The sequence below is a fragment of the Marinobacter sp. OP 3.4 genome (assembly GCF_036224885.1).
Classification (GTDB): Bacteria; Pseudomonadota; Gammaproteobacteria; order Pseudomonadales; family Oleiphilaceae; genus Marinobacter.
In genome coordinates, this window is sequence record NZ_JAVVLT010000104.1 from 1 (window position 1) to 56,683 (window position 56,683).

At 61.1% G+C, this 56,683-nt stretch carries 57 protein-coding genes and 2 tRNA genes (1 of these 59 cut by a window edge); 16 read left to right on the forward strand and 43 right to left on the reverse strand.

Annotated elements, in window-relative coordinates; translation table 11 throughout:
* Positions 1–280: 280 nt before the first annotated feature.
* The 4 genes from RO069_RS17055 to RO069_RS17070 all read right to left on the reverse strand — a co-directional run bounded on the left by RO069_RS17055 (position 281) and on the right by RO069_RS17070 (position 3,555).
* Complete coding sequence (locus RO069_RS17055) at positions 281–1,099, reverse strand: hypothetical protein (RefSeq protein ID WP_328189388.1); 819 nt, start codon at positions 1,097–1,099, stop codon at positions 281–283.
* 477 nt (positions 1,100–1,576) lie between these two features.
* Positions 1,577–1,957 (reverse strand): hypothetical protein, encoded by a 381-nt coding sequence (locus tag RO069_RS17060; RefSeq protein WP_328189236.1) that lies wholly within the window; start codon positions 1,955–1,957, stop codon positions 1,577–1,579.
* Positions 1,958–2,516: 559 nt separating this feature from the next.
* Positions 2,517–2,861: a hypothetical protein gene (locus RO069_RS17065; RefSeq protein ID WP_328189238.1), complete on the reverse strand. Its 345-nt coding sequence runs from the start codon at positions 2,859–2,861 to the stop codon at positions 2,517–2,519.
* Between the two features lie 199 nt (positions 2,862–3,060).
* Complete coding sequence (locus tag RO069_RS17070; RefSeq protein WP_328189240.1) at positions 3,061–3,555, reverse strand: hypothetical protein; 495 nt, start codon at positions 3,553–3,555, stop codon at positions 3,061–3,063.
* A 325-nt stretch (positions 3,556–3,880) separates the two neighbouring features.
* Here RO069_RS17070 and RO069_RS17075 point away from each other — a divergent pair, with 325 nt between their 5' ends.
* Positions 3,881–4,864 carry an integron integrase gene (locus RO069_RS17075; protein WP_328189242.1) on the forward strand — a complete coding sequence of 328 codons (984 nt, stop codon included), beginning with the start codon at positions 3,881–3,883 and terminating at the stop codon, positions 4,862–4,864.
* A 315-nt stretch (positions 4,865–5,179) separates the two neighbouring features.
* On the opposite strand, the gene prpF is transcribed toward RO069_RS17075, so the two are convergent.
* The 5 genes from prpF to RO069_RS17100 all read right to left on the reverse strand — a co-directional run bounded on the left by prpF (position 5,180) and on the right by RO069_RS17100 (position 12,315).
* Complete coding sequence (prpF, locus tag RO069_RS17080) at positions 5,180–6,358, reverse strand: 2-methylaconitate cis-trans isomerase PrpF (RefSeq protein ID WP_328189244.1); 1,179 nt, start codon at positions 6,356–6,358, stop codon at positions 5,180–5,182.
* A gap of 320 nt (positions 6,359–6,678) precedes the next feature.
* Positions 6,679–9,291, reverse strand: coding sequence for a Fe/S-dependent 2-methylisocitrate dehydratase AcnD (acnD, locus tag RO069_RS17085; protein WP_328189245.1), 2,613 nt, complete (start codon positions 9,289–9,291; stop codon positions 6,679–6,681).
* A 244-nt stretch (positions 9,292–9,535) separates the two neighbouring features.
* The gene (gene prpC / locus RO069_RS17090) at positions 9,536–10,666 is read right to left on the reverse strand and encodes a bifunctional 2-methylcitrate synthase/citrate synthase (RefSeq protein ID WP_328189246.1); all 1,131 of its coding nucleotides are present in this window, start codon (positions 10,664–10,666) and stop codon (positions 9,536–9,538) included.
* Positions 10,667–10,703: 37 nt separating this feature from the next.
* The gene (prpB, locus tag RO069_RS17095; protein ID WP_328189248.1) at positions 10,704–11,591 is read right to left on the reverse strand and encodes a methylisocitrate lyase; all 888 of its coding nucleotides are present in this window, start codon (positions 11,589–11,591) and stop codon (positions 10,704–10,706) included.
* Between the two features lie 37 nt (positions 11,592–11,628).
* Complete coding sequence (locus RO069_RS17100) at positions 11,629–12,315, reverse strand: GntR family transcriptional regulator (RefSeq protein WP_328189250.1); 687 nt, start codon at positions 12,313–12,315, stop codon at positions 11,629–11,631.
* A gap of 298 nt (positions 12,316–12,613) precedes the next feature.
* On the opposite strand from RO069_RS17100, the gene galU reads away from it, so the two are divergent.
* On the forward strand, positions 12,614–13,462 hold the full coding sequence (gene galU, locus RO069_RS17105) for a UTP--glucose-1-phosphate uridylyltransferase GalU (protein WP_328189251.1): 849 nt from the start codon (positions 12,614–12,616) through the stop codon (positions 13,460–13,462).
* 4 nt (positions 13,463–13,466) lie between these two features.
* On the opposite strand, the gene RO069_RS17110 is transcribed toward galU, so the two are convergent.
* On the reverse strand, positions 13,467–13,883 hold the full coding sequence (locus RO069_RS17110) for a helix-turn-helix domain-containing protein (protein ID WP_328189253.1): 417 nt from the start codon (positions 13,881–13,883) through the stop codon (positions 13,467–13,469).
* Positions 13,884–14,147: 264 nt separating this feature from the next.
* Here RO069_RS17110 and RO069_RS17115 point away from each other — a divergent pair, with 264 nt between their 5' ends.
* Positions 14,148–14,957: a RibD family protein gene (locus RO069_RS17115; protein WP_328189255.1), complete on the forward strand. Its 810-nt coding sequence runs from the start codon at positions 14,148–14,150 to the stop codon at positions 14,955–14,957.
* Here the strand turns inward: RO069_RS17115 and RO069_RS17120 are convergent.
* Genes RO069_RS17120 through RO069_RS17135 form a run of 4 tightly spaced genes read right to left on the reverse strand, consistent with a single transcriptional unit; the run spans position 14,908 to position 19,110 of the window.
* The gene (locus RO069_RS17120) at positions 14,908–15,840 is read right to left on the reverse strand and encodes a lysylphosphatidylglycerol synthase transmembrane domain-containing protein (RefSeq protein ID WP_328189257.1); all 933 of its coding nucleotides are present in this window, start codon (positions 15,838–15,840) and stop codon (positions 14,908–14,910) included. The genes RO069_RS17115 and RO069_RS17120 overlap by 50 nt on opposite strands.
* Entirely contained in the window at positions 15,837–17,720 is a 1,884-nt protein-coding gene (locus RO069_RS17125) for a glycosyltransferase family 4 protein (RefSeq protein ID WP_328189259.1), read from the reverse strand. Before RO069_RS17125 ends, RO069_RS17120 begins: the two co-directional genes overlap by 4 nt.
* Positions 17,707–18,105: a 6-pyruvoyl trahydropterin synthase family protein gene (locus RO069_RS17130; protein WP_328189261.1), complete on the reverse strand. Its 399-nt coding sequence runs from the start codon at positions 18,103–18,105 to the stop codon at positions 17,707–17,709. The genes RO069_RS17125 and RO069_RS17130 overlap by 14 nt, the downstream gene beginning before the upstream one ends.
* Before the next feature lie 18 nt (positions 18,106–18,123).
* Positions 18,124–19,110 carry a zinc-dependent alcohol dehydrogenase gene (locus RO069_RS17135; protein WP_328189263.1) on the reverse strand — a complete coding sequence of 329 codons (987 nt, stop codon included), beginning with the start codon at positions 19,108–19,110 and terminating at the stop codon, positions 18,124–18,126.
* Positions 19,111–19,227: 117 nt separating this feature from the next.
* On the opposite strand from RO069_RS17135, the gene RO069_RS17140 reads away from it, so the two are divergent.
* The 4 genes from RO069_RS17140 to RO069_RS17155 all read left to right on the forward strand — a co-directional run bounded on the left by RO069_RS17140 (position 19,228) and on the right by RO069_RS17155 (position 21,822).
* Entirely contained in the window at positions 19,228–19,965 is a 738-nt protein-coding gene (locus tag RO069_RS17140; protein WP_328189264.1) for a CDP-alcohol phosphatidyltransferase family protein, read from the forward strand.
* On the forward strand, positions 19,962–20,582 hold the full coding sequence (locus RO069_RS17145; RefSeq protein ID WP_328189266.1) for a YceI family protein: 621 nt from the start codon (positions 19,962–19,964) through the stop codon (positions 20,580–20,582). The genes RO069_RS17140 and RO069_RS17145 overlap by 4 nt, the downstream gene beginning before the upstream one ends.
* A 95-nt stretch (positions 20,583–20,677) precedes the next feature.
* Positions 20,678–21,670 carry a DMT family transporter gene (locus tag RO069_RS17150; RefSeq protein WP_328189268.1) on the forward strand — a complete coding sequence of 331 codons (993 nt, stop codon included), beginning with the start codon at positions 20,678–20,680 and terminating at the stop codon, positions 21,668–21,670.
* Positions 21,671–21,745: 75 nt separating this feature from the next.
* Positions 21,746–21,822: transfer RNA gene (locus RO069_RS17155), tRNA-Val, on the forward strand.
* Positions 21,823–21,899: 77 nt separating this feature from the next.
* On the opposite strand, the gene RO069_RS17160 is transcribed toward RO069_RS17155, so the two are convergent.
* The 6 genes from RO069_RS17160 to dapA form a co-directional block, all read right to left on the reverse strand.
* Positions 21,900–22,691, reverse strand: a complete 792-nt coding sequence (locus RO069_RS17160; protein ID WP_328189270.1) for a GNAT family N-acetyltransferase — start codon at positions 22,689–22,691, stop codon at positions 21,900–21,902.
* A gap of 59 nt (positions 22,692–22,750) precedes the next feature.
* Positions 22,751–23,758: an NAD-dependent epimerase gene (locus RO069_RS17165; protein ID WP_328189272.1), complete on the reverse strand. Its 1,008-nt coding sequence runs from the start codon at positions 23,756–23,758 to the stop codon at positions 22,751–22,753.
* Positions 23,759–23,822: 64 nt separating this feature from the next.
* Positions 23,823–24,554: a TIGR04219 family outer membrane beta-barrel protein gene (locus tag RO069_RS17170; RefSeq protein WP_328189274.1), complete on the reverse strand. Its 732-nt coding sequence runs from the start codon at positions 24,552–24,554 to the stop codon at positions 23,823–23,825.
* 73 nt (positions 24,555–24,627) lie between these two features.
* A complete protein-coding gene (gene purC, locus RO069_RS17175) occupies positions 24,628–25,341 on the reverse strand; it encodes a phosphoribosylaminoimidazolesuccinocarboxamide synthase (RefSeq protein WP_328189276.1) in 714 nt (237 codons plus the stop codon).
* 74 nt (positions 25,342–25,415) lie between these two features.
* Positions 25,416–26,507, reverse strand: a complete 1,092-nt coding sequence (gene bamC / locus RO069_RS17180; protein WP_328189278.1) for an outer membrane protein assembly factor BamC — start codon at positions 26,505–26,507, stop codon at positions 25,416–25,418.
* Positions 26,508–27,386, reverse strand: coding sequence for a 4-hydroxy-tetrahydrodipicolinate synthase (gene dapA, locus RO069_RS17185; protein ID WP_328189280.1), 879 nt, complete (start codon positions 27,384–27,386; stop codon positions 26,508–26,510). It lies immediately after the preceding gene.
* A gap of 74 nt (positions 27,387–27,460) precedes the next feature.
* Here dapA and RO069_RS17190 point away from each other — a divergent pair, with 74 nt between their 5' ends.
* Positions 27,461–27,931 (forward strand): peroxiredoxin, encoded by a 471-nt coding sequence (locus RO069_RS17190; protein ID WP_328189282.1) that lies wholly within the window; start codon positions 27,461–27,463, stop codon positions 27,929–27,931.
* 63 nt (positions 27,932–27,994) lie between these two features.
* Here the strand turns inward: RO069_RS17190 and RO069_RS17195 are convergent, their stop codons facing one another.
* Complete coding sequence (locus tag RO069_RS17195) at positions 27,995–29,068, reverse strand: AI-2E family transporter (protein WP_328189283.1); 1,074 nt, start codon at positions 29,066–29,068, stop codon at positions 27,995–27,997.
* Positions 29,069–29,076: 8 nt separating this feature from the next.
* Positions 29,077–29,310: a sulfurtransferase TusA family protein gene (locus RO069_RS17200; RefSeq protein WP_442915387.1), complete on the reverse strand. Its 234-nt coding sequence runs from the start codon at positions 29,308–29,310 to the stop codon at positions 29,077–29,079.
* A gap of 98 nt (positions 29,311–29,408) precedes the next feature.
* Between RO069_RS17200 and RO069_RS17205 the strand changes: the two genes are divergently transcribed.
* Entirely contained in the window at positions 29,409–30,887 is a 1,479-nt protein-coding gene (locus tag RO069_RS17205; protein ID WP_442915388.1) for a M48 family metalloprotease, read from the forward strand.
* A 42-nt stretch (positions 30,888–30,929) separates the two neighbouring features.
* Here RO069_RS17205 and nadA read toward each other — a convergent pair whose 3' ends face one another.
* The 14 genes from nadA to aspS form a co-directional block, all read right to left on the reverse strand.
* Positions 30,930–31,991 (reverse strand): quinolinate synthase NadA, encoded by a 1,062-nt coding sequence (gene nadA, locus RO069_RS17210; RefSeq protein ID WP_328189390.1) that lies wholly within the window; start codon positions 31,989–31,991, stop codon positions 30,930–30,932.
* Positions 31,992–32,185: 194 nt separating this feature from the next.
* Positions 32,186–32,261, reverse strand: a tRNA-Lys gene (locus RO069_RS17215).
* Between the two features lie 47 nt (positions 32,262–32,308).
* Complete coding sequence (gene ybgF / locus RO069_RS17220) at positions 32,309–33,079, reverse strand: tol-pal system protein YbgF (protein WP_328189286.1); 771 nt, start codon at positions 33,077–33,079, stop codon at positions 32,309–32,311.
* A gap of 31 nt (positions 33,080–33,110) precedes the next feature.
* Positions 33,111–33,677 carry a peptidoglycan-associated lipoprotein Pal gene (pal, locus tag RO069_RS17225; protein WP_328189287.1) on the reverse strand — a complete coding sequence of 189 codons (567 nt, stop codon included), beginning with the start codon at positions 33,675–33,677 and terminating at the stop codon, positions 33,111–33,113.
* A gap of 76 nt (positions 33,678–33,753) precedes the next feature.
* Positions 33,754–35,091, reverse strand: coding sequence for a Tol-Pal system beta propeller repeat protein TolB (gene tolB / locus RO069_RS17230; RefSeq protein ID WP_442915389.1), 1,338 nt, complete (start codon positions 35,089–35,091; stop codon positions 33,754–33,756).
* A 53-nt stretch (positions 35,092–35,144) separates the two neighbouring features.
* Entirely contained in the window at positions 35,145–36,197 is a 1,053-nt protein-coding gene (gene tolA, locus RO069_RS17235; RefSeq protein ID WP_328189289.1) for a cell envelope integrity protein TolA, read from the reverse strand.
* A 3-nt stretch (positions 36,198–36,200) separates the two neighbouring features.
* Positions 36,201–36,653, reverse strand: coding sequence for a protein TolR (gene tolR / locus RO069_RS17240; protein WP_328189392.1), 453 nt, complete (start codon positions 36,651–36,653; stop codon positions 36,201–36,203).
* A gap of 26 nt (positions 36,654–36,679) precedes the next feature.
* A complete protein-coding gene (tolQ, locus tag RO069_RS17245) occupies positions 36,680–37,369 on the reverse strand; it encodes a protein TolQ (RefSeq protein WP_328189290.1) in 690 nt (229 codons plus the stop codon).
* 3 nt (positions 37,370–37,372) lie between these two features.
* Complete coding sequence (locus RO069_RS17250) at positions 37,373–37,846, reverse strand: YbgC/FadM family acyl-CoA thioesterase (RefSeq protein ID WP_328189291.1); 474 nt, start codon at positions 37,844–37,846, stop codon at positions 37,373–37,375.
* Positions 37,830–38,867 (reverse strand): Holliday junction branch migration DNA helicase RuvB, encoded by a 1,038-nt coding sequence (gene ruvB / locus RO069_RS17255; RefSeq protein ID WP_328189292.1) that lies wholly within the window; start codon positions 38,865–38,867, stop codon positions 37,830–37,832. The genes RO069_RS17250 and ruvB overlap by 17 nt, the downstream gene beginning before the upstream one ends.
* A gap of 248 nt (positions 38,868–39,115) precedes the next feature.
* On the reverse strand, positions 39,116–39,745 hold the full coding sequence (gene ruvA / locus RO069_RS17260) for a Holliday junction branch migration protein RuvA (RefSeq protein WP_328189294.1): 630 nt from the start codon (positions 39,743–39,745) through the stop codon (positions 39,116–39,118).
* Between the two features lie 80 nt (positions 39,746–39,825).
* Positions 39,826–40,389 (reverse strand): crossover junction endodeoxyribonuclease RuvC, encoded by a 564-nt coding sequence (gene ruvC, locus RO069_RS17265; RefSeq protein WP_328189296.1) that lies wholly within the window; start codon positions 40,387–40,389, stop codon positions 39,826–39,828.
* A 38-nt stretch (positions 40,390–40,427) separates the two neighbouring features.
* Positions 40,428–41,177, reverse strand: coding sequence for a YebC/PmpR family DNA-binding transcriptional regulator (locus tag RO069_RS17270; RefSeq protein WP_328189298.1), 750 nt, complete (start codon positions 41,175–41,177; stop codon positions 40,428–40,430).
* 78 nt (positions 41,178–41,255) lie between these two features.
* Complete coding sequence (gene aspS / locus RO069_RS17275; protein ID WP_328189300.1) at positions 41,256–43,058, reverse strand: aspartate--tRNA ligase; 1,803 nt, start codon at positions 43,056–43,058, stop codon at positions 41,256–41,258.
* Positions 43,059–43,327: 269 nt separating this feature from the next.
* On the opposite strand from aspS, the gene fabR reads away from it, so the two are divergent.
* The gene (gene fabR, locus RO069_RS17280) at positions 43,328–43,957 is read left to right on the forward strand and encodes an HTH-type transcriptional repressor FabR (protein WP_328189301.1); all 630 of its coding nucleotides are present in this window, start codon (positions 43,328–43,330) and stop codon (positions 43,955–43,957) included.
* Between the two features lie 30 nt (positions 43,958–43,987).
* Here the strand turns inward: fabR and RO069_RS17285 are convergent, their stop codons facing one another.
* Genes RO069_RS17285 through tadA form a run of 4 tightly spaced genes read right to left on the reverse strand, consistent with a single transcriptional unit; the run spans position 43,988 to position 47,355 of the window.
* Complete coding sequence (locus RO069_RS17285; RefSeq protein WP_328189393.1) at positions 43,988–44,425, reverse strand: HIT domain-containing protein; 438 nt, start codon at positions 44,423–44,425, stop codon at positions 43,988–43,990.
* 1 nt (position 44,426) lies between these two features.
* Entirely contained in the window at positions 44,427–45,770 is a 1,344-nt protein-coding gene (locus RO069_RS17290) for a UDP-glucose dehydrogenase family protein (protein WP_328189303.1), read from the reverse strand.
* A gap of 56 nt (positions 45,771–45,826) precedes the next feature.
* A complete protein-coding gene (gene galE / locus RO069_RS17295; protein WP_328189305.1) occupies positions 45,827–46,828 on the reverse strand; it encodes a UDP-glucose 4-epimerase GalE in 1,002 nt (333 codons plus the stop codon).
* Between the two features lie 29 nt (positions 46,829–46,857).
* Entirely contained in the window at positions 46,858–47,355 is a 498-nt protein-coding gene (tadA, locus tag RO069_RS17300) for a tRNA adenosine(34) deaminase TadA (RefSeq protein ID WP_328189307.1), read from the reverse strand.
* A gap of 259 nt (positions 47,356–47,614) precedes the next feature.
* Between tadA and RO069_RS17305 the strand changes: the two genes are divergently transcribed.
* Positions 47,615–48,127, forward strand: coding sequence for a Crp/Fnr family transcriptional regulator (locus RO069_RS17305; RefSeq protein ID WP_328189309.1), 513 nt, complete (start codon positions 47,615–47,617; stop codon positions 48,125–48,127).
* On the opposite strand, the gene RO069_RS17310 is transcribed toward RO069_RS17305, so the two are convergent.
* Both RO069_RS17310 and RO069_RS17315 read right to left on the reverse strand, forming a co-directional pair.
* Positions 48,124–48,783 carry a TVP38/TMEM64 family protein gene (locus RO069_RS17310; protein WP_328189311.1) on the reverse strand — a complete coding sequence of 220 codons (660 nt, stop codon included), beginning with the start codon at positions 48,781–48,783 and terminating at the stop codon, positions 48,124–48,126. The genes RO069_RS17305 and RO069_RS17310 overlap by 4 nt on opposite strands.
* A gap of 30 nt (positions 48,784–48,813) precedes the next feature.
* Positions 48,814–49,551: an SDR family oxidoreductase gene (locus RO069_RS17315; RefSeq protein ID WP_328189313.1), complete on the reverse strand. Its 738-nt coding sequence runs from the start codon at positions 49,549–49,551 to the stop codon at positions 48,814–48,816.
* 198 nt (positions 49,552–49,749) lie between these two features.
* Between RO069_RS17315 and RO069_RS17320 the strand changes: the two genes are divergently transcribed.
* From RO069_RS17320 to RO069_RS17340, 5 genes are all read left to right on the forward strand, one after another.
* On the forward strand, positions 49,750–50,310 hold the full coding sequence (locus RO069_RS17320) for a sigma-70 family RNA polymerase sigma factor (RefSeq protein WP_328189315.1): 561 nt from the start codon (positions 49,750–49,752) through the stop codon (positions 50,308–50,310).
* Positions 50,307–51,212 carry a FecR family protein gene (locus tag RO069_RS17325; RefSeq protein ID WP_328189317.1) on the forward strand — a complete coding sequence of 302 codons (906 nt, stop codon included), beginning with the start codon at positions 50,307–50,309 and terminating at the stop codon, positions 51,210–51,212. Before RO069_RS17320 ends, RO069_RS17325 begins: the two co-directional genes overlap by 4 nt.
* Before the next feature lie 90 nt (positions 51,213–51,302).
* Positions 51,303–53,501, forward strand: a complete 2,199-nt coding sequence (locus RO069_RS17330) for a TonB-dependent receptor (RefSeq protein WP_328189319.1) — start codon at positions 51,303–51,305, stop codon at positions 53,499–53,501.
* 237 nt (positions 53,502–53,738) lie between these two features.
* A complete protein-coding gene (locus tag RO069_RS17335; RefSeq protein ID WP_328189320.1) occupies positions 53,739–54,077 on the forward strand; it encodes a helix-turn-helix transcriptional regulator in 339 nt (112 codons plus the stop codon).
* Positions 54,067–55,377, forward strand: coding sequence for a type II toxin-antitoxin system HipA family toxin (locus tag RO069_RS17340; protein WP_328189321.1), 1,311 nt, complete (start codon positions 54,067–54,069; stop codon positions 55,375–55,377). Before RO069_RS17335 ends, RO069_RS17340 begins: the two co-directional genes overlap by 11 nt.
* Before the next feature lie 104 nt (positions 55,378–55,481).
* On the opposite strand, the gene guaA is transcribed toward RO069_RS17340, so the two are convergent.
* Positions 55,482–56,683 carry the 3' portion of a glutamine-hydrolyzing GMP synthase gene (gene guaA / locus RO069_RS17345; RefSeq protein WP_328189322.1) on the reverse strand. 376 nt of this gene lie beyond the right edge of the window, so 1,202 of the gene's 1,578 nt are visible here — the last part of the coding sequence; its start codon lies off the right edge, out of view; it ends in the stop codon at positions 55,482–55,484.

The window sequence follows — 56,683 nt, forward strand, 5'->3', positions numbered from 1 at the left end:
AATAAACTGGCTGCTTAAATGCGGTCATTTGGACAACTGGGTTGAAAATCGCCGATCCCGGTGCGGAAATCGATGCATTGTCACCTCGTAAACTGATCCGCACTTGTCACACACATCGTCTTCAACTCTTGAACTAGCCCAGGTTTTAACTATACCTACTCCCATCTCATTTTTTGCCATAAACGCCGCAATAAGCGGACAAATAAGCTTGGCTATAATTGTGAGCGCAGCGAAACAAGCCAAGCTTATTTGTTCCGCTTGATTGCTTTGTTATGTGCGACTATCGCCGTTGTGAATGAATAGAAAGGCAGCCGTAGATTTCATGAGTAGACATATCATTACTTCCCCCATAGCTAATATACGAACTCCTCACATCTTCAACAAACTCAAGACACATTTCATTTAACTGAACTAGTCCACGGAGATCACTTTTCAAGCAACAATACCATTTAGACTTACTGTCGTAAGTAGGGTGAATCTTGCTTGGGTACATACTCTTAGTATATACACATTCATTCTTTTCAGAACTCAATTGAATGAGATCTATTTTACTATTGAATTTTTCAACCCTTCTATGGGTCATTACGAAAAGCGGGTCACCATGAGCGACTACATTCCGTATTGTCTTCATGGTTTCATATAGATACCAGAACTTATACTTTTTTAATCTCATCATTCCATTTGTCAATTCATTAATTTTACTAGCAGCCTCAAAACTATCTGAGAAATTCATTTCCTCGGAAAAGTATTCCATCTCATACTTTGAGTGCTGAAGCATTTTAGTTAAGCACCAAAACAAATTTACAATCATGCTTTCTATTAGTGCAACATGCTTTACGAGCATAAGTTCATTTTGGAACTGTGCAAGAGATTTCAGGTTTTTCTGAGGATCTGTAAACTCTCTCTCTTCTTTATTAATTCCATACATAAGATCAAAATCTTGATTCGCTTGTGCAGAATTTTTTCTATTTACAAATGAACTTTCAACACTGCGGTACCTTTCATCATACTCCATGAAATCAACGTCATAATTTTCAACCAATTTTTTAACCACACCTGCGAGATTATTGATTTCACTTCGGACATGATTCATTCTCATTAATGACACAAACTTTCCCTATCAAATATCAAACAATAGAGCTTGATTAGTACTGATGAATAAAAACGACACATAACGCTGAAATTTGCGGCAGTTTTGGAGCGGCGAAGCTGCGGAAAAACTGTCCGACAACATTGACTGGTTAAGGGCCGGTTACCCCGGGCCCGGACCGGGCAATCAATTTCGAATGCCTACTCCCGATACTGTGTACCAGCTAGACGGATGGCGCTAGGAACCTGGACACCGAATGAGAGGCAGAACTCAAAACCCCGCGCCGAATTGCCCCGCAACTTGAACGCCAAATCGGCCGACAAAACCGTTGCAGACCTAGGGCTGTTTTTGCCTGCGGGCGACCGCTGAGGCAGCGGCCAAACACCCAACCAATGCGCGCCGAAGCCAAGGCCTTTAACGCCTTGGGTAAGCTGCCGGTACGGAGCGCAGCGTAGTACCGGTCAGCTTCACCCGCTGGTTAGCAGTTTACTCGATCCAAAATCCGGCAATCTGGTTTTGCCCCATAGCCATCTTTATGAGGCTATCGGACTCTGAACTTGAAGACACCACCTTCCATAGATGAACCTTGAACCCTTCCTGATTGAGAACCCCCAAATACTCAGGTTGGTATCCACCTTTGAATCTTGAGGATAGAGACCTTGAAAGGGTTTCGAACTGCTCTGCACTGATGGCTTTCCGAAAATTTGAATCAGTATGTTCCAGAAATTGCTGATAATCGTTTGAAGCAATAGCACTAATTTGTGAATGGAACAAAACCTCGATCGATGGCTTGGCTTTCGTATCTGCAAGCAGCAATGATGAAAAGACTGATAACAAAATCAGTGCCGTGAGTGCGAACCTATTCAAAACTTGGAATCTCCTTTTCCTACCTGCTAACGCTGAGGTAACCGGCGCCGGAGCGATAGCGGAGGGAACCAAAAGCGGTACGCTTTTGGCGTCCGGTTGACCGCCTGGTTAATGGCCGTTCACCACCGTGGTTAAGCTTGGAAACCCAGACCGCATGCCCTCTCCCGGAAAGCTTGCACCAACTCGACGGATGACGAAAGGAACCAGAACGCAAAGGCTACCGGCCCGATTACCGTTTGAGACGGACGACCCCACGACTGGGGCACACCATGAATACCAACACCGCTGACCATTGTGGCAACCAAACCAGACAGCGAATTTTCCGGCCTTGGCGATCACCAGAGTGAGCGGGCTTGCAACCAATCCCGATGCCAAGGCCTTTGCACCCCACCTGCTAAAAACTCACGAATGCCGGGCCAATAACGCCTTGGGTAAGCTGCCGGGACGTAGCGCAGCGTAGTACCGGTCAGCTTCACCCACTGGTTATATGGTTTCGATGCGTGGGCTACTAAAAGAAGAAAAAGGCCCCTTTTCTTCTCCTACTTTACTCCCACTCCCACTAGCTACCTTTATTCCATTCGTCTTGGGAGCCCCATAGCGCCTTATACATTTTGGGGTTCTCCTTCTTAAACAAAAGATAAGCACGAATAATGAAAACCCAGAAGATGGCGACAGCGACAACGCTTGGGTAAAAATCTCCTTCTGGATACGCCAGAGCTAGCACGAAAGTCGGCGCGCTACCCAAAGATAAAACCCAGATCAGAAATATCGTATCCACCCAAAAAGCCGTCCAGTCCCGAGAGGCAGCCTTAAGCTGATATCGGAAGCGATAGTAAAAGCCGAGGCTTTTATAGGCTAAGAACCCTGTAAAAATTGCCGATGTTATTGCCACCACCCATGGCATAGTTTTTCCTATTTTTTTCTTGGTTTTTCCTAAAATCCGCCACAGTGAACGTCAATGACCATGCATTCTTTGGCACATATAACGTCTGCATAAACGGCGGCTTTTACGTAGCGAAGCGGAGAAAAAGCCGTCCGGTGGAGGCCCTCTGGGCCGGAACGAATTTGATGCACTTGTTAGCGAAGGCCTCAGGCTCACGCAATCATTTTGCCTTTGCAACCAGTTTAGAATTGATCTCTGGCTGTGGCGGATTATTCCTCAGGCACTTCTCAATTTGCTCCGCCAATTCCCGACGCTGCTTTCTGTTCAAATACCAAAACTTTCCGAAAGAGTCCTTAGCGAAGAATCTATCGAATTTTTTCAGGTTCAGCTTAATTGATGGTTCACATAATTGTATTGGTTCAGAAGGTTGAAGCAATTTTGGTGTTGATGATTCGCCGAGGAAGCAAACAACAACCTTATCGTCCTCTTTGTATAAAAACCCAAAGGAAACCATCCATATAGGCCCAGCACTGAGGTTCGTGACAGTGAGCCCAACGGAGTGCTCGTTGGTCCTACCACTTGTAACAATTGATGTCTCAAGCTTCAATTTTCGCCGGTTCAAAAAAGGCTGGTAAAAGAGAGCAACAAGTACCGCTAAAAAGGTCGAGATAGCGCTTATCGCTGTCCAGTCTATCTTACTGAGCTCGAATGTCACCACTTCCTCCAATCAGTAAGTCGCTAACAGTTTATTCTACGTCTAAAGTGACGATATGCCCGGACGAACCCGCCCCGGGAAACGTCGGGAAAATTTCCACAATCCAATACCTTGCCCGCGCACGACCGTCCCTGCAACCTGCATATCCGTTCCGACAAAAATGACAAAACGTCGGTAGATTTCGAATATACCGTCAAAAGTGGCCGAATATCCGATGGATATCCGAAGAAAACGTCAACCCCGGCTCAAAACGTGACTGCGATCACGCTGTCGAGCCCGCCAGTGCTGTACAAAATTACAGTCTTTATTAGGAGATAAATGTGCCATGGACGTGCCACACCCTATATCCTCGCAATCGCCCCGCTTTATGGACCAGCTCCGCACGTTTATCCGTGCTCGTGGCCTGGCCTACCGGACGGAGAAGACCTACTGCGCCTGGGTCCTGCGATTTATTCGTTTTAACCAGTATCAGTCTCACGATCAGCTTGATGCTCATCATATCCAGGCTTTTCTCAGCAACCTGGCGGTTGATCAGCATTGCTCAATCAACACGCAGAAAACCGCGCTGAACGCGTTGGTATTTTTGTTTCGTGAGTTTCTCGGGCAGGAGATACCTGGCCTGGGCTTCCGGAAGGCAGCTGTGCGTCGTAAGCTGCCAACGGTGCTTTCGGGTTCCGAGGTGGCTCGCGTGCTGGTGCATCTTCATGGCAACCACCGTCTGATGGTTCAGATGATGTATGGCTGCGGGCTCCGGGTCATGGAGGTGGTTCGCCTTCGGGTTAAAGACATCGACATCGAAAATCAGGCCCTTTGGGTTCAGGAAGCCAAAGGGGGAAAAGCCCGCAGAACGTTATTGCCCGAACGGCTGCAAAGTAGCCTTGCGGAGCAGATACGGTGGGTCAGGGAGCTTCATCGATGCGATCTTCAGGCCGGATACGGCAGCGTCTATCTACCCGACGCACTGGCCAGAAAGTACCCGAATGCGCCTTTCGAGCTGGGCTGGCAGTATCTGTTTCCTGCGCGACTTTATTCCACTGACCCCCGCAGCGGTACGGCGCGCAGGCATCATGTCGGCGAACGTCAGCTTCAGCGGTCGGTCAAACAGGCGAGTCAGAAGGCGGGTATCAACAAGCGGGTGTCCTGCCATACGTTCAGGCATTCTTTCGCGACCGAGCTACTTCGGCAGGGCACAGACCTTCGTGCCATTCAGGAGATTCTGGGCCACACCTCCATCGAAACCACGCAGATCTACACGCATGTCGTCGGTCTGCATGAACGCGGAATGGTGAGTCCCATCGACCGCATTTAACCGTCACCGAGGCTTTACCAGCCACGCTACCGCCCCGCCGGCTACCTGACACCCAATCCCTGGACGCTTTAGCCCCCCTTCAGTCCAATACCCGACCTACTGCTTCGAAAGCAAATGGTCGTCCGCGCACCCCGGATGAAAATACTGCGGCGTGCGGCTCAATTCGCCTAGGCTCACATTACCAAACCGTTAGGACCGACACTATCCCACCAACTCGCTCACCGCAAACACAAAAAAGCCGCCAGACCCAAAATAGCAATGGCGGCAACACGTCAGGAGACCAATCCTGCAATCAAGTCACTACTGGTAAGCGTCTCAGAACGAATCCCCAGGCACCCGAACCCAACCGTCCATAAGCACCCGCGCACTACGACTCATAACTGCTTTGGTCGCCGTCCACTCGCCATTCACCTGGGAAGCTTCAGCACCAACCTGCAATGTCCCGGAAGGATGCCCGAAGGTCACAGATGTGCGATCCCCTCCCCCGGCGGCAAGGTTCACCAGCGTCCCAGGCACAGCCGAGGCAGTGGCAATCGCTACAGCTGCCGTCCCCATCATCGCGTGGTGTAGCTTGCCCATGGACAGGGCCCGGACCAGTACATCAACGTCACTGGCCTTGATGTCCTTACCGGAGGAGCTGATGTAGTCCTTGGGTTTCGACACAAACGCCACCTTGGGGGTGTGACCGCGGTTGGCCGCTTCTTCCGGCGTCTTGATCAACCCCATTTTCACCGCCCCATGGGCGCGGATGTTTTCGAACATGGCCAAGGCTTCCGGGTCGCCGTTGATAGCCGGTTGCAGTTCGGTGCCCTGGTAGCCGATGTCTTCGGCATTGATAAAGATCGTGGGGATGCCGGCATTGATCATGGTGGCCCTGAGGGTGCCCACGCCGGGTACCTCCAGGTCATCCACCACATTGCCGGTGGGAAACATGGCGCCTTCGCCGTCGGCCGGGTCCATGAATTCAACCGCCACTTCCGCTGCCGGGAAGGTGACGCCGTCCAGTTTGAAGTCACCGGTTTCCTGCACTTCGCCATTGGTCATGGGCACTTTGGCGACGATGGTCTTGGCGATGTTGGCCTGCCAGATGCGGACGGTGGCGATGCCGTTATCCGGTACCCGGCTTTTGTCCACCAGGCCGTTGGTGATGGCGAAGGGGCCGACGGCGGCGGAGAGGTTGCCGCAGTTCCCGCTCCAATCCACGAAGGCCTTGTCGATGCCCACCTGGCCGAACAGGTAGTCCACGTCGTGGTCGTCGCTCTGGCTCTTGGCCAGCAGCACGGTCTTGCTGGTGCTGGAGGTGGCGCAGCCCATGCCGTCGATCTGTTTTTCGTAGGGGTCTGGGCTGCCGATGACGCGCATCAGGAGTTTGTCGCGGGCTTCGCCGGGTTGCCGGCAGCGTTCCGGCAGGTCTTCGATGTTGAAGAAGACGCCTTTGCTGGTGCCGCCGCGCATGTAGGTGGCGGGGATTTTTATCTGGGGTACTGTGCTCATGCTGGTTTGTACCTGTGTTCGGTTCTGGCTATGGAGTGGCCTGCCTTCCCCCTCTCCCTGGCCCTCTCCCTCCAGGGGAGAGGGGACGTATAGGTTCGGCTTAGGCGTTTGCCTGCTCCACCCTCTCCCTGGCCCATTATTCGCACCTTCGGCGCTCACCCTTCGGGCCAGCCTGCGGCTGTTCTGCGCTTCGCTGGTCCCGTCAAGGGAGAGGGGATGTTCAGGCCGGGCTGTGGAGTTGCCTGCCTTCCCCCTCTCCCTGGCCCTCTCCCTCCAGGGGAGAGGGGATATAGGGCTCAGGGTTTGGCGGTTAGGGCCTTTCAGGCCGCGCCTTCTGTTTCCAGGAAGTCCTGGGCGAAGCGTTGCAGTACGCCGCCGGCCTTGTAGATCTCCACTTCCTCGGCGGTGTCCAGGCGGCAGGTGACCGGGACCCGGTCGATATCACCGTTTTTGCGGTGGATGACCAGGGTCAGTTCGGCGCCCGGGGCGGCGTCGCCTTCCACATCGTAGGTTTCGGTGCCGTCGATGGCCAGGGTCTTGCGGGTGGTGCCTTCCTGGAACTGAAGGGGCATCACGCCCATGCCAATGAGGTTGGTGCGGTGGATGCGCTCGAAGCCTTCCGCCACGATGGCCTCCACGCCCGCCAACGCCACGCCCTTGGCGGCCCAGTCACGGGAGGAGCCCTGGCCATAGTCGGCGCCGGCGATGATGATCAGCGGCTGCTTGCGCTCCATGTAGGTTTCGATGGCTTCCCACATGCGGGTGACCTTGCCTTCCGGCTCGATGCGGGCCAGGGAGCCCTGCACCACGTTGCCCTGCTCGTCCCGCACCATTTCGTTGAACAGCTTGGGGTTGGCAAAGGTGGCTCGCTGGGCGGTCAGGTGGTCGCCCCGGTGGGTGGCGTAGGAGTTGAAGTCCTCCTCCGGCAGGCCCATCTTGTGCAGGTATTCACCCGCGGCACTGTCCATCAGGATGGCGTTGGACGGCGACAGGTGGTCGGTGGTGATGTTGTCCGGCAGCACCGCCAGCGGGCGCATGCCCTTGAGGGCCTTCTCACCCACCATGCCACCTTCCCAGTACGGCGGGCGACGGATGTAGGTGCTCTGGGGCCGCCACTCGTACAACGGTTCGCTGGCCGCCTGCTTGTCCCGGGTCAGGTCGAACATGGGGATGTAGGTGTCGCGGAACTGCTGCGGCTTCACGCTCTGCTTGACGATGGCATCGATCTCTTCATCGTCCGGCCAGATGTCTTTCAGGGTGACCGGGTTGCCGTTCTGGTCGTGGCCCAGCACATCCTTCTCGATGTCGAAGCGGATGGTACCTGCAATCGCGTAGGCCACCACCAGCGGCGGTGACGCCAGGAACGCCTGCTTGGCGTAGGGGTGGATACGGCCATCAAAGTTGCGGTTACCGGACAGCACCGCCGTAGCATAGAGATCACGCTCCACCACTTCCTTCTGGATCACCGGGTCCAGGGCGCCGCTCATGCCATTACAGGTGGTGCAGGCGTAGGCGACCACACCGAAGCCAAGGTCTTCCAGCTCCGGCAGCAGGTTGGCTTCTTCCAGGTACATCTTGACGGTCTTGGAGCCCGGCGCCAGAGAGGATTTCACCCACGGCTTGCGGGTCAGCCCCAGTTTGTTGGCATTACGGGCGATCAGGCCGGCGGCCACCATGTTGCGGGGGTTACTGGTGTTGGTACAGCTGGTGATGGCCGCAATGATGACGGCGCCATCCGGCATCTTGCCCTCTTCCTCTTCCCATTGACCGGCAATGCCGCTCTCCGCCAGCTTCGCGGTGGGCAGGTGAGCATGGGGGTTGGACGGGCCCGCCAGGGTGCGCTCCACCTGGCTCAGGTCAAAGGTCAGCACCCGCTCGTATTCGGCGGTTTTCAGGTCGTCCGCCCACAGGCCGGTGTGCTTTGAATACTTCTCAACCAGGGCCACCTGCTCGTCTTCACGACCGGTGAGCTTGAGGTAATCGATGGTCTGGTCGTCGATGTAGAACATCGCGGCGGTGGCGCCATACTCCGGAGTCATGTTGGAGATGGTGGCCCGGTCGCCCACGGTCAGGCTGTCGGCGCCTTCACCGTAGAATTCCAGGTAGGCGCCCACCACCCGTTCCTTACGCAGGAACTCGGTAATGGCCAGAACCATATCGGTGCCGGTAATACCTGGCTTCAGCTTGCCCTTCAGTTCCACGCCCACGATGTCCGGCAGGCGCATCATGGAGGCGCGGCCGAGCATGACGCTCTCCGCTTCCAGGCCGCCCACACCAACGGAAATAACGCCCAGGGCATCCACCATCGGGGTGTGGCTGTCGGTGCCCACACAGGTGTCCGGGAAGGCCACATGCCTGCCCTCGCCGTCCGGACGGTTCTGGATCACCGGCGACATCTTCTCCAGGTTGATCTGGTGCATGATGCCGTTGCCAGGAGGGATCACGTCCACATTACGGAACGCGGTCTTGGTCCAGTCGATGAAGTGGAAACGGTCGTCGTTGCGGCGGTTCTCGATCTCCCGGTTCTTCTCGAAGGCGTCCTTCTCGAAACCGGCGTGCTCCACCGCCAGGGAATGGTCGACGATCAGCTGGGTGGGCACCACCGGGTTCACCTTGGCGGGATCACCGCCCTTCTCGGCGATGGCGTCCCGCAGGCCGGCCAGGTCCACCAGGGCGGTCTGGCCCAGGATGTCATGGCACACCACCCGCGCCGGATACCAAGGAAAGTCCAGGTCCCGCCTGCGCTCGATCAGTTGCTTGAGGGAATCGGTCAGGGCGGCCGGATCACAGCGGCGCACCAGTTGTTCCGCCAGGATGCGGGAGGTGTACGGCAGAGTGTCGTAGGCGCCTGGCTGGATGTCTTCCACGGCCTGGCGGGTATCGAAATAGTCCAGATCTGTGCCTGGTAGGTTCTTGCGGTATTGGGTGTTCATTTTGTGGGGGCTCTCTCGGAATGCTGTGTTCGTTTTTTGTTCCCTCTCCCCTGGAGGGAGAGGGTTAGGGAGAGGGGGAAAATGGCGTACTCTGGTGCTGGACTCTCCACCCTCTCCCCGGCCCTCTCCCCTCAAGGGAGAGGGGGTAAAAAAGGCAGACTTTGGTGCTGCGATCTTCCCCTCCCTCGAGGGGAGGGTCACTTGTTGTCGCCAGCCTTGGTGTCAACGCCTCATCTATGCAGTGCTACGGGCGCTCATCAATCGGCACCCACTTCGAGTCCGCTGGCCCAGTGTAATCGGCGCTGGGACGGATAATCCGGTTGTTTTCCCGCTGCTCCTTCACATGGGCCGTCCAGCCGGACACCCGGGACATCACGAAGATGGGGGTGAACAGCTCGGTGGGAATGCCCATGAAATGATAGGCAGAAGCATGGAAGAAATCCGCGTTACAGAACAGCTTCTTCTCCCGCCACATCACTTCCTCGCAGCGCACGGAGACCGGGTAGAGCACGGTGTCGCCCACCTCCTCCGCCAGCTTCTTCGACCACTGCTTGATGATCGCGTTGCGGGGGTCGGACTCCTTGTAGATGGCGTGACCGAAGCCCATGATCTTGTCCTTGCGCTCCAGCATGCCCAGCAGACCTTTCTCTGCCTCGTCCGGGGTCTGGAACTTCTGGATCAGCTCCATGGCCGCCTCGTTAGCACCACCATGCAACGGACCGCGCAGGGTGCCAATGGCGCCGGTCACGCAGCTGTGAATATCCGACAGAGTGGAGGCACACACCCGGGCATTGAAGGTGGAGGCGTTGAACTCGTGCTCCGCGTACAGGATCAGGGACACGTTCATCACCTTCTCGTGCAGCTCGCTGGGTTTCTTGCCGTGCAGCAACTCCAGAAAGTGGCCGCCGATGGAGTCCACGTCGCTCTCGGTCTCGATACGCACGCCCTCGTGGGCAAAGCGGTACCAGTAGGTGATGATGGACGGGAACACCGCCAGCATGCGGTCGATCTTGTCGTCCTGCTCACTGAAGTCCTGCTCGGTCTCCAGGTTGCCCAGCATGGAACAGCCGGTGCGCATCACGTCCATGGGGTGGGCATTCTTGGGGATCTGCTCGAGAACCGCCTTGAGGGCGTCCGGCAGGCCACGCAGGCTTTGCAGCTTCTGCTTGTACTCGTCCAGCTCCTTGCGGTTGGGCAGTTTGCCCCGCAGCAGCAGGTAGGCGATTTCCTCGAACTGGGCCTTTTCCGCCAGGTCCGCAATCTCATAGCCGCGATAGGTCAGGCCGGCACCGGACTTGCCCACGGTACACAGGGCGGTTTCACCGGCTACCTGGCCACGCAGGCCGGCGCCTCCGAGTTTCTTTGCTTCAGCCATGGGTCATCTCCTCATCGAATCTCGTTGTCGGCAGTGATCAGTTGTTTTTCTGGGCGAAGAGTTCGTCCAGTTTCTGTTCGAAGTCATGGTAGTTCAGGAAGTCGTAGAGTTCGGCGCGGGTCTGCATGCTGTCCACCACATCCTTCTGGTCGCCCTTCTCCAGGATGTTCTCATACACCATCAGGGCTGCCTTGTTCATGGCACGGAAGGCGCTCAGAGGATAGAGCACCATGCCGGCACCGGCGTCAGCCAGTTCGGACTTGTTGTACAGCGGCGTGGCACCAAACTCGGTGATGTTGGCCAGGATGGGCACATCCAGCGCCTCGGCGAAGGCCTTGTAGTCGGACAGCTCGTGGACCGCCTCTGCAAAGATACCGTCGGCACCAGCCTCGATGCAGGCCCTGGCGCGATCGATGGCCGCGTCCAGCCCTTCCTTCTGGAAAGCATCGGTGCGGGCCATGATAAAGAAGTCGTCGTCCTGGCGAGCGTCGGCAGCGGCCTTGATACGGTCCACCATCTCCTCTTTGGAGACGATTTCCTTGTTGGGGCGATGGCCGCAACGCTTCTGGGCCACCTGGTCTTCAATATGGATGGCGGCCACGCCGGCCCGTTCCATCTCCCGGATGGTGCGGGCAATGTTGAAGGCCCCGCCCCAGCCGGTGTCGATATCCACCAGCAGCGGCAGGTCGGTGGCGGCGGTGATGCGACGGGCATCCTCCACCACGTCATTCATGGTGGTCATGCCCAGGTCCGGCAAGCCAAAGGAGGCATTGGCCACGCCGCCGCCGGACAGGTAGATGGCTTGGTGCCCTACCCGCTCGGCCATCATGGCGGAATAGGCGTTGATGGTGCCGACAATCTGCAGCGGCTGGTTGTCTTTCAGCGCCTTGCGGAAGCGGGCGCCGGGGGACAGTTTCTGGGACATGGGGGCATTCCTCTTATTAACGGATGATCGGGTCGGCTCAGAACGAAATCTCGCCCTCGGTAATCTTGCGTTCGATATTCTGGCGCGCGGCGTTGATGTGGCGTTTCATCAGGAATTCCGCTAGCTCGCCGTCCCGCTGGGCAATGGCCTCGACAATGCGGCGGTGTTCCCCCAGGGCGCGGTGCGGCCGGCCACTGGAGGTGCTCAGCCGGTATCGGTACATGCGCACCATGTAGTAAAGATCACCCAGCAGCATTTGCGCGAGTTTGGCATTACGGCTGCCGGTGGCAATGCGGTGATGGAAGTCGTAGTCGCCCTCGGCCTGGTAGTAGGCCTGGCCATGGGCTTCCTCGATCATGGTTTCATGGGCATCGAGGGTGGCCTGCAGGTCGGCGATTTCCTGGTCGGTCATGCGCTCGGCGGCCTGGCGGGCGGCGAGGCCTTCCATCACTTCCCGGATGCGGTACAGCTCCATCAGTTCCTCGGCGCTGACGGAGACCACCTTGACGCCGGCATGGGGGCGGCGCACCAGAAGGCCCCGGGATTCCAGCCGGCCCAAGGCTTCCCGTAGCGGTCCCCGGGTCAGGTTGAAGCGGGCACACAGCTCTACCTCACCGATCTTTTCACCGGGCGCCAGGTCCCCCTTGACGATCGCCGTTTGCAGACAATCGAAGGCCTCGTCGGCGCGGGTCAGGGACTGTGGGAGGGCGGCGATCCTATTCATTGTCGACAATCCATACGAATATGGTCAGAAAAATACGCCCGACGACCGTTATTGTCAACAATAATGACCTGAAGTACCCGCCGGTTTGTCAACAACACCCTGAACGCACCAGCGTTGTGCGTAACGGGCGCGGCCAACAGAACCCGATCCTTCGCCAATCCATGGAGAAACCGTATAATTCCCATAACCCGCTGATGTTTCCCTTTGTAACGGTATCTTGGTTACACTTGGCATGCTTTCTGATTGCCAGGACATGCGTTATCTCATCTTCAGGAAACTGACACTAAGGACGATATCGATGATCAAAAAATGCCTCTTCCCCGTTGCCGGCTATGGAACCCGCTTCCTGCCCGCCACCAAGGCCATGCCCAAGGAAATCCTGCCGATTGTCAACAAGCCCCTGGTGCAGTACGGGGTTGAGGAGGCCTCGGCGGCCGGTATCACGGAATTCGGGTTTGTCACCGGGCGCGGCAAACGGGCCATCGAGGATCATTTTGATATCAGCTACGAGCTGGAGCACCAGATTGCCGGCACCGGCAAGGAAGACCTGCTGACCTCCATCCGCGACCTGATCAACAACAACACCTTTGCCTTCACCCGCCAGAACGAGATGAAGGGCCTGGGCCACGCTATCCTCACCGGCCGCAACCTGGTGGGCGACAGCCCCTTTGCCGTGGTGCTGGCGGACGACTTCTGTGTGGTACCGGAAGGCGAGGACGGTGTGCTGGCCCAGATGGCCAAACTGTACAAGCAGTTCCGCTGCTCCATCGTGGCCATCGAGGAAGTGCCCAAGGACGAGACCCACAAGTACGGCGTGATCGCCGGCGAGCCCATGAAGGACGGCCTGTACCGCATCACCGACATGGTGGAGAAGCCGTCACCGGACAAGGCCCCGTCCAACCTGGCCATTATCGGCCGTTATATCCTGACTCCGGACATCTTCGAGATCATCGAGAACACGAAGCCCGGCAAGAACGGCGAGGTGCAGATCACCGACGCCCTGCTGGAACAGGCGAAAAACGGTTGTGTGCTGGCCTACCAGTTCAAGGGCAAGCGCTTTGACTGCGGTTCCATCGAGGGTTTTGTGGACGCAACGAACTACGTCTACGAGAACGTGTACAAGAAGAACAAGGAAAAGAAGAAGTAAGGTCCTAACGACCCAGTAGCTGGAAGATCATGCGCCGGTTTTCGTCCGTGCTGTTTCGGTACCGGCGCAGCAGTTCCGCCTCTTCCTCCGACGGCTGGATGCGCTGGAACTGGCGCTCAAGCTCATCCAGGGCGCCGGTCAGTTCATCGGTATTGGAAAACGCCAGCCCGGGCAACTGAAGCTGCCCCGGGTTCACCATCATTTCCGGGTCCAGCAGTGAATCCAGTGGCACGTCCAGGTGCCGGCACAGGTCGATCAACTCATCCACCGCCGGATAGAGGCGCTGGCGTGCGTCCACATGCTCCCACCGTGTGACCACCGCCAGGTCCACATCGCACAGTTCCGCCAGATCACGGCGGGATAGCTGTCTGGCTTCCCGGGCCTCTTTGAGTCTCTGCCAGAAGGTTTCCATGTAGCGCATGCGGGTTACTCCTGCCGATAATCCGGCCCCAGTTTCCGCCCCGTCAAAGGACGACGACTTCCTACTTTATCCTTTACCGTGGCGTTCCGCGATAACCCGGTCAAGGTTCCCGGTGACTGGCGGCCTCAGGCCTTGATTACAACCCGGTCAGATGGGGCATTTCCATTGGTATGGACAGGTTTATGTCTCTACAGTGAATCAATCGCCGATTGTTGCGTAAATATGTCACAGGGACACAAACGGATCGAGGATACTGAGGTACCGATGACTCCAGACCAGGCCTGGCAGTTGATACTACAACAACGGCAACAGCCGGATGATGACAATGGTCGCTGGCCGGACACGGCCACCCCCACCGAAGCGGACCAGGCCCGCCAGTTGCTGCACCTGTTCCGCCCCCTGGTGCGTCCATTGCCGGAAGGCCAGCTACAGTTGGTGGCCCAGATGGGCCAGAGCCTGGACGGGCGTATTGCCACCATCACCGGCAAGTCGCGGTATATCAATGGCCCCGACGGCCTGCTTCACCTGCATCGCCTGAGGGCGGTGTCGGATGCCGTGCTGGTGGGCTCCGGCACCGCCAGCGCCGACAACCCCCGCCTCACCGTTCGCCTGGCCCGGGGGCCCAACCCGGTACGGGTGCTGGTGGATCGCCACCGGCGGGTGCCCGACAGCCATCACCTGTTCACCGATGAGGCAGCGCCGACCCTGCGCCTGGTGGCCGGGCGCCTTGACCCGGCATCACTGCCATCCACCCTGGTATCCGGCGTGACTGAGATCCCCTGCCTGAGGGATGAGAATGGCCCGATCAATCCCCGGGAGGTGCTCGATGTCCTGCGTCGCCTGGGATTGCAGCGGATTTTCGTGGAGGGCGGCGGCCAGACGGTATCCACCTTCCTGGGGGCCAGACTGGTGGATCGGCTGCATGTGCTGGTATCCCCAATGATCATCGGCAGCGGCCAGCCTGCTTTCCAGCTACCCGAGATCGACAGCCTGGCAGATGCCCTTCGTCCCCACGCAACCATGGTCAATCTGGGCAGCGATATGCTGTTCGACCTGGATTTTTCCGGCCACTGAACAGGAACAGCACTCCAGGCAGCGCCGACACCAGCACCAGCAGCCCGTAACTGACCGCCAGCGCCACGCCCTGCTCCGGGTCCAGGCCCGCCAGGGGCCAGATAAGGGCCGCCGCCCCTTCCCTAACGCCCCAGCCCGAGATAGTCAGGGGCACCACCATGGCCATCAGCAACACGGTGCACAGGGCCACCAGCAGCCAGGGAGCGGACCGGGCGATCTCCAGCCCGATGCCCATGGCCAGGCACCAGAACACCAGCAGGTAGCTGCCAATCACCACCAGGGACGAGCCAAGCTGGACGGGCAGCACTGAGGGAGCCAGCAATGCCCGCCACAGGTCACTCCGGAAACTCTGCCACCAGGCCCGGACCGGGGGCGCCTGTAACAGGGACCAGGCCAGCAGCGCGACCACCAGCACGCCGGGAACCAGGAACAGGCCAGGCATCGGAGGTGTCGGCAGGGGCAGCCAGAGCGCGATCAACACTATCGCCAGCAGCAGTAGCACCAGTTGGCCCGAGAACCGCTCGATCATGACCCCGTGGATGGCAGTCGCGGTCCGCCCCGTGTTCCGGCGATGACGCAGGGCGCGACCGGCATCGCCTACCACGCCACCCGGTACCAATTGGTTGACCAGGGTGCCCAGGTAGTACTCCCGGATGGCATGCCCCAACGGCAACTGCTCCCCCAGCCGCGACACCGTGTAACACCACCGCCAGGCGGATACCACCACCTGCAGCGGCGTGATCGCCAGGGCCAGCAGTAACCAGGGCAGGTCCACGGAAGAAAGTTGTGCCAGGATGGCCCCGACATCCACCAGCCAGAGCACCAGCCCCAGGAGGGCCAGGGTGGCCAGCCAGCGTACCAGCAGGCGGCTGCCGGCCTTCATGATGGGGGAAGCCCAAGCAGGTCGATATGGTCCACCTCGATCACCAGGGTTCCTTCGTCCACCTGCCGGAACCGATCGGCCAGCCACTGGTCCAGCCACCCCGACTCCTCTTTACCGGAGGCCAATTGTGCCCTGGCGGCCTCCACCCAACCCTCCATCAGGGCTTTCTGCAATTCCCTGTGCCTGCCATCCAGGTGCCAGGGGCTGCTGTCACGGTGGACGGCGTAGCCCCGGGCCTCCAGGGCCTGCGCCAGACAGTCGCTCGCCTCCGGTCCGCAGGCGGCGCCGGTGCCCTTGTCGCCATGCTGGTGCTGGTTGACCTGTTGGCGCAGATCCTCATCCGCCTCATGCTCAGGCATCAGCCGGAACCGGCCCGCATAGGACAGCACCACCAGCACCGCCGCCCGTCGACGGGCCACCGCAGAGGCCAGCGCCTCCAGCCAGGGCCGGGAGACCAGGTCGATCAGCGCCGATGCAGTCAGCAGATCCAGGGGGGTGGGCAACAGGTCGTCCATATTGCCCGCCTCCAGCCGCTGGACATGCACCTGATGAGCGGAGCCGGCCACACCAGCGCCATCCACCAGGACCGCGTCCTGCTCGAACAGGTGCCATTGGTAATGTCCCACGGACCGGGCCTCCAGGGCCCGGGACAGGTATCGCCAGTTGGAGCCGGTGCCCGCGCCGATATCCGCGACCACCGGCGAGTTCCGGTCCTGAAGCCATGCCACCGCCTGGTCGGTAAGGGTTGTGGAGCGGGCGGCATGGTCCGCCGGTTCCCGCAGGGCAAGCCAGCTTGCGTCGAAGTCACTGCCTGCCGGCAGGCTACCGGCAATGGCCTGTTGGAATTCCCTGGCTGCCTGGTCCCAGGTTCGCAGTGCCCGGGCGCTCTGTCGGGCGGCCTGCTGTTGTTGCATCAATCGGTGGGGATATTGCAGTCGTTCGTGGATCAGGGCCGTCAGGGCGTCCACTTCCCCCGCCGGATAGGTGACGCACCCCGGGCGATCCGCCGTGTCCGCCAGCGCCCCACCGTTGGAGGCGATGACCGGCAGGCCATGGGCCAGGGCCTCGTCGATGACCATGCCATAGCCTTCGTACAGGGAGGGCAGTACAAACAGGTTGGCGCGATGGAAGGCCTGTTCCAGTGCTGGCCCGGACAGCTCACCAGTTACCCGTACCCGGTCGGAAAGCCCCTGTTCCCGGATCATCGACATGACGGTGCGGGCGTAGTCCGGATCACGGTCGGCGGAGCCCGCCAACTCGCACTCCCAGCCGTCAGCCGACAGCCTGGACAGGGCCTCCACCAGATGGTGTTGCGCCTTGCGGGGAGACAGGTGTGCCAGGCACAGGATATGGAGGCCGTCGGTGACGGCCCCATGCTCTGATGACTTGACCGGGGGACGCACGCCCGGCCGCACCACGGCAACCCGGCTGGCGGGCACATTGAACCTGCCCAGCCCCCGTGCCGTCGACTCGCTGGTGGTGATAACCCGGTCGACCGCGGCCAGGGCCCGACGCTCGGTGGCCAGGAAGTGCTGGCGGTCCGCCTTGCCCAGGCCCGTCTCGTCCGCCAGCGCGTGATGGACCAGGGCCACCAGGTGCAGGCGGTGGCAGTGCCGTTCCGCGGCCTCCGGGCAACCGCCCAGGGCCAGGCCATCGATGATGACCGTGGTGCCGTCCGGCAATCGGGACAGGGCCCCGTCCAGGGCATCCCTGGCCTGCTGGTCCACCCGGGGGAAACGTCCGGGCAATCCCTGCAGGGTTATGGGCTGCCCCAGTCGATCCAGACCCTCGACCAGTTCACGGACATAGCCATAGCCACCGGTGAGCTGCCCCGGGTCCCCGGGGACGAATACCGCCCAGCCGGGGTCAGAGGGTGTCACGATAGCTCGCCCAGGCGACATGGGATTCCGACAGGGTGACTACCAAGCCGGTCAGTTCCCGGGCGCCATGGCCCAGGACGCCATCCCGGATCGCCTCGGCCATGCGGTCGAAGATATACCGGGCCATAAACTCGGTGGTGGTATTGCGCCCCTCGAATCGATCCATCTCATCCAGGTTCTGCATGTTGATCGGAGCCAGCATATGGGCCAGGGCCTCGCTGGCCAGGCCGATATCCACCACCAGGTCGTTCTGGTCCAGGGCCGGGCGTTCAAAGCCCACATCCACGGTGTAGGTCGCCCCGTGGAGCTGCTGGGCCGGGCCAAACACCTCGCCCCGGAAGCTGTGGGCAATCATGACGTGATCGCGAACGGTGAGTGTGTACATAATCGTTCCTTGGGTTCATCAGTAGTGGATACGGTGGCAAAGGGTATCGGAGGCACCGCCCGCGAGTTCCGGCATTACCGTCGGCAGGTCCTCGAAGGCGCTCTCGCCGGTGATCAGTGCGTCCAGGGCCGGCTCCGCCAGCATGGACAGGGCCAGGGTCATGCGGTTGCCATGGGTCCAGCGCGACGCCTGGCGGGGGCTGATCTGCCCCACCTGGCTGGAGCGCAGTGTCAGCCGGCGGGAATGGAAGGTCCCGCCCAGCGACGCCGGCACCGCCTGTCGACCGTACCAGCTCATCTCGATGATACGGGCCTCGTTGCCCGCTACCGACAGGGCGGTTTCCAGACCGGAGGGATGGCCACTGGTATGGAACACCAGGTCGTGGTCATCCCGCTCCAGCGTGGTGACACACTCCACACCCAGCGATGCCAGCACCGGCTGGCGATGGGGGTTGGGATCCACCGCAACCACCCGGGTTCCGGGGATGCGGGCAGCCAGCCAGGCCACCAGGCAGCCCACCACACCGCAGCCGACCACCGCGATACGGTCACCCACCAGGGGAGCCCCGTCCCAGAGGCCATTGATGGCGGTTTCCATATTGGCGGCCAGCACCGCCCGTTCCGGCGGAACCGCTGTGGGCAATGGGGTGACCGCCGACACCGGCACACGGTAACGGCGCTGGTGCGGGAACAGGCAGAACACGTACTGACCCTCGAGACTGTCCGGTCCGGTGGTCACCCTGCCCACATTCATATAGCCGAAACGCACCGGGCCGGGGAAATCCCCCTGCTGGAACGGCGCACGCATGCGCTGGTACTCGGATTCCGGCACCTGACCGTTGAAGACCAGGGCCTCGGTGCCCCGGCTGATGGCGGAATACACGGTTTCCACCTCCACCCAGGAAGTCTGGTCGTCATGGTGGCCCACCAGCCCGTCCGCAAGCTCCCCAAGACCATTGCCGAGGGACCAGAAGGCGGGAGAGGTTTCCGTTGACGGTGATGCCATGATCGCTCCATGCTGAAGGATGAAGACCGGCGCCGAGGACCAGAAAACGCCACTGATCCAAAGCCCCGGCAGCCGGGTATTATCAATAGTCAGCATAGCTTACGACAGGTACCGGGTATGGATTCACCCCTGCACTCCAACATCCTGGCCAGGGTACCCTGGCGGGATCTGATCCTGGCCGGCCTGGGGCTGGCCGGGCTGCTGGCGCTATGCACCCTGACCCTGGGACTTTCCCCCCTGCCCCTGGCCATGGGCGGGTTGCTTTACCTCGCACTGGCCCTGTTGCTGATCACCGGCCTGACCCTGAGCCGCAGCCGGTTCGGCCCCGCAGACCGGGTCACCCTGGGCCGGGCCGTGCTGGTACTGTTCCTGGCCAGCCTGACCTTCCACCCCGAGCTGCTACAGCGCATGGCCTGGCCCTACGCCCTGCTGTGCCTGGCCGCACTGGTCATGGACGGCTTCGACGGCTATGTGGCCCGCCGGACCGGCACCGCCAGTCGATTCGGCGCCCGTTTCGACATGGAACTGGACGCCTTCTTCATTCTGATGCTGTGTATCGCCCTGATGGTACTGGGAAAGGCCGGGGCCTGGGTACTGCTGATCGGCCTGATGCGTTACGGCTTTGTCATGGCAGGCTGGCACTGGGAGTGGCTGAATGGGCCCCTGCCGGAGAGCTTCCGGCGCAAGACCGTGTGCGTCTGGCAACTGGTGACGCTGATGGTGGCGCTGCTGCCGGTCACGCCGGATCTGTTTGCCCATGCTACGCTTATAGTGGCGCTGGTCCTGCTGGCCGGGTCCTTCGCCATCGATATTCATTACCTGTACCGGCATGCATCAACAAGGAGCCCGACATGAACATTCAATGGAAGACCCCACATCACCTGACCGCCGGCCTGGCTGCCCTGGCCCTCACCCTGGGCACCAACACCGCCCTCGCGGAGCCCAAGGGCTACAAGATCGACGATGAGCACTTCTCAGCCACCTTTGAAGTGAACCACCTGGGGTACGCACCGGTTATCGGCATGTTCCTGGAGGGCAAGGGGCAGTTTGAATACGACGCGGAGGCCCGGGATATACCCTCGGGTAAGGTGGTCATCCAGAGTGCCAGCGTGTTCTCCAACCACGAGAAACGTGACGAGCACCTGCGCAAGGACGACTTCCTGCACAGTGACCGCTACCCGGAGATCACTTTCGAGGTGACGGATTTCGAGAGCACCGGCGAGAACACCGGCAAGCTCACCGGCGACCTGACCCTGCTGGGGGAAACCCACCCGGTCACCCTGGACATCACCCTGAACAAGGCGGGGGAATACCCGATCGGCCACGAGGAATACACCCTGGGGGTCTCGGCCAGCACCACCATCGAGCGCAGCCAGTGGGGCATGACCTACGCCCTGGACCCGCTGATGGTCGGGGACGAGGTGCACCTGCGGTTCGAGTTCGAGGCTATCGAGGACAACGGCTGGTTCTAGGGGCGTCCTGCCCCGATCTCCGGGTTAGTACGATTAGGACCGGGGTCATGAGCATGCTAAACTCCGCGCCCTGATTTCCGGATAACCGCGTTCCCATGGCCCTTTCTGACACCCACAAATCGGATCTATACCTCGTCTTCGTTACCCTGCTGGCGGCTTTCAGCTGGGCTTTTTCCAAGGAAGCCGTGCTGCTGATGCCGCCACTGATGTTCATGTCCCTGCGTTTCCTGATGGCCGGCGCCCTGCTGGCATTTTTTGCCCGGCGGCAACTGCCCCGGCTGGAGTTCCGGCAGATGCTGCGCGGCGCGCGGGTGGGCCTGGTGTTCGGCTCCGCCATGAGTTGCTGGGTCATGGGCATCTGGCTGGGTGTGAACCTGGGTGAGGCCGCCTTCATTGTCAGCCTGGCGGTGGTCATCGTCCCCGCCATCGCCCGGATCTTCTTCCGCGAGGAACAGCCAATGAGTACCTGGCTGGCGATTCCCGTGGCGGTCTGCGGGCTGGCCCTGCTGTCCCTGGAGAACGGCTTCCGCCCGGAGAAAGGCCAGTTGCTGTTTGTGGCGGCATCCTTCATCTTCGCCATTTCCTACATCCTGACCTCCCGTACCGCCAACACCCGCACCGAGGTCACCCGCAAGGGCGAGACCGTTATCCGGGAACGGGTGCCCGCCCTGCCCCTGACCGCCCTGAGCATGACCACGGCGGGGGTGCTGACCGGCATTATTTCCCTGTTCTTCGAAGAATGGGCGCCCACGTTCGCCAACTTCACCGGCACCCTGATGATGTGGCTGGTGGCCAGTGCCACCATCGGTACCGCCTTCCGCTTCCTGCTGCAGACCTACGCCCAGAGTCTGTCCGCCCACAGCCACGGTGTGGTGATCCTGATCCTGGAACCGGTCTGGGTCGCCCTGCTGGCCTGGGTCTGGTTCAGCCAGACCATGACCCCCACCCAGATTGCCGGCTGTGGGGTCATCCTGCTGGCCCTGCTGATCAACCGCTGGACCGTGCTGTCCAAGGCCCTCCGCGGCCGGCTGCGCAAGTCCGCCCGGGCCCGCCGCATCGCCCGCATCCGGGCCACCAGCCAGGGCTGAGAAAGACAACAAAAAGTCCCGGGAAATGGTTGACCAACCGGGCCGGGATCAGTATATTTCCACCCCGTTGCACACAGGACCATAGCTCAGTTGGTTAGAGCGCTGCCTTGACATGGCAGAGGTCGGCAGTTCAAATCTGCCTGGTCCTACCAGATACTGAAAAGCCCCCGAGCGGAAACGTTCGGGGGCTTTTTATTTGCGGCTCTGCCGACGTGCGCCGGACCAGAGGTCAACTGACCTGCGAACGACCAAAAAAGTAAAAGCTGAGTCCGTCATAGTTCTGGAAACCCAGACGTTGGTAGACCGGCAGGCCGAAAGGGCTGGCCTGGAGGGTGACAACGCGGGCACCCCGCTCGAATCCGGCGTTGACGGCCAGGCGGGTGCAGGCACCGGCCAGGCCCTGGCGTTCGGCGGCGGCCACGGTACCCACCCAGTAGATACCGGCGGATGGCCCAGTGACATAGGTCATTGCCGTGGCCAGGGGGACGCCGTCCTTGTAGGCGACCAGGCCGCTGACACTGTCCCCCATGACCCGATCACCGTGCTGGAAGAAGGCAGCCACCTCCTCCGCTGCCATGCCCAGCCTCGGGTACGCCTCCATGTTCACCTGGACGCTGTCCCGTAACTGCTCCTGATCGGTGATGGCGACCGTATAGACCCCCTCGGGCAGGGGCGCCGGCTCCAGTTCACGATTGATGATCATGCAGGGGGCGCTGCCCCGGGGGAAGATGCTGGCATCCGCCAGCAGTTTTTCCATATCCTCGTCGAAGCGTTTGCGGGTGACCAGGGTAAACCCCCGCTCCCGGGACCCGAAGAACCGCATGGCCTGCTCAAAGGCTTTCCCCGCCGGCACGGACGGGTCCAGCCGCAGGGCGCAATTGCGGTAGAGCCCCGGGCGACTGTTGCACCCGGCGATCATCAACATGCCGTCACGCTCATGCAGTTCCGCGGGCTCCTGCCAGCGGGCGTGCATGCGGAACGACTCGATCAGGTTTTCATCAGCAAGCTGGGGACCAATCACCGGTGTCCTCCCGATTCTGTTCGGGCGTCCGCTCCGCCGATGACAATCCGGAAGCTCAGCTAGACGCCGTAGAACTCACGATACCAGGCAACAAACCGCGACAGACCATCCTCCAGCGAGGTTTGCGGGTGGTAACCCACGTCCCTGATCAGTGAATCCACATCGGCGTAGGTAGCAGGTACATCCCCCGGCTGCATGGGCAGGTAGTTCTTTTCGGCGGTCTTGCCGGTTTCCTGTTCGATAATCTCAATGAAACGGGCCAGTTCCGCCGGGTTATTGCTGCCAATATTGTAGAGCCGGTATGGCGCCTTGCTGCTGGCGGCATCCGGTTCCAGTCCATTCCAGTCTGGATTGGAGCGGGCCACATGATCCAGTGTGCGGATCACACCTTCGACAATATCATCAATATAGGTGAAATCCCGCTTGTGGTGACCAAAATTGAAAACGTCGATGGGCTCGCCGGCAAGAATCTTACGGGTGAAGATGAACGGCGCCATGTCCGGGCGCCCCCAGGGGCCATACACCGTAAAGAAGCGAAGCCCGGTGGTGGGAAGCTGGTACAGGTGGCTGTAGGTGTGGGCCATCAGCTCGTTGGCCTTCTTCGAGGCCGCATACAGGCTGACCGGATGGTCCACATTGTCCTGGACCGAAAACGGCATGGTCTCATTGGCGCCATACACGGAGCTGCTGGACGCATAGACCAGGTGCTCCACCCTGTTGTAGCGACACCCTTCCAGGATATTCATGAACCCCACCATGTTGCTGTCCACATAGGCGTGGGGATTCTCAATGGAATAGCGGACGCCGGCCTGGGCAGCCATATGGGCGACCCGCTGGGGCTGGTGCTGCCGGAACAGGGCTTCCATGGCGGCCCGGTCTGCAATGTCCTGGCGAACCTCGGTAAATCCGTGATGGTCCCGAAGCCGGTCCAGCCGGGCTTCCTTGAGGTTGGTGTCGTAATAGCTGTTGACGTTGTCAACACCGATCACCTCGTCACCGCGTTCCAGCAGACGACGGGCAAGGTGGAATCCAATGAATCCGGCGGTACCGGTAACAAGCAGTTTCAAGGTTCTGTCCCTGTTCTAGTCTTCCGCCTGCCCAGCGGTCAGGTCGGACAGGCGGGCATCCAAATCAGAAGTTGAAGCCGACACTGGCGAAGGGACCGCCCACGTCGATATCCAGGCTGTCATCGCCGTCTTCGTAATCAACCGCCATTTCCCGGTAGCCGGCACGAACCTGTACGCCGTAGATCTGGTACTGGCCAAAGAGGTCATAGTCGTACAGAGAATCACCACCGTAACTGACCAGGTTCCCACTGACGCCCACGGACAGGCCGGTCAACGGCAGGTCAAAACGACTGGCGGCGTAGACCATGGGAACGACCGCATCCACGTCGGTCGTGCTGCGGGTGAGACCGGCCTCATCACTGACTTCCAGCTCGGCGTCCAGGTCGCGAGCCGTGAGGCCCAGATCCAGGTTCACCCAGTTATCCAGGATCTCGTAGTACAGGGTGAGGTCCGTCTGCCGCCAGTCCAGCTCCGAATCCACCGGCACCCCGGCAGGCACGCCGTCAAAACCGGAGCTCAGTTCGCCACGGCCGGTCTGGTCGATACGGACATAGCTCAGGCGAACGTTGGGAAGCAGCGGCACCGGATGCTCCAGGAAGGCGCTGAGGTTCACCTCATCGTTGTTGCTGAGGTCCAGCTCGTTCTCCACGTCCACCCGGTCGGAACCGCTGGCGGCGGTGCCGGACAGATCGGAATCCCAATAGCCGATGGTGGCGCCGATCCCCATGACATCGGCCTGTGCCACCGGAGCGGCGACAAAGAGGCAAGCGGTTGCGGCGGGTATCAGTTTTTTCATGGAAGGCTCCCCTGTGGTCGGTAGTAGACAACCTATATAAATGGAGGCCTCCAGAGGCCCCCATTCAGTGAGTTTAGTCGAAGCTGATGCCGAGGCGGCGCCCCACTTCCTCGTAGGTCTCGATCACCTCGCCGAGCCCCTGGCGGAACCGGTCCTTGTCCATCTTCTTGCGGGTCTCGCGGTCCCAGATACGGCAACCGTCGGGACTGAACTCGTCTCCCAGCACAATACGCCCTTCACAACGACCAAACTCCAGCTTGTAATCCACCAGCAGCATGCCGGCATCGGCAAACAGGGACTTAAGCACGCTGTTGACTTCGTAGGTCAGTCGCTTCATCTCTTCCAGCTCCTCCGGCTTCGCCCAGCCGAAGGTTGCCGCGAGGGATTCGTTGACCATGGGGTCGTGCAGCTCGTCATTCTTGAGGAACAGCTCGTAGGTGGGCGGATTCAGGTCCTGCCCCTCTTCCACCCCCAGGCGACGGCACAGGCTGCCCGCGGAGACGTTCCGGACCACGCACTCAACGGGGATCATCTCCAGTTTCTTGACCAGGGATTCCGTCGGCGACAGCAGCCGGTCGAAGTGGGTGGGCACGCCGGCCGCCTCCAGCTTTTCCATGATGAAGGCATTGAAGCGATTGTTCACCATGCCCTTGCGATTGAGCTGTTCTTTCTTCTGGCCATCAAAGGCCGAGGTGTCATCACGGAACACCAGCACGAACCGCTCGGGGTCGTCGGTGGTGAAAACGGACTTGGCCTTGCCCGCGTAGAGTTCTTTGCGCTTTTCCATATCAGTCTCCGGTGGCCAGGCAAGCGTCCTGGCCACTGCGTTGTTCTTGCCACCCCCTGGCGGGGGCCGCGGTATCAGTACAGGTATTCATAGAGCCGGGACAGCACGGAGCGGGAGTAGTTGCCGCCATTATAGCCGTCTGCGCGGTCGGCAGTGACGATGACCCTGCCGTCCTCTTCCACCAGGTCCACCCGGTTGGTGGCCACCGGCTCCACCTCATCTCCGGCAAACCAGCTGGTCAGCCAGCCACGCTGGCGGTCCTCGGCGGGTCGCCCGTCCACCAGGAAATAACCGGCGCTCTGGTCCAGGTCCAGCACGGGGATATTTTCGTCCTCGAGGACACGGCGAACTTCACCCCAGGCACGGTCGTACGGCAGCTCAATAACAACCGCCTGCTCCTGCTCGGCGTTGGGCCGGCGCATGCTGACCCGGGGTTCACTGCTCATGTCCAGGGCCGCACGGGAATAGGATCGGTTATCTTCCCGGGCCTGCAGGAACTGGGACAGGTCGTTCAGCAGTTGCTCTTCCCGGGCCTGGTCCATGGGCTGGTCCTGCCACGGCAGCAGGCGCCCCGGGGCGTCTTCCACCCGGCGCGGGCGCACCTGGATTTCCGTGGTCTTGCGCCGTACGCCGGGGGCCAGACGGACCTGCACCAGCGTCAGCGGCTCACCGGAAACGGCTTCGCCCAGCCCCACCAGTTCCCGGGCGCGGCGGCTGAAGTTGGCGATCTCGCTCTGCATCATGCCAAGCTGGGTACTGTCGGAGGCAACGGCCAGGCCGGTCTCGTTCATCCAGGCAGCCACCGCTGGCCATATACGGCCCGGCACCTCGTTGACCAGCAGCCAGGACTGGTCATTCACCGACTCGATAACATAGTTCTCGTCGAGGATCTCGGCGGTCAGGTCCGGTGGCCGCGGCACCTGGTTGGCCATGGTTCCGCTTCCGCTAACCGAACGGATCGGGTAGGCGGAACGCTGGCGTGGCAGTGGTTCACCATCAATACCATGCAGTGGTTCAGCCTGTTCGGCGGTGGCGTAGTCGTCGGACCGGTCCTGGATCAGGCTGCAGCCGCTGGCGAAAATGCCGGCCATGGCAAGCGCCAGCAGTGAACGAACCCGGATCCCCCCCCGGGAGCAAGGCATCACTGTGTTGTTGCTATCTGTCATTCAGAGTACGCCTGCGGCCTTGAGTGCTTCTTCAACCTCGTTGTGGAACTTGTCACTGAGGGGCGTCAGGGGCAATCGGATGCCCGTATCCATCATGCCCATGCGCTGCAGGGCCCACTTGACGGGGATCGGGTTGGCCTCAAGGAACAGCTTGCGGTTGAGGGGATCAAGGATCTCGTTAAGACGGTCGCTCTCTTCCTGATGACCGGCAATGGAGGCCTCGCACAGTTGGGACATCAGTTTCGGCGCCACATTGGCGGTCACCGAGACATTGCCCTTGCCGCCAGCGAGCATCAGTCCTGCAGCAGTGGCATCGTCACCGGAGTAGACCGCCAGGCGGCCTTCCACGGCCTTGATCAGCTCGGCCCCCCGGGGGATGTTACCGGTGGCGTCCTTGATACCGACAATATTGGGAATATCCGCCAGGCGTTCCACGGTCTCGTTGAGCATGTCACAGGCGGTACGGCCCGGCACGTTATAAAGGATCTGGCTGACATCGGGCACCGCTTCCGCGATGGCCTTGAAATGACGATAGAGACCTTCCTGGGTGGGCTTGTTGTAGTACGGCACCACGAGCAGGCACGCATCGGCGCCGAGTTTCGCCGCCTCGGAGGTGAGTGCGATCGCCTCGTGGGTGGAGTTGCCCCCCGTGCCGGCAATCACCGGAATCCTGCCCGCCGTCCGTTTGATGATCTGCTCGATCACCTTGAGGTGTTCCGCAGGGGTCAGGGTTGCTGACTCGCCGGTGGTACCAACCGCGACGATGCCGTGGGTACCGTTATCAAGGTGAAAGTCCACCAGTGCATCCAACTGCTCCCAGTGAATGCTGCCATCCGGGTGCATGGGCGTCACCAGAGCGACAAGGCTACCAGTAATCATAAGGACTCCGTGCAAATAAAACGGTTATGGTAATCTTGGGTGTCAACCGACACAAGGGAAACAAAGGAGAAGCCATGGCGAAGCCAGAACTCGACCAACCCGTTGCTGATTTCGAAGCGCCGGCCACCGGAGACCAGACCATCAGGCTGTCCGACTTTCGGGGACGGAACCCCGTGGTGATCTACTTCTACCCCAAGGACAACACCCCTGGCTGTACCACCGAGGGCCAGGACTTCCGGGATCTCCACGACCAGTTCCAGGCGCTTGATGCGGTCATTCTCGGCGTTTCCAGGGACGGGCTCAAGGCCCATGAGAACTTTCGGGCCAAGCACGACTTCCCCTTCCACCTGATCTCCGACAAGGACGAAACCGTCTGCTCCCTGTTCGACGTTATCAAGCTTAAGAAACTCTACGGCAAGGAGTACATGGGTATTGACCGAAGCACTTTCCTGATCGATAAGGAAGGCAGGCTGCGCCGGGAATGGCGCGGGGTGAAGGTCAAGGGGCACGCCGAGGAGGTTCTGGAGGCCGTCCGGGAACTCTGATCACCCCACTGTCTCCATCGGGGGTGTCCGCGCCCTGCCCCGGACACCCCGACCGGCGGCCCGCTACTCCGGAAGCCGGACCGGATCGTCCGGCCGCACCGGCCACGCCGCAAACACCGCCTTGACCATGGTGGCCAGCGGGATCGCGAAGAATACGCCCCAGAGCCCCCAGATACCACCGAAGAACAGCACCGCAATGATGATCATCACCGGATGGAGGTTGTTCACCTCGGAGAACAGCAGCGGCACCAGCACGTTGCCATCCAGGGCCTGGATGATGCCGTAGGCCACCATCACCCAGATAAACTGGGAGCCCCAGCCAAAGGCAAACAGCGCAATCATGGCCACCGGTATGGTCACCACCGCGGCACCAATATACGGCACCACGACACTCAGCCCCACCAGCAGTGACAGCAACGCGGCATAGGGAACCCCAAGGATCTTGAAGGTGACGAAAGTGACACCGCCGACGATCAGGATCTCCACCGCCTTACCCCGCACGTAGTTGGCACACTGCTGGTTCACCTCATGCCAGATCTGGCTCATCATCGGTCGCTGGCTGGGCAACAGCCGGGTAATGGATGCCAGAATCAGACGGCGGTCCTTGAGCAGAAAGAACACCAGGATGGGCACCAGTACCAGGTAAATCAGCAGCCCCACCAGGTCCGGAATGCTGCTCAGGGAGAAAGACACCAGCCACTGGGTCACGTTACCGGCCTCCGCCGTCACCTGGTGATAGAAGTCATTCACCGCGTTCATGGAGATCAGGTTGGGATATTGCTCTGGCAACAGCTCAAGATAACTGCGCATATCCCGGAAAATGCGCGGGGCCTCGGTGGCCAGTGAGGCGAGCTGGGCCCAGATCAATGGCAGCAGCCCGAACAGGAAGCCGGCCAGGGTGCCCAGGAACACCACGAACACCCCGATGATGGAGACAATCTCCGGCACCCCCACCTGGGTAAAACGGGTTACCAGGCCCTGCAGGATAAAAGCGATGATCACCGATGCGATCACCGGCGCCAGCATGGCACCCAGAAAGATGATGGTCAGTACGCCAACCACCAGCAGGAGAAACAGGATGACCGCTTCGTCATCCGAGAAATATTTATGGGCCAGGCCACGTAAAATGCGAACCATGGTGGAACTTACTCCTGATCTCCGACACGAATGATAAAGCGAAAACGACCCTGCTCTTCATCGCTGGAGACCAGTTCGTGCCCGGTGTGCGCCAGCCAGGCGGGGATATCCCTTGCGGATCCGGCATCGGTGGCCAGTACTTCCAGTTCCTGGCCGACAGTCATGGCGCCAATCTGGAGCTTGGCCTTTAGCAATGGCATTGGGCATCGCAGCCCGGTAGCATCAAGGGTAATATCAACCATAGGTTGTTTCTGACAATCTCGCTGTGGTTGCCGGGCCACCATTATGCCCTTGGTTCCGGCGTGTTGCATTGTTTCGTTTGGAGTATATCAGCCAAGGTATGACTTTCGATTCCAGTAATGACACCTGCCCGCTGAGGCGCTCCGTAGCACTGGTCATGGCCCTGGTCATGCTCCTGTCCCCGGTATGGCCGGGGCTGACCCAGGCCCAGGAGCGGGACCTGCCCGCCATTGGCGGTCTCGGCGGCGGCCTGCTGTCGGACCAGATGGAGGCCGAGATCGGCCAGCAGGTGATGAGCTCGATACGACGTTCTGCCGGCCAGATCCAGGATCCCCTGGTGTATGAGTACCTGACGTCGATGGTCTATCGACTGGTGCCCTATACCCCCCTGAGCAACCGCGAGCTCACCATCGTGGTGATTGACGATCCCAACATCAATGCCTTTGCGGTGCCCGGCAATATAGTCGGGGTCAATGGCGGCCTGTTCCTGAACGCCAAGACCGAACAGCAGTTCGGCTCCGTTATCGCCCACGAACTGGCCCACCTCAGCCAGCGCCATTTTGCCCGCCGCCTGGAGCAGCAGGAACGCTCGGCACCACTGACGGCGGCGGGCATCATTGCCGGCATCGTGCTGACCGCCGTCACCGGTTCGGAGGCTGGTATCGCCACCATCATGGGCACCCAGGCCATGAGTGTGCAGAACATGCTGGCCTACAGCCGTGCCCACGAACAGGAAGCCGACCGGGTGGGCATGGAGATCATGGCGGACGCCGGCCTCGATCCCCGCGGCATGCCGGAGATGTTCGAGGTCATGATGCGGCAGAGTCGCCTGCAGGGGAACCGGGTGCCCGAATACCTCTCAACCCACCCCCTGACCCAGTCCCGGGTGTCCGACACCCGGAGCCGCGCCGACCAGTACCAGGGAATCGGTGCCAGCGACCACCATGAATACCACCTGGTGCGGGCACGACTGCAAGTACGCTACGCCCGCAACAAGGGGGAGGCCATCGATGCCTTCCAGGCCTACCTGGAAGACCCGGCCTCCGGCAGCGAGGCGGCGGCCCGATACGGCCTGGCCGTTGCACGGCTTGCCAACGACCAGCCCGACAGCGCCCGGACCCTCCTGGAAGAACTGCTGGAGGAAAGCCCCAACCGCATCACTTACCAGGTCACCCTGGCGGAAGCCATGCAGGTACAGGGCCGGCTGGACGAGGCCCGGGAACTGATGGAAACCGCCCTGCGTCGCAATCCCGGCAACTATCCCATTACCGACCGCCTGGCCCACATCGAAATACAGGCGGGTAATGGCAGCCGGGCGGCGGACTATCTGAAAACCCTGACCCGGGACTACCCCAACCGCGAGGACCTGTGGCTGCGGCTCGCGGAAGCCGAGGGCATGGCCAGGAATATTGTCGGAGTGCACCGGGCCCGGGCGGAATACGACATCCTGATGGGCGACCTGGAAGCGGCCCAGCGACAGCTTCGCCAGGCCCAGGAGCGGGCACCGTCCAGCACTCCACTGCGACAGGTCATCTCCGAGAGACTGGCGGAAGTCAGCCGTCGCCTGGGGCAGTCCTGAGACGGCGGACCGTCGGAGGACCAGACGCCGACACCTGACCGATCAGGCGTTGCCGGCGGCCTTGAGGTTCATGTTGGCGGTGAAGTCCAGCATGCGGCGCAGGGGGCGCAAGGCATCTTCTCTCAGGGCGTCATCCACATGGATCTCCTGGTCGCCCTGTTGCAGCACGTGCAGCAGGTTCTCCAGGCCATTCATGGCCATCCACGGACAGTGGGCGCAACTGCGACAGGTGGCCCCGTTACCGGCAGTGGGCGCCTCGATCAGGGTCTTGTTGGGCGCAAGCTGCTGCATCTTGTAGAAAATGCCGTTGTCGGTGGCCACGATAAAGCGTTCGTTGGGCATGGACTGCACGGCGTGGATCAACTGCGAGGTGGAACCCACCACATCCGCCATATCCACCACCTGTTCCGGCGATTCCGGGTGAACCAGCACGGCGGCGTCCGGATACAGGGCCTTGAGGTCTTCCAGGCCCCGGAACTTGAACTCCTCATGCACAATGCAGGAACCATCCCACATCAGCATGTCGGCGCCGGTGGTGCGCTGGATATAGCCACCCAGGTGCTTGTCCGGAGCCCACAGGATCTTTTCGCCCCGGGCGTCCAGGTCTTCGACAATGGCCTGTGCGCAGCTTGAGGTGACCACCCAGTCCGCCCGGGCCTTCACGGCGGCGGAGGTGTTGGCGTAGACCACCACCGTACGGTCCGGGTGCTGGTCACAATAGGCCGCAAACTCATCCGGGGGGCAGCCGATATCCAGGGAGCAGGTAGCCTCCAGGGTTGGCATCAGCACCCGCTTTTCCGGGTTGAGGATCTTGGCGGTTTCGCCCATGAAGCGAACGCCGGCCACCACCACGGTGGACGCCGGGTGCTGGTTGCCGAACCGGGCCATTTCCAGGGAATCCGCCACGCAACCACCGGTTTCCTCCGCCAGGCGCTGGATGTCCGGGTCGGTATAATAATGGGCGACGAGTACCGCATCCTGCTGCCGGAGAGCCTCGCGGATGCGGGATTCCAGCCCGGCCTTTTCCTCGTCACTCAGCGGCTTGGGCTCCGCTTCATGGGCAAGGTATTCCTGAACCAGGATACGATCGTCAACTCGTGTCATCATGTGCTTCTCTGTTGCTACTCCTGAATACGGGCAGTATATCACCCGCGGCGTCGGTCACAGCCCTGCCACAAACATTGTGCAGTATGGGACGGATACCGTACCCCCCTGATTGTGGGGATTTTCAGGCAAAAAAAAAGAGCCCGAAGGCTCTTTTTTACGGCGGGCCAATCATCTGGATCAGCCTGCCTGATTGGTGGGTCGTGAAGGATTCGAACCTTCGACCAATTGGTTAAAAGCCAACTGCTCTACCAACTGAGCTAACGACCCAAACGAGGCGCATATAGTACGGATTTTTTTGGGGTGATCAACCCCTTTTAACCGGCGCCCAGGTATTTTTTTGCCAGATTGGCCGCCTGGCTGGCGCCGTATTGATCAACCACCCGTTTCATGTACCGTTCGGCCTGATCCTTCTCACCCATCCGGTCATGAACCACCCCCAGTTTGTAGAGGGCATCCGGTGCCTTGCGGTGATCCTGGTAGCGGGTGGCGACAATGGTAAACGCCTGCTTGGCCTGCTCCAGCTGGGGCTTGACCAGGTAGACTTCACCGAGCCAGTAGTACGCGTTCACCGTCAGGTCCCCTTCCGGGTACTCGCCGATGAAATCGTACAGCTCACCAATGGCCTGGTCATAGGCCTTGTCCTGCTGGATCAGTGTCTGGATCCGCTCATAGGCTTCCCGCTCTTCCGCCGACGGTTGCCGGTATTCCTGGCTGACGGTCTGGGGCTGTTGCCGTTCGCTGGACGCAGCGGTCGCAGAGCCACCGGATGAACCACCGCCACCGGAGCTGGACTGGCTCTGTTGTTCGGACAGCTCCATCAAACGCTGATCCAGGTCGATATAGCGCTCCCGGGACTGCCTTGTCAGGCGTTCGAGCTGATGCCGCTGCTCCTCCAGTTCGCCCCTCAGGCTTCGAACCTCTCCCTGGAGCCGCTCAATCATGAAGAAGAGCTCTGCATTTCCCTGGTTACCGGCGGACTGCCGCCGGGCCTCCGACTCGTTATTCTGATACGCCGGCGTGGAAGATTGCGCCAGGGCACCGGCGGAAACCGCCAGTGCCACTGCCGCCACGAGAAGCTTTCTCATGGGGTCACCTATTGTCAGTGGCCGCTGTGTCTTAGCGGAAAATCAGTTCCACACGACGGTTCTGGGCCCAGGCACTTTCATTGGAACCCATGGCCGCCGGCTTTTCCTCACCATAGCTTACCGTTTCGATCTGGCTGCGGTCAGCACCGTTGACAACCAGGAAGCGCTGCACCGCATTGGCACGACGCTCGCCCAGGGCCAGGTTGTACTCCTTGGTGCCACGCTCATCGGTGTGACCTTCCAGGCGTACATCCACATTCGGGTTGCTGGCCAGGTAACGGGCGTGGGCCGCCAGCACATCACGGGACTCCGCCTTGATTTCGGCAGTGTCGAAATCAAAGTAGAAGGTGGTGATACGACGTAAGGCCGCATCCTCGCCGGTGGTGCCCTGACCAGCCTGGCCACGCTCGCCGTCCCGCAGTTCATCGGAGGAAACACCGCCGTCGCCATCATCGCCGTATACGGAGGCACCGCCGTCCTGATCCACGGCACTCATTTCATCATCGCCCATGGGCTCGTCGCCGGTGGTACTACAGCCAGCGACCAGTCCCAGCGAGAGTACAAGGGCAAATGCGGATTTTTTCATCATGGTGTTCATAGAACGTCCTTCTGCTTTGGTTTGCGTTGTTCCGGTTTCATGGTCTTCATTGGGCCTGCCCCCTCTCCGCCGCTGTTCAGCGGAGGATGGGAGACCAGGCCGGTTCACGTACATCCCCACGGGCCGCCGGCAGCGTATAGGCGGCGCCACCGTCGGTGGATATGACCGTCAGTACACTGTCATTCCCCTGGCGGGTCGCATAGATCAGCAGTCGGCCGTTGGGCGCGATGCTCGGGGATTCGTCCATGCCGGTGCGGGTCAGCACCTGCTCGTCGCCGGAGTCCAGCTCGGTCCGCGCGATATGGAAAGCGCCTTCGCGCTGATGGACGTAGTAGATATACTCGCCATCCGGGCTGAAACGCGGCCGCGCGTTATAACGGCTGCCGAAGGTAATCCGGCGCGGCGAGGCACGTTCGCTCTCCTTGATGTAGATCTGTGGGCCGCCGGAACGGTCGGAGGTAAAGGCAAGACCCTCGCCGTCCGGATGCCAGGCACCTTCGGTATCGATGCCCCAGTGGTCGGTCAGGCGCGTCAGGGAACGGGTGTCCACGTCCAGCCGGTAGATCTCGGCATTGCCCGAGCGGGACAGGGTGACCAGCAACGAACGGCCATCGGGTGACCAGTTGGGGGCGGAATTCAGACCGGGATAGGACGCCACCACGGTACGTTTGCCCGTGGCCAGTTCGTGTATGAAGATCTCCGGCTTGCCGCTCTCAAAGGACACATAGGCCAGCTTGCTGCCGTCCGGGGACCAGTCCGGGGACAGGATGGGCTCGCTGCTCTCCAGCCTGACACTGGAGCGGCGACCGTCCACGTCACTGATCTGGAGGCGATAGCGGGGCTTGCCCTCATGTTCATCCAGGGTGATATAGGCCAGCTTGGTGGAGAAGATGCCCGGCTCACCGGTCAGCGCCTCGTAAACCTTGTCGCTGATGTGGTGTGCCAGGGTGCGCATGTTGTTGACCGAGGTGGTGGAGGTTTCCCCCAGCAGGCGCTTCTCACTGTTTACGTCGAACAGCTCGTAGCGGGCCCGGACCCGGTCCCCGTCCCGGGTCACATTGCCCACCAGCAGGTAGCGTTGCCCCAGCATGCGCCAGTCCCTGAAGAAGACATCGTCGCCGCTGGAAGGCAGGCTGAGCATGCGCTCCGCCGACAGTGGCGTGAATTCGCCGGTCATTTCCAGGTCATTGCGGACAATGGTGCTGATATCGTCCCCCGCCGGCAGGTCTCCGGATTTTCCGAAGGGTACCACCGCCACTGGAATCGCCTCTCCGGTCCCCTTGGTTACCCTGATCATCAGCTCCGCCCGAGCCACGGAGGTAGCCAGCAACAGGGCTGCCATCAGCAGGACCAGCGCAAACGGTCCGGTTATCCTCAGGGGACTGGCCGCGTTCATGGGTTTGGTTACTGTCATACTGGCCTCACCATCCTTTTTCGGGGTTCCGGTTGGGTGTTCTGCATCAAACCTCAGACCTCCGGCTCAAAGCTGATCGTGAACTGCCTGAAGTAGCGTTCAAAGGTATCCCGGCGATCCGGGATCGGATACTCACGCAGTGCCCGGGCGGCACTGATGGCAGAGTTATCGAACGCCTGGTTGCCGCTGCTTTGGACGACTTCAACCGACTGAAGTTCACCATTCGGCAGCAGCGTCAGCCGTAGTACCACATTCATACCCTCGCGGGCGGAGGAAGGCGGGTACCATTGGTCCTCAATTGCCTGTCCAATCAGCGACATGTAACGCTGCCGCTCATTCTGCATCTGGGTTTCCCGGGCTCGGGCGGCAGCCGCCTCCTGGCGACGCCGCTCTTCCGCCTGCCTGGCCTCCTCGGCCTCCCGGGCCATGGCCTCCAGTTGCTGCTCCCGCTCACGACGTGCGGCTTCTTCCTGCTGCCGCTGACGCTCTGCCTCTTCCTGGCGACGGCGCTCTTCCTCCTGCCGCTGGCGTTCCTCTTCCTGTCGACGCCGCTCCTCTTCCTCACGACGCTGCTGTTCCTGGCGCTGGCGCTCCTCTTCGGCCTTGCGCTCGGCCTCTTCCCGGGCCTTGCGCTCTTCCTCGGCCTTGCGGCGGGCTTGCTCTTCCGCTTCGGCCTGGGCTTTCTGTCGGGCAGCTTCTTCCTCGCGGGCCTGGCGCTCACGTTCGCGGGCAGCCTCCTGCTCACGGCGCTGCTGCTCCAGGCGTTCCTGCTCGCGCTGTTCCTGTTCCTGGCGCTGGCGTTCCTGCTCCTGCTGGATGCGCCGCTGTTCCTCTTCCTGCTCCTGACGCTCCTCCTCCGGGGGCTGTTCCGGCTCGGCGGGTTCAGGCTGTGGCGGCGGCGTGGTGGTTTCCTGGGGCGGCACCGCCTCCGGGGACACCAGCCGGGCGGAGATACTGGGCTCCGGCGGTTCCTCAATGGGCGAAACCCAGTGCCAGCTCATCAGCGTGATCGCCACGATGGTGCCATGGAGCACCAGTGACAATAACACCGGCGATGTCCACGCCGGACGGCTTTCCTTACGTTCTTCGGGTCGTGGATCCGTCACAGATTATCCACCCGCCTCATCCGTCTCTTCTGCCTCGGTAATCAGGCCCACATTGGTGGCGCCCGCCTGCTGCAGTACCGACATCAGTTGAACCACCTTGCCGTACTGCACGTTCTGGTCGCCACGCACCAGCACCTCGCGATTGGTGCGCCCGGCCATGATCTTGCCGACCATCTCCTGTACCTGACGCAGGGGCATCGGGTCACTGTCCTCGTCCCCCACCTGCAGATAGTAGGCACCATTGGCGTCGATGGATACCACCACCGACTCGGTCTCCTTCTCCGCCTGGATCGGGTCCGATGTTGTCTCCGGCAGGTCCACCTTCACACCCTGGGTCAGCATGGGGGCGGTCACCATGAAGATGACCAGCAACACCAGCATCACGTCGATATAAGGTACGACGTTGATCTCCGCCATGGGCTTGCGGCGAACCGTGTGCATCATTCCGCCTTTCATCACATCCTCTCCCGTCGCCTTCGCGATCAGCCCTGACTGCCGCCGTTACCATGCACCCGGCGATGCAGTATGCTGGAGAACTCCTCGGCAAAGGTTTCATAGTTCTGCAGCAGCGCGTCGGACCTGGAGGAGAACCGGTTATAGGCGATGACCGCCGGAATGGCCGCGAAAAGGCCCATGGCCGTGGCGATCAACGCTTCGGAGATACCCGGAGCCACCGTGGCCAGTGTCGCCTGCTGCACGGTCGCCAGCCCACGGAATGAGTTCATGATGCCCCAGACGGTACCAAACAGACCAACGTAGGGGCTGGTTGAGCCGACAGTCGCCAGGAACGGCAGATGGGTCTCCAGGCGCTCCTGCTCCCGGGAGAAGGCTACCCGCATGGCCCGCTGGACGCCATCCATCACGGCATCGGGATCACGGCTTTGCTGGCGCAGGCGGGAGAACTCCCGGAAACCGGCCCGAAAAACGGATTCCATGCCGGAATAGGGGGTCGGGTTGGCGTTCACCTCCCGGTAGAGCTGGCCAAGGTCCATGCCGGACCAGAACTGCTCCTCAAAGGCCCGCTGTGCCCGCTTCGCCTTGCGGAAGACCTGGATACGCTGGAAGATCAACGCCCATGAAATCACCGACGCCAACGCCAGCAACAGCATGACAAGCTGTACCAGCGGGCCCGCCTGGGCGATGAGATGCCATACGGAAAGTTCTGAATCCACCATTTACTCCTGATGTGTCTGTGATGATGTCTTTGCCGCCAGGTGCCGCTTCAGCAATTGCCCCAGGTCTTCCGGCAGCCGCCTCGGGCGACCGGTGTCCAGGGCCACGCAGGCCACCGTGACACTGGCGCGGGCCAGTTCCCGGTCATCCGCCGCGCGGCTTACCCGCTGGTCGAACTCCATCCATACACGCCCGGCATTCACCAGGTCCGCGGTGACCAGCAGTTCGTCGTCGACATAACCGGGCGCCGCGTAGTGTATGTTCAGTTTCTGCACCACATAGCTGATGTTGTCGCCGAGCCCGGAGCGAAGCCCCACACCCCGGCCCCGACACCATTCAGTACGCGCCCGCTCCATATAATGCAGGTACTTGGGGTGAAAGATAATACCGCCAGCATCTGTATCCTCGATATAGACACGTACGGGCAGGGTAAAGGCGGCGAGTTCCTGATCGGCATCGTTACGGCTGTCCGTCAAGGAGATCCTCCTGGTGTGATGATTTGGGCGTGGCGCCAAAGTGAAGGTAGGCACTGTTGGTCACCATACGCCCTCTCGGCGTCCGGACCATGAACCCCTGCTGTATCAGGAAAGGCTCCAGTACATCCTCGATGGTGCCCCGCTCTTCGCTGATGGCGGCGGCAAGGCTGTCGACCCCCACTGGGCCTCCATCAAATTTCTCGATCATGGCCAACAGCAGGCGGCGATCCATGTGATCAAAGCCTTCGTTGTCCACTTTCAGCATGTTGAGGGCCTGGTCCGCCACCCCAGCGGTGATGGAACCGTCGGCCTTTACTTCCGCGTAGTCCCGCACCCGTCGCAGCAGGCGGTTGGCAATTCGCGGCGTGCCCCGGGAGCGCCGGGCGATCTCATAGGCGCCGGCGTCATCGATGGAGACGCCGGACAGGTGCGCCGACCTCAGCACGATGGTCGTCAGGTCTCGGGTATTGTAGAACTCCAGCCGTTGAACGATGCCGAAGCGGTCCCGCAGCGGCGATGTCAGCAATCCGGCCCGGGTGGTCGCCCCCACCAGGGTAAACGGCGGCAGGTCCAGCTTGATCGAGCGGGCCGCCGGCCCCTCCCCGATCATGATATCGAGCTGGTAGTCTTCCATCGCCGGGTAGAGCACTTCCTCCACCGCCGCATTGAGACGGTGGATCTCGTCGATAAACAGGACATCGCCCTGCTCGAGGTTGGTGAGCATGGCGGCCAGGTCACCGGCCTTCTCCAGCACCGGGCCGGAGGTGGTCTTGATGGCCACGCCCATTTCGTTGGCGATGATATTGGCGAGGGTGGTCTTGCCGAGACCCGGCGGACCGAAGATGAGCGTGTGGTCCAGGGCCTCGTTGCGGGCACGGGCCGCGGAGATAAAGATCTCCATCTGTTCGCGGACCGTGGGCTGGCCCACGTAATCTTCGAGGCGATGGGGCCGTATCGCGCGGTCGTAGGCCTCTTCCTGCAGCCCGGCCTGGGGAGAAATCAGTCGATCAGATTCAATCATGTAAAGACTCGTTACAGGTTTTCACCATCATACCTGTGTTCGGATGACTTGTTCATCCGCCCTGACCGGCATTGTCGGATTCCGTCGGTGCATCCCCTTCCCTGACCCACGTCGGCAGGCCCTGGTCAGGCGCTTCCGGTAATCCCCTCAACCCGGACACATTGTACGGTCAGTAGTATGCCTGTCACGTTACGCTCTTTACACATTCCCCGGCCATTCCCGATCGGGGGGACGACCGGAAATCCGCCTCAGGTGGCGGGGATCATGGCCTTGAGCGCCTGCCGGATCAGCTCTTCCCGGCTCATGCCGTCTTCAGCGACACGATTGATGGCTTTGCTCGCTTCCTGGGGTTTATAGCCCAGGGCGATCAGGGCGGCTTCCGCCTCTTCCGACGCATCCGGCTGCTTCGGCGACCGTGAAGGCAGGTCCGATTCTTTCACGGCACCATCACCGGATACCACGAACTGCCCCTCAAGCTGCCCGATACGATCGGCCATGTCGATCAACAGTCGCTCGGCGGTCTTCTTGCCCACGCCCGGCAGCTTCACCAGGGCGCTGGTGTCCCGCAGCTCCACGCAGCGGATGAACTGGTCCGCATCCAGACCGGAAAGAATGCCCACCGCCAGCTTCGGGCCCACGCCGTTCACCTTGATGAGCAGGCGGAACAGGTCCCGGTCCAGGCGCCGGGCAAAACCATACAGACTCTGGGCATCCTCACGGACCGCGAAGTGGGTATGCAGGGTGACCTCCTGGCCGGTTTCCGGCAGGTGGAAGAAGGTGGTGTAGGGAATATCCACTTCATAGCCGAGGCCGGCGGCCTCCACCAGGACATGGCCAGGCTGCTTCTCAACCAGGGTACCGCGCAGTCGTCCGATCACCGGGTCTGTCTCCGTTGTTCTGTTTCTGGGAAATTGGTCTCTTTCCAGGAAAGCGGTGTGTTTCCGGGATAGAGGGAAGGTTAACGCATCCGGCCGCCGCGGACACGCCTGCCGGCAGCAGCCTGGGATGTGGCCGACGATGCGGACGCCCGGCCAGCCCCGGACAGGCGAGCCACACTCTGGCTCATATGGGCATGGCACAGGGCAATGGCCAGGGCGTCGGCGGCATCCTCCTGGGGCTTGCGGGCGAGTTTTAGGATGGCCTGCACCATGTGCTGGACCTGGGACTTGTCGGCGCCGCCCTTGCCCACCACCGCCTGCTTCACCTGGCGGGCGGAATACTCGTGAACGGCCAGCCCGGAATTGGCGGCGCTGACGATGGCCACCCCCCGGGCCTGGCCCAGCTTGAGGGCCGAATCCGGGTTGCGGGCCATGAACACCTGCTCAATGGCGAACTCATCCGGCCGGTACTCGGCAATCAGGGTGGCCAGGCTCTGGAAGATCACCTGCAGCCGTTCCGCCATGGGCCGCTCCCCGACCCGGATACAGCCGCTGTCCAGGTATTCGGTGGTGCGGCCACTGGTGCGAATGACGCCATACCCGGTAATACGGGATCCGGGATCCACCCCAAGGATTATTGCCATTGGGCACTGCCCCCGCGTCTTGTGGGTAGGGAGTCGACTCAGGCGTTGAGTTCCTGCAGCACCTCGTCGTCGAATTCGGCGTTGGAATAGACGTTCTGCACGTCGTCCAGATCCTCCAGCATGTCGATCAGCTTGAGGTTGGATTCGGTGCCATCCCGGTCCAGGTCCACGGTGGTCGCCGGTACCATGGTGACCTCGGCATTATCGGGTTCCAGGCCGGCCTCCACCAGGGCTTCCTTCACATCCAGGTAGGTGTCCGGGGCGGTGCGTACTTCAAAGGAACCATCATCCTGCTCGACAATATCCTCCGCGCCCGCCTCCAGGGCCACCTCCATCAGTTGTTCCTCGCTGGTGCCGGGGGCGTAGCTGAGGATGCCCTGCTTGCTGAACAGGAACGCCACCGACCCATCAGTACCCAGGTTGCCACCGAACTTGTTGAAGGCGTGGCGCACCTCGGCCACGGTGCGGTTACGGTTGTCGGTCATGACCTCCACGTACATGGCGACGCCTCCGGGACCATAACCTTCGTAGGTCAGTTCCTCGTAGTTGTTGTCGTCACCGCCACCGGCGCCCCGTTCGATGGCGCGCTCGATGGTGTCCTTCTTCATGTTGGCCGTCAGGGCCTTGTCCATCACCGCACGCAGGCGGGGGTTATCGTTCGGGTCCGGGCCGCCCAGCTTTGCCGCCACCACCAGTTCACGGATGATCTTGGTGAAGATCTTGCCACGCTTGGCATCCTGGGCCGCCTTGCGGTGCTTGATGTTGGCCCATTTACTGTGCCCGGCCATAAACCACTCCTGTCTTGCTGCTGGCCAATGGATTGGGAGCCACCCAGGCGTCCATCAACGCCGGATCGGCCCCGTGTCTCAGCCTTCGGACTTCTCCCCGGCCTGGTCGGCCGCCTTGGCGACCGGCTTGCGCAGGCGGATGTTGAGTTCCTTGAGCTGCTTCTCGTCCACCTCGCCCGGCGCCTGGGTCATCAGGCAGGTGGCACTCTGGGTTTTCGGGAACGCAATCACGTCGCGGATCGAGCTGGCGCCGGTCATCAGCATCACCAGACGGTCGAGGCCAAAAGCCAGGCCGCCGTGGGGAGGACAACCGAACTTGAGGGCATCCAGCAGGAAGCCGAACTTGGCCCGGGCTTCCTCCTCGTCGATGCCCAGTACCCGGAACACGGACTGCTGGGTGTTCTCATCGTGGATACGGATGGAGCCGCCACCCAGCTCGGTACCGTTCAGCACCATGTCATAGGCCCGGGACAGGGCATTGGCGGGATCCGCCGCCAGCTCTTCCGGGGTGCAGCTCGGTGCCGTGAACGGATGGTGGATGGCGGTCAGGCCGCCGTTGTCGGTTTCCTCGAACATGGGGAAATCCACCACCCACAGGGGCGCCCACTCCTTGGTGAGCATTTCCAGATCATGGCCGACCTTGATCCGCAACGCGCCCAGGGCCTCGTTGACCACGTTGGTCTTGTCGGCACCGAAGAACACAATGTCGCCGTCTTCCGCGCCGGTGCGCTCCATCACCGCCATGGCGGTCTCGTCCCCCAGGAACTTGACGATGGGCGACTGCAGCCCTTCAACACCCTTGGCGACCTCGTTCACCTTGATGTAGGCCAGCCCCTTGGCGCCATAGATGCCGACAAACTTGGTGTAGTCGTCGATCTGCTTACGGGTCAGGCTGCCACCCTGGGGAACCCGCAGTGCGGCAACGCGGCCTTTCGGGTCTTTTGCCGGGCCGGAGAACACCTTGAAATCCACACTCTCGACCAGATCGCCCACATCCACCAGCTCCAGCGGGATACGCAGGTCCGGCTTGTCGGAGCCATAGCGCTGCATGGCCTCGGAGTACGGCATGCGCGGGAATTCCGGCAGCTCCACGTCCAGCACGTCCCGGAACAGGTTGCGGGTCATGGATTCGGTCAGGTTCATCAGGTCTTCCTCGTTGACGAAGGAAGCCTCCAGGTCCACCTGAGTAAATTCCGGCTGACGGTCGGCGCGCAGGTCCTCGTCCCGGAAGCACTTGGCGATCTGGTAGTAACGGTCAACACCGGACACCATCAGCAACTGCTTGAAGAGTTGCGGAGACTGGGGCAGCGCAAAGAAGGAACCCTCGTGGGTACGGCTGGGCACCAGGTAGTCACGGGCGCCTTCCGGCGTGGCCCGGGTCAGGATCGGGGTTTCCACGTCCATGAAACCGTTGCCGTCCAGGAAGTTACGGATATAGCTGGTGACCCGGGAGCGGAACCGCAGACGGTTGAGCATCTCGGGGCGGCGCAGGTCCACGAACCGGTAGCGCAGGCGCACGTCCTCGCCCACATCCACGTGCTCGTCCAGGGGGAACGGCGGGGTGGCGGCAGCGTTAAGGATGGTCAGCTCGCGGCCCAGCACTTCCACCTGGCCGGTGGGCATGTTGGGGTTCTCGGTGCCGGCGGGACGGCGGCGCACCCGACCGGTGATCTGGATAACGAATTCGCTGCGCACCTTTTCCGCCCTGGCGAAGCTCTCCTCGGTATCCGGATCGAACACCACCTGGGCCATGCCATCGCGGTCCCGCAGGTCCAGGAAGATGACGCCCCCGTGATCCCGCCGGCGGTGGACCCAGCCACAGAGCGTGACGTCCTGATCGATGTTTGACTCGTTGATTCCACCGCAATAATGACTGCGCATACCCGTTCCCATAGCTGTCGTTACAAGTGTGTGTTCTGATGTCCTGCCACCAGGAAGGCGGCTGCCCTGAAGGGGCCTTTGAAAAAGCGGGTCATTATAAACACAATCGCGTCCAAAATCAGGACCGGGATTTGCCATGGATTCACGAACTGGCCGGACGGCGCATGGAATCCGTTCCGGTGATTTGTCTCAGAGTTGCCGCTATCCGCTACCATCCTCATGATTGCATGGCTACAATGACTCGCCAGCAGACCAACCAAGGATACCCCGTGTCAGCCCGCGCCGAACAGAAACTCCGTACCCGCCGCGCCCTGATGGACGCTGCCCTCTCGCAGCTCAGCGCCGACCGGGGTTTTGGCAGCCTGAGTCTTAGGGAAGTAGCCCGGGAGGCGGGTATTGCCCCCACCTCCTTCTATCGCCACTTTGCGGAGCTGGACGAACTGGGCCTGGCCCTGGTGGACGAAGGCGGCGTGGCCCTGCGCCAGCTTATGCGCCAGGCCCGCAAACGCATCGCCCGTAACGGCAGCGCCATCAGTACGTCAGTGGATACCTTCCTGGAATACCTGGGCAACAACGCCAACCTGTTTCGCCTGATGTTGCGGGAACGGACCGGGGTGTCCAAGCAGTTCCGGACCGCCGTGAAAGCCGAGATCGACCACTTCGTGACGGAACTGGCGGATGACCTGGCCCGCTTTGGCGAGGAACGGGGCAAACCGCTCTACAACGCCCGCACGGTGGCGGAGGCCATGGTGACGCTGGTCTTCAACCAGGGCGCGGAGGCCCTGGACGCCAGCCGTGAGGAAAGGGAACAGTTGCGGAAACGGCTGAAAATGGAGCTGCGGATGGTACTGCTGGGCTCCCAGGTGATGGCAAGGCACCGGAACACGATCCGGCTCTGAGCCGTCCCGACCATATCCAGGATCTGGCAATCAGCCCACGGGGGCTCCGTTGATCAACTGGGTAAGCACCGGCTCAAGCTCTTCACGACACCGCTCCAACTCATCTTCGCCATAGGGCACGGGCATCTGGACTCCCCAGACCGGGCCGGGCCAACCGATATCCCCTTCCCGCCGGACAATGTGATGCAGATGGAGCTGAGGAACCCTATTACCCAGGGCCGCCACATTGAGCTTGTCCCCACCGAACGCCGCCATCATGCCCTCCCCCAGTATCGAGGATTCCGCCAGCAACTGCTGCTGGTCGGCAACGGACAACTGGTAGATCTCCCGGATACCCGGACGCCTGGGCACCAGCAGCACCCAGGGCCAGGTCCGGTCGTTCATCAGGCGGATTTCACACAGGTCGGTACGACCGAGGCTGATGGTGTCAGCCTGCAGCCGTTCGTGAAGGTGGAAATCGCCCACCATCTCAGCCAGCACTGAACTGGTTACGACCGCGGCCGATGGCGTAGTAGATCAGGCCATAGCGATCCAGCATCTGGGGCTCGTACATGTTGCGACCGTCGATGATCACCGGCTCTTTGAGGGTCTTCACTATGGCCTCGAAGTCCGGTGAGCGGAATTCCTTCCACTCGGTGCAGATCACCAGGATGTCGGCGCCGCGCAGGGCCTGCTCCTTGGTGCCGCAGAGTTGCAGGTCATCCCGGTTGCCGTAGATACGCTGTGTTTCCTCCATGGCTTCCGGGTCGAAGGCCTGGACCCTGGCACCGGCCTCCCAGAGGGATTCCATCAGGGTACGGGCCGGCGCTTCACGCATATCATCGGTATTGGGCTTGAAGGACAGGCCCCAGACCGCCACGGTCTTGTTCGCCAGGTCGCCCTGGAAGTAGTGGCTGACCTTGTCGAACAGCACATGCTTCTGGTCGTAGTTTACCGCTTCCACGGCATTGAGCAGCTTTGACTCATACCCACAACCATGGGCGGTGCGGGCCAGGGCCTGCACATCCTTGGGGAAGCAGGAGCCACCATAGCCACAGCCCGGGTAGATGAAGTGGTAGCCGATACGCGGGTCGGAACCGATACCACGGCGCACCGCCTCGATATCCGCACCCAGGCGTTCCGCCAGGTTGGCAACCTCGTTCATGAAGCTGATCTTGGTGGCCAGCATGGCGTTGGCGGCGTACTTGGTCAGCTCGGCGGAGCGGATGTCCATGAAGATCATCCGGTCGTGGTTGCGATTGAACGGGTAGTAGACTTCGCGCAAAACCTCTTCCGCACGGTCGCTGTTGGTGCCGACGATGATGCGGTCAGGCTTCATGAAATCGTTGACGGCGGCCCCTTCCTTGAGGAACTCGGGGTTGGAGACCACATCGAAATCCAGCTCCAGGTTGCGGTGGTCCAGCTCGAGGCGCACGGCGTCACGCACCTTATCGGCGGTACCCACGGGTACCGTGGACTTGTCCACCACCACCTTGTAGTCGTCCATATGCTGGCCAATGGATTTGGCCACCGCCAGTACATACTGCAGGTCGGCGGACCCGTCCTCATCCGGAGGCGTGCCCACGGCAATGAACTGCAGCAGGCCATGGGCCACGGCTTCCGTCGTATCCGTGGTGAACTTCAGGCGGCCGGCATCCGCATTATGGCGGACAATGGGCTCCAGCCCCGGCTCATAGATGGGGATCTGGCCATTCCTGAGTCGTTCGATCTTTCCCTGGTCAACATCCATGCAAAGCACATCGTGGCCGGAATCCGCCAGGCAGGCGCCTGTCACCAGTCCCACATAGCCTGTGCCAAAAATGGTAATCTTCATGGGCTCATTCCCTGCTATCGAATCGAGTAGAATTTACGTTAAAAGATTTTCGCAACTTATTGCGCGGAAACTGTTTCTTTCTGAATCTTCTGCCATTTGGCTTCCCAGTCCAGGGCGGTCTGGACAATGGTGCCCAGGTCGTCATGGTCCGGAGTCCAGCCAAGGGTGTCGGTGATCCGCCGATTGTCGGCCATCAGGGCCACCGGGTCGCCGGCACGGGGACCAGTCTCTTCCACCGGGAAATCCGTCCCGGAGCGCGCCTTGACCATATCGATCACCTCACGGACCGTGAAACCGCGACCATAGCCACAGTTGAGTACCCGGGACTCGCCGCCCTGGGCCATGTAATCCAGCGCCATCACATGGGCCTTGGCCAGGTCCTCCACGTGGATGTAGTCACGGATGCAGGTGCCATCGCGGGTGTCGTAGTCAGTGCCAAAAATACTCATGCCCTCCCGGGCCCCGGTCACGCACTCACAGGCCACCTTGATCAGGTGGGTGGCTTCCGGGGTGGCCTGCCCCAGCAGCCCCTCCGGGTTGGCGCCGGCCACGTTGAAGTAGCGGAGAATCACGTAGTTCAGAGAGGAAGCCGCGGCAAGATCCATGATCATCCGCTCGCTCATCATCTTGGAGGCGCCGTAGGGGTTGATCGGCGCGAGGGGCATGTCCTCGGTCAGCACGGTTTCCTCAGGCATGCCGTAGACCGCCGCCGTGGACGAGAACACCATGTAGGACACCCCGTAACGCTCCACCGCCTTGAGCAGGTTCAGGGTGTTGCGGGTGTTGTTGCTGTAGTACTTGAGGGGATTGGCAACGGACTCCGGTACCACGATGTTGGCGGCAAAGTGCAGCACCGCGTCGAAACGGTGTCTGGCGAACAGGTCGTCGATGGCCTGTTCGTCCGCCAGGTCGCCCACCACCAGTTCACCCGCGGTCACCGCCCAGGCATAGCCGGTGGACAGGTTGTCGAACACAATAATGTCATGCCCCGCCTGGCCAAGCTGGCGTACCACATGACTTCCGATATAGCCGGCCCCGCCGGTCACCAGTACTTTCATGTCAGTGTTCCGTTTCGTCCCTGAATCATTCAGGCCTGAGGTTTGGTCCGGGCCCGGCGAATCTGTTCACGCCGGGCCGCAAAGAAATCGGTCAGCATCTGCCCGCACTCGTCGGCCAGGACCCCGGCGGTAGTCGTCACCGACCAGTTGAAGTGGGGTTCCTCCAGGGTGGCACGGACCGACGCCACCGCCCCGCCCTTGGGTTCGGTGGCTCCGTAGACCAGCCTGGAAATGCGACTGTGAACCAGTGCGCCTACGCACATGGTACAGGGTTCGAGTGTTACGTAAAGCGTCGCACCGGACAAGCGGTAATTGCCCGCCCGGGCTGCGGCATCACGCAGGGCACGAACTTCCGCATGGGCGGTGGGATCACAGGCCGATATCGGTGCATTGAAACCTGCCCCCACCTCGCGGCCATCCTGAACCACCACGGCACCCACCGGCACCTCACCCAGACGCGCGGCATGGGCAGCCAGCGCCAGGGCCCGATGCATCCAGAACTGATCTTCTTCGGAATGTTCCGACACGCTACCGCCCGAGAAACCTCTCAACAATGCCCGCTGCAGGGCTCCTTAACCGGCGACAAGAATACCAAATGCCCCACCCCTTGCGCGACAGGAAAACCCTCAGCCCCGCTCCGGTCCTTGAACCGGCCCAATAGAATAGTGTTGAAGACCCTCAGATGGGTTAACCATCAGAACACTCGCACCCTGCGCCTGATTCCGCCAGAATCGCAGATGCAGTGGGCGAACCATCCCAAAACCGCAAGCCCCGGAGGCAATGGCCATGGAGCAGCTAATACGGCACGGCAGGTCCCGCCACTACCGACAGGGCGAATACCTCTTCCACCAGGGCGACCAGGCCGACCGCCTCTGTTTCCTGAAGGCAGGGCTGGTAAAGGCCCACTACGATACCCTGGACGGCAAGGAGTTCATCAAGTCCTTTGTGAAGGAAGGTGGATTTATCGGGAGCATCTCCTCCCTCACTGCCGGTAACCCCGCGCCATTCAGCGTGGTCTGCCTGGAGGACAGCGAGACGATGGAGGTTGACGCCCCCACCCTGATGGCCCTGATGGACCGCGACCACGGGATTGCCACCTCGCTCAATACCATGCTCCTGGGACTGGCGGCCAGGAAGGAGCTGCGCGAATACGAGCTGCTCTGCCTCACCCCGGAAACCCGATACCAGCGCTTCCTCGACCGCTATGGCGATCTGGTGGAAAGACTGACCCAGGCCAATATCGCTCGCTACCTGGGCATCACCCCTGTCGCATTGAGCCGTATCCGAAAACGCCTTTAAGACCGACAGCGACCTTGCCCTGGCCTTAGTATCAGGCACCAGCAGAGCCATAGCACCGCTGTGATACCAATGGCCGTCAGGATTCCCGGCATGGGTTGCTCAAGGGTACTGCGGGACCCCGCATAGGCCGCTATCCATGCGTAGGGAACGCTGGCCACCAGGTATCCTCCCAGGAACCGGCCAGGGGGCATGCGGTTGGCACCGGCCAGGCAGCAGCAGACTTCCGGCAGGATCGGAACCGCACGGCACAACAGAAGCGCCACCACGCCGTGTCGGGACACGATGGCCTGCATCTCCGAGAGGCTTTCCTCATTCCGGAATATCCGGGACAGCAACGCCGGACCATACCGATAGCTGATGCCGTACCCGGCCAGCCCGGCGGAGAGCAGACCCGCCGATGCGGCAAGCGCCCCGGGCAGGAACCCCAGGAAATAACCGGACAGGATGCATATGGTGAGTGTCGGCATGGCGATAAACAGATCGGCAAACAGCAGCGCAATCACCACGGTGATCACATACCCGGGATCCACCACGGAGGCCGCATCCAGCACCAGGCGAATATCATCCACTGTCAGCACACCGGCAAGCCGAATGACAACGAAAGTCGCGGCAAACAGTCCTGCCAGCCCCACAACCGTTAACACCAAAGACTTCATGATCAGACTCCTCGATTATGCCCGGTCGGATTAGGCAGATTTCATGATGCGCGCCATAAGGGCCGGGCTGAGCCGGTTGAACCAGGGCATCAGCCGGGCCTTGCCGACGTAGATCTCTTCCCGGCCAGCCTCGACGCCCCGAACGATGGCCTCCGCCACTTTTCCCGGCGGCAACTTCCCTCTCTCCCGGCCCTCCGTCATCGGCGTATCCACCATGGGCAGGATCGCCTCGTGCACCGCCAGCGACGTGCCTGCCAACTGGTACCGGAGACTTCGGGAAAAGCTGTGCAGGGCGGCCTTGGTGGCGCAGTACACCGCCGACCCTGTCTTCGGATGCAGCGCCAGACCGGAAGAGATATTGATGAAGCCGCCCGGGCGGTGGTGTTGCAGCAGAAGTGACAGGCACAGATGGGTCAGGTCGATCGGTGCCGACAGGTTGATGGCGATCTCACGGTCAATACTGGCCGGATCAAAGGAGCGGTCGGTCAACGCCGGCGTGACCTGTATACCGGCATTGTTGATCACCACGCTTAATCCGGGATGTTCCTCCAGTATCCGCGCCACCGTGGCCCGCCGGGCTTCCGTATGCTGGAGGTCGCAGGGGTAGATACTCACATTCGGATAACGCTGGCTTAGCGCCTGGAGTCTCCCGCTATTGCGGGCAATCACCACCAGGCGCTCGTTCCTGGCGGCCAGCCGGTCCAACAACGCCAGGCCGACACCTGACGTTGCCCCGGTAATCAGGATGGTGCGCTGTTTCAGTTCCATGGTAGCGGCGTCCTCTTGATGGATGTCCTGCCATCCTGCGGAACCACTACCCCGCCGGCATTAACCCGGGTTAACAGCCAACGACCATAACGATGAAAATCCGATGACTGCCGATTATCGGATTGGCATCAACACTTGAGCGAATAAATGATAATGGTTACTATTTGCAAATTACTGTAGGTACAGGCTGCATAATTCATGTCCGTCGGCTCACAAGACACCCCTCCCCCCGACTATGCCATCCCCCACGAAGGGGATGTGGGTAGCCTGTACCGGGACCACCAGCCCTGGCTGCTCAATTGGCTCAAGGGTAAGCTGGGCTGCCCCTCCGATGCCGGTGATATGAGCCAGGACACCTTCCTGCGCCTGCTGACCGTAGACCTGTCCGTATTGCGGGAACCCCGAGCCTACCTGCTGGTGATTGCCAACCGGCTGATGATCAACCGCCACCGCCGCCGACACCTGGAGGCGGACGTGCTCCAGCAGGTCGCCCATACCATGGAGTCCGGCAACCACAAGGGACCGGCGGAAATTGTGGCGGCCCGGGACCTGCTGCATCAGGTGCTGTTGATGCTCACCGAGGAACTGCCGGAGAAGCCCCGGGAAGCCTTCCTGCTGGCCCGGACGGAAGGCCTCAGCTACCGGCAGATCGCCCGGCGACTGGATGTCTCGGAAAGCAGCGTCAAACAGTACATCTCCAAGGCCCTGGTGCATTGCCATGCCCGCCTCTATGACGATTTTCGGGGAAATGGGGAATGAGCCAGATGAATGCCATCCGTGAGCAGGCTGCCGAATGGCTGATCCACTTCGATACCGAGGGCCAGGCGGATCCTGCCGTCGATCCGGCGTTCCGGGAGTGGCTGGCCCAGGATCCCCGCCATCGCCGTGTGTTTGAACAGATGCAGCGACTATGGACCGGCGCCGCCCCGGCCACTTCTCCGTCCCACCTGGGGCGGGCACTGGGCGCGATGGGTCTATGCCTGCTGATTGCCGTGGTCGGCCTGCAACTGCCCTGGCAATACTGGCAGGCGGATTACCGCAGCGCCGTCGGCGAGGTAACGACCGTTGAGCTGCCCGACGGCAGCGAAATCACCCTGAACACCAACAGCGCCATCGACGTGGACTTTGGTGAGGATCGCCGCCAGATTGACCTGATCCGGGGCGAGGTTCTACTGAACGTGAAGACGGACCCGGACCACCCCTTCACTGTGACCACCCGCGACGGCAGCGCCGAAGCCCTGGGCACCCTCTATAGCGTGCGTCGCAACGATGACCACAGCCTGGTGACGGTGTACGAGTCCCGGGTCCGGGTGACCACCGGCAACGGCAGAGAATCCCAGGTACTGGAGGCCGGCCAGCGGGCACGCCTGGACGATACCACCCTCCACAGCGGCTCAGCGGCATTGCGAAGCACACCGGACTGGAGCCGGGAACAGCTCATCTTCAACGGCGCTGCCATCGCGGATGTTGTCAGTCGGCTGGATGAGTATCACGCCGGCAAGCTGATGCTCAGCGACGAACTGGTGTCCTCTGGCAAACGCTTTACCGGCGCCCTGCCCACCCGGGATACCGAGGCAGCCATCAGTCTGCTTGCAGGCTCCCTGGGGCTGGAGGTTCGGGGCTTCCCGCCCTACGTGGTGTACCTGGATATCACCCACTGAAAAAAATGTTCGGCCAGGACTGCCCGATTCTTACTCCGGATTGTCATTACAGATAAAAGGCACCCTTAAATGACAATCAGGAGCATTTCGATGCGCAACAACCGATACCTTCCCGCTACCCTGCTGGCCCTTGGCCTGGGCATAACGACACCCGCCATGACCCTGGCCCAGGGGCCAGCGATCCCCGTGAACATTACCGCCCAGCCCCTGGACCAGGCGGTCACCCAACTGGCGGAGCAGACCGGCCTGAACATTGGCGGCGACACTTCGCTGCTGGAAGGCCGGACCGCCTCCCCCCTGAGCGGTGACTACACGCCGGATCAGGCGCTGCAAAACCTGCTCCAGGGCACCGGTGTCACCTACGAACGCACTGGCGAGAATGCGGTCATGCTAAAGCCGCTGGCGCAGGACGATAGTGAGGTTTCCGCGCTGCCCACGGTGCAGATTTTCGCCGCCACCGACGCCAATCCCACGGACACTGTGAACTACAACCGTGCCGACATCGAGGCCAGCCAGCCCCAGGACATGAAGGACCTGTTCAAGGAGGAATCCTCCGTGTCCGTGGGCGGCCCCATCGCCATGAACCAGAAGGTGTACGTGCGGGGCGTCGAGGAAACCGCCATGGCCGTGACGGTGGACGGTGCACGGCAGAACAACAAAGTATTTCACCACAACGCCACCAACCTGATTGATCCGGCCCTGCTGAAGGCCGTGCGGGCGTCCGCCAGCGTGGCTCCGGCCGATGATGGTCCCGGGGCGATTGGCGGCAGCCTGGCGTACGAAACCATCGACGTGAACGACGTACTGGCCCCGGACCGCACCATTGGTGGCTTCCTTGATGGCCGCTACGCCACCAACGGCGACCAGTTGACCACCTCCGGATCCCTCTATGGCCGTGCCGGCGATGTGGAGCTACTGGGCTACCTCAAGCACATGGACGGCGACGACTATGAGGATGGCAACGGCGATACCGTTGACCACACCTCGCCCGCACTGATCAGCGGCCTGGCCAAGATTGCCTACGAGAATGACGTCCTGGGCCGCCTGGAGTTGAGTCACGAAGTCGTCAACGACGACACGGACCGCCCCTACCGTGCCAACTTTGCCGATCTGACCGCCGGTCGTCCGGTGCCTGAATCCCGGGTTTATGACCTGACCCGCACCAACACCGTCTTCAACTACAGCCGGGACCGGGGCGAAGGCCTGTGGAACCCCGAGGTGACCCTGGGTACCAATGAGACGGACCTGGAAACCCGCGAGCATCCCCTGGCCGCGCCGGATACCACCCTCGTCTACAACGGTATCACCGAGAGCGATTCCGCCACGGTCCAGAACCTGTTCCACACCCCCTTCGCGACCGTGACCGCTGGCGTCGACTACTATGACGATACGGCCACCTTCCGCTTCGAGGGTGACCCCGACCTGGAGGAAAACGCCGAGAATGTCGGCACCTTCATCCAGGTGCGCCAGCCTGTAGGCGACTGGCTGAAGCTCTCCTACGGTGCACGCTATGACCGGCAGGAGTTCACCGGCACCGACGGCTCCGACCACGACGACTCCGGCGTCAGCGCCAACCTCTCCGGCGAGGTGTTCCTGAACGAATACGTGTCCATCAACGCCGGTTATTCCGATGCCTGGGGTGGCGTGGCGTTGGCCGAGAACTTCATCCTCAACGGTGCCTGGGTGTACGACGATGTCGAATCGGTGGAGTCGAAGAACTATACCGCCGGCCTGAGGGTCGAGGCAGCCGGTTTCTTCGGTGAGGCCAACGTCTACCAGACCGAGATCGAGAACGGTCGCACACCAAGTTGGGGCGACGGGCCGGACCTGTCCGCCGACTTTGATATTGAAGGTTACGACCTGGCCGCCGGCTACCTGCACGAGCGGGGCGAGCTGTCGGTCAAGTACTCGGATATCGAGTCCGAGAAAGACGGCGAAGTGGCCACCTCCTATGACGGCAACTACTTCACCGTACCGCTGGGCAAGATCATTACCGTCAACGGCGCCCTGGCCTTCCCGTCCGTGTCCGTGGATCTTGGCATGAACGCGGAATTCGCACTGGAGAACGACGCCGTCGAGGAAAGCGGTGCCAAGCAGGACAGCTACCAGGTAGTGGGCCTCTACGCCGACTACCGCCCCATCGAGCCCCTGGTCCTGCGCCTGTCCGTGGACAACCTCACCGACGAGGCCTACACCGACCGGGCCAGCTATGGGCACGAGTTCCCCACTGTCGAAACCCTGCTGGAACCGGGCCGCTCCTTTGCCCTGAGTGCCCGTTACACATTCTGAAGCACACCAGGAGTCTACGCGGTAGAAATCGCGCAGACTCCTCGAACAAACTGGCCGCTATTTTTGAGAATGCGCCCTATCAACCCAACCTCAACAATGAGCATTTAAAGAACCATATAGTTCCATACGGGTAATAAAATACCCATTACTCTGGCAGTTTATCAAACGCTGCCCTATAATGAGTATTTAGATGCCCATAGACCTTTTTGTGGGCCTTAAATTACTCAAATTATTGTTATGGCGATGAAACGGGCACGCAGCTACTCTCGCGTCACAAAGCAGGCGCTCTCGATCCTCGGCAAGCTGATCAAGGCTGGCCGTCTGGAGCGCAAGCTTACGGCTACGGAACTGTCTGAACGTGCAGGTATCACCCGCAAGACCCTTCGCAATATCGAAAACGGCGAAGCCGGTACTGAGATCGGTGTCGTCTTCGAGGTTGCCGCACTCGTCGGCGTCCGTCTATTCGATTTCGACGACCGGACACTTGCAATGCACAACGCCCGCCTCGAAGAAAAGCTGACGCTGCTGCCCAAGAGCGTTCGCCATAGTAAGCAGGAGGTCGATGATGACTTCTAGGCTTACGCAGCACAAAGAGGCCTATGTCTGGATTTGGCTGCCGGGAGAGACGCAACCTGTCGTTGCCGGCCGCATCACACAAAACGGGGATACCTACGGCTTCAACTATGGCGCCAGCTATCTGCGCCGCGATGGCGCGATCCCGGTCTACGACCCCGAACTGCCGCTTCGCCGCGGCCTGATCGAACCGGCCGCCGGCCTCTCAATGGCCAGTTGCATTCGTGACGGCTCGCCCGACGCTTGGGGCCGCAGGGTTATCATCAACCGTCTGGTGGGTGCCAGGGCCGCCGAAGCCAGCGACATCACCGAACTCACCTATCTACTCGAATCGGGATCGGACCGGATCGGTGCTCTCGATTTTCAGCATTCCGCCACGGAATACGTTCCCCGCCTCAAGGCAGAAGCGTCCTATGAGGAATTGCTGGAAGCGGCCGAACGGATCGAGAAAGGCGCCCCGCTGACGCCAGCTCTCGACCAGGCTTTGAACCACGGCACGTCGATTGGCGGCGCCCGTCCGAAAGCCCTGGTCGACGACGGCGAACACAAAATGATCGCCAAGTTCTCGTCGAGCACGGACCTATACAGCGTCGTGAAGGCAGAGTTTATCGCCATGAAACTCGCGGCTGTGTGTGGCCTCAACGTTGCCCCTGTCTCGATGATCGGGGCTGCCGGCAAGGACGTGCTGCTCATCGAACGCTTTGATCGCATCAAGTCAGAGGATGGCTGGCAGCGCAGAGCGATGGTTTCAGCTCTGACGATGCTCGGCCTTGACGAAATGATGGCACGCTATGCGTCTTATGAAGACCTTGCCGAGATTATCCGTCACCGCTTCACCGAGCCAAAGGAAACGCTGCGAGAGCTCTACGGACGGATCGTTTTCAATATCCTGTGCGGCAACACGGACGACCATGCCCGCAACCATGCGGCGTTCTGGGACGGCGAGAGGCTCACCCTGACCCCCGCCTACGACATCTGCCCGCAGGGGAGAACCGGCAACGAGGCGACACAGGCGATGCTGATCAAGGGGGAAAACCGTATGAGCACGCTGCATAGCTGCCTCGCGGCCGCTCCTGATTTCCTGCTCAGTGACAAGGAAGCCGGGGCCATCATTGAGGACCAATTCGCAACGATTGCCGGTGAATGGAAGGAGCTCTGCGAGGAAGCCAGACTGACCGAGACCGACCGGAAGCTCTTTGCCGGCCGGCAGTTTCTGAACAGCTACTGCGTCGAAGGCCTTGCGGCCGAACACAGCGTGCTACTTGAAGGCTTTGAAGCTGCGCGCGCGCAGTTGCTCGGCTAATCAAGGCGGCACGGTGAGTGACTATAAATACACCAGCATCACCCAGATGTCAGGCATGAAAAAACGGCGCCCCGAGGGGCGCCGTTTTTCGTCAGGCCGAAGCCTTACTCCCACTCAATAGTCGCAGGCGGCTTGGAAGAAATGTCGTATGTCACCCGGGACACACCGGTGATCTCGTTGATGATCCGGTTGGACACGGTTTCCAGCACTTCATAGGGCAGGCGTGCCCAGCGGGCGGTCATGAAGTCGATGGTTTCCACCGCGCGGACCGCGATCACGTACTCGTAGCGGCGGGCATCACCCACCACGCCCACGGACTTAACCGGCAGGAAGACCGCAAAGGCCTGGCTGGTCTTGTGGTACAGGTCGGCCCGGTGCAGTTCTTCCAGGAAGATGGCGTCGGCGCGGCGCAGGATATCGGCGTATTCCTTCTTCACCTCGCCCAGGATACGGACGCCCAGGCCCGGCCCCGGGAAGGGGTGACGGTAGACCATGTCGTAGGGCAGGCCCAGCTCCAGGCCGATCCGGCGCACCTCGTCCTTGAACAGCTCCCGCAGGGGCTCCACCAGCTTGAGCTTCATGGTTTCCGGCAGGCCACCCACGTTGTGGTGGGACTTGATGACATGAGCCTTGCCGGTTTTGGAGGCAGCGGATTCGATCACGTCCGGGTAGATGGTGCCCTGGGCCAGCCAGTTCACGTCGGTAATCTGGGTCGCATGCTCGTCGAACACCTCGATAAAGGTGTTACCGATGATCTTGCGCTTCTGCTCCGGGTCCTCGACGCCCTTCAGGCGACCCAGGAAGAGATCTTCGGAATCCGCCCGGATCACCTTCACCCCCATGTTGCGGGCGAACATGTCCATCACCTGATCGCCTTCGTTCAGACGCAGCAGGCCGTTATCCACGAATACGCAGGTGAGCTGGTCGCCGATGGCACGGTGCAGCAGCGCCGCAGTGACCGAGGAATCCACGCCGCCGGACAGCCCAAGCAAGACCTTCTCACCACCCACCTGGTCGCGAATCTGCTGGACCGCGTCGTCCACGATGCGGGCCGGTGTCCACAGGGCCTCACACTGGCAGATATCCTTTACAAAGTGCTCCAGGATGCGCTGCCCCTGGAGGGTATGGGTCACCTCCGGGTGGAATTGCACGCCGTAGAGGTTACGGCTGGTATCCTGCATGGCGGAGATGGGCGCGCTCTCGGTGGAGGCCAGCAGCTCGAAGCCCTCCGGCATGGTGACCACCTTGTCACCGTGGCTCATCCACACGTCCAGCAGGGATTCCCCCTGGGCAGTAAGGTGGTCCT

Coding starts and splice junctions, on each gene's coding strand:
- RO069_RS17335 (WP_328189320.1), top strand. CDS start 53,739: ATGGCGATGAAACGGGCACGCAGCTACTCTCGCGTCACAAAGCAGGCG.
- RO069_RS17150 (WP_328189268.1), top strand. CDS start 20,678: ATGGCCCTTTCTGACACCCACAAATCGGATCTATACCTCGTCTTCGTT.
- galU (WP_328189251.1), top strand. CDS start 12,614: ATGATCAAAAAATGCCTCTTCCCCGTTGCCGGCTATGGAACCCGCTTC.
- RO069_RS17285 (WP_328189393.1), bottom strand. CDS start 44,425: ATGGTGGGCGATTTCCACCTTCACGAACGGCTGCAGGCTGACACCATC.
- RO069_RS17100 (WP_328189250.1), bottom strand. CDS start 12,315: ATGAATAGGATCGCCGCCCTCCCACAGTCCCTGACCCGCGCCGACGAG.
- RO069_RS17200 (WP_442915387.1), bottom strand. CDS start 29,310: ATGGTTGATATTACCCTTGATGCTACCGGGCTGCGATGCCCAATGCCA.
- RO069_RS17120 (WP_328189257.1), bottom strand. CDS start 15,840: ATGAAGGCCGGCAGCCGCCTGCTGGTACGCTGGCTGGCCACCCTGGCC.
- RO069_RS17305 (WP_328189309.1), top strand. CDS start 47,615: ATGGAGCAGCTAATACGGCACGGCAGGTCCCGCCACTACCGACAGGGC.
- tolB (WP_442915389.1), bottom strand. CDS start 35,091: ATGACAGTAACCAAACCCATGAACGCGGCCAGTCCCCTGAGGATAACC.
- pal (WP_328189287.1), bottom strand. CDS start 33,677: ATGAACACCATGATGAAAAAATCCGCATTTGCCCTTGTACTCTCGCTG.
- RO069_RS17075 (WP_328189242.1), top strand. CDS start 3,881: ATGGACGTGCCACACCCTATATCCTCGCAATCGCCCCGCTTTATGGAC.
- tolR (WP_328189392.1), bottom strand. CDS start 36,653: ATGAAAGGCGGAATGATGCACACGGTTCGCCGCAAGCCCATGGCGGAG.
- RO069_RS17170 (WP_328189274.1), bottom strand. CDS start 24,554: ATGAAAAAACTGATACCCGCCGCAACCGCTTGCCTCTTTGTCGCCGCT.
- RO069_RS17340 (WP_328189321.1), top strand. CDS start 54,067: ATGACTTCTAGGCTTACGCAGCACAAAGAGGCCTATGTCTGGATTTGG.
- RO069_RS17190 (WP_328189282.1), top strand. CDS start 27,461: ATGGCGAAGCCAGAACTCGACCAACCCGTTGCTGATTTCGAAGCGCCG.
- RO069_RS17330 (WP_328189319.1), top strand. CDS start 51,303: ATGCGCAACAACCGATACCTTCCCGCTACCCTGCTGGCCCTTGGCCTG.
- aspS (WP_328189300.1), bottom strand. CDS start 43,058: ATGCGCAGTCATTATTGCGGTGGAATCAACGAGTCAAACATCGATCAG.
- RO069_RS17205 (WP_442915388.1), top strand. CDS start 29,409: ATGACTTTCGATTCCAGTAATGACACCTGCCCGCTGAGGCGCTCCGTA.
- RO069_RS17110 (WP_328189253.1), bottom strand. CDS start 13,883: ATGCGCTACATGGAAACCTTCTGGCAGAGACTCAAAGAGGCCCGGGAA.
- prpC (WP_328189246.1), bottom strand. CDS start 10,666: ATGGCTGAAGCAAAGAAACTCGGAGGCGCCGGCCTGCGTGGCCAGGTA.
- ruvB (WP_328189292.1), bottom strand. CDS start 38,867: ATGATTGAATCTGATCGACTGATTTCTCCCCAGGCCGGGCTGCAGGAA.
- RO069_RS17115 (WP_328189255.1), top strand. CDS start 14,148: ATGACTCCAGACCAGGCCTGGCAGTTGATACTACAACAACGGCAACAG.
- RO069_RS17270 (WP_328189298.1), bottom strand. CDS start 41,177: ATGGCCGGGCACAGTAAATGGGCCAACATCAAGCACCGCAAGGCGGCC.
- ruvC (WP_328189296.1), bottom strand. CDS start 40,389: ATGGCAATAATCCTTGGGGTGGATCCCGGATCCCGTATTACCGGGTAT.
- acnD (WP_328189245.1), bottom strand. CDS start 9,291: ATGAACACCCAATACCGCAAGAACCTACCAGGCACAGATCTGGACTAT.
- RO069_RS17130 (WP_328189261.1), bottom strand. CDS start 18,105: ATGTACACACTCACCGTTCGCGATCACGTCATGATTGCCCACAGCTTC.
- prpB (WP_328189248.1), bottom strand. CDS start 11,591: ATGTCCCAGAAACTGTCCCCCGGCGCCCGCTTCCGCAAGGCGCTGAAA.
- RO069_RS17065 (WP_328189238.1), bottom strand. CDS start 2,861: ATGCCATGGGTGGTGGCAATAACATCGGCAATTTTTACAGGGTTCTTA.
- prpF (WP_328189244.1), bottom strand. CDS start 6,358: ATGAGCACAGTACCCCAGATAAAAATCCCCGCCACCTACATGCGCGGC.
- dapA (WP_328189280.1), bottom strand. CDS start 27,386: ATGATTACTGGTAGCCTTGTCGCTCTGGTGACGCCCATGCACCCGGAT.
- bamC (WP_328189278.1), bottom strand. CDS start 26,507: ATGACAGATAGCAACAACACAGTGATGCCTTGCTCCCGGGGGGGGATC.
- RO069_RS17145 (WP_328189266.1), top strand. CDS start 19,962: ATGAACATTCAATGGAAGACCCCACATCACCTGACCGCCGGCCTGGCT.
- ybgF (WP_328189286.1), bottom strand. CDS start 33,079: ATGAGAAAGCTTCTCGTGGCGGCAGTGGCACTGGCGGTTTCCGCCGGT.
- RO069_RS17325 (WP_328189317.1), top strand. CDS start 50,307: ATGAGCCAGATGAATGCCATCCGTGAGCAGGCTGCCGAATGGCTGATC.
- RO069_RS17310 (WP_328189311.1), bottom strand. CDS start 48,783: ATGAAGTCTTTGGTGTTAACGGTTGTGGGGCTGGCAGGACTGTTTGCC.
- RO069_RS17290 (WP_328189303.1), bottom strand. CDS start 45,770: ATGAAGATTACCATTTTTGGCACAGGCTATGTGGGACTGGTGACAGGC.
- RO069_RS17140 (WP_328189264.1), top strand. CDS start 19,228: ATGGATTCACCCCTGCACTCCAACATCCTGGCCAGGGTACCCTGGCGG.
- galE (WP_328189305.1), bottom strand. CDS start 46,828: ATGAAAGTACTGGTGACCGGCGGGGCCGGCTATATCGGAAGTCATGTG.
- RO069_RS17315 (WP_328189313.1), bottom strand. CDS start 49,551: ATGGAACTGAAACAGCGCACCATCCTGATTACCGGGGCAACGTCAGGT.
- nadA (WP_328189390.1), bottom strand. CDS start 31,991: ATGACACGAGTTGACGATCGTATCCTGGTTCAGGAATACCTTGCCCAT.
- RO069_RS17195 (WP_328189283.1), bottom strand. CDS start 29,068: ATGGTTCGCATTTTACGTGGCCTGGCCCATAAATATTTCTCGGATGAC.
- purC (WP_328189276.1), bottom strand. CDS start 25,341: ATGGAAAAGCGCAAAGAACTCTACGCGGGCAAGGCCAAGTCCGTTTTC.
- RO069_RS17135 (WP_328189263.1), bottom strand. CDS start 19,110: ATGGCATCACCGTCAACGGAAACCTCTCCCGCCTTCTGGTCCCTCGGC.
- RO069_RS17320 (WP_328189315.1), top strand. CDS start 49,750: ATGTCCGTCGGCTCACAAGACACCCCTCCCCCCGACTATGCCATCCCC.
- RO069_RS17055 (WP_328189388.1), bottom strand. CDS start 1,099: ATGAGAATGAATCATGTCCGAAGTGAAATCAATAATCTCGCAGGTGTG.